Genomic DNA, 57,671 nt, shown 5'->3' with positions numbered 1-57,671 from the left:
ACGCACCACGGCATCAAGCACTTCCTTTTGGAAGGTAAGGCAATCCACCGTCGCGCGTGCGAACATCGAACCGTCGGTATGCGATCTCAAAAATCGTTCGACCCGCGGACCGCTGGATCGCACATGAAGCGTCGCTTCCTTGTCGCCCAAGCAAAACGCCCCGAGTCTGTAAGGCGCATCCCGGCGATACCAAATGCGCCACCAGTTATCGACCAAGCGGTGCGAGGCATCGCCCAAGGCCTCGCGTGAGTGCCCCACCACAATCTTTTGGTGAATGGGTGCGTTGATGCTCAGCTGCCCGAGGTTCTCATCGGTACTGTTTTCAAACGACGCAAAGAGAAACGGCGCAGACGCTTCCGGCGCGCCCACATCGGGCGATCCACTTTTGCCGGTAACCCCGGGCTCGGTGACTAGCAAAAGGCCGATTTCTTCCGCTTTCTGCTGGCCGAACGCCGTCAACGACGGCACCGATGTCCGCCCGTTGGACTCCACCGAAACCAAGCCCGCTTTCAAAAGAGCCGACAGCGAGCGACTGATGTTCGGCTGTGCCCTTCCCGCAACGTCTGCCAGTTCGCCGATGCTTTGCGGGTGCAGGTTGCCGATTAAAGCAAGAAGCTCACGTTGGGCAGAGCTGCCCAATACCTCCAGCCAATTGTCTTCGCGGTTGGTCGGCTTGGCGGCCTCGTCCCGGCGCGCGTGCGTCCTGGCACGAAAGTCCTTACCTGAAATGATCTTGGTCATCCTTCATCTCCAAAGCGAACGTCACACCGGCCCGCTCGCAATGCTGTTCTACCCTGTCCAAAAAGTCGTCCCACAACTGGGGAGCGGAGACAAAGTCGTAGCGAAAGCGTTGACCCGTCTTGCCCGGTCGGTGTTCGTGGTCGAATGGGTCGCCGGGACTCGCGCCATCGAACTGGTGGGAGTTGTCGAACCCCAAGATGCGCTCCGATAGCTCATCGTTGAGGACCAGGCCGTAGGAAATCCCTTGAGGACGCCCCGGAGTCTCGTCGCACCAGTCCACGCGAACCGCCATGACCCAGCCGCACGGGAGTCGGTAGACAGCCGATTGGTCAACGAACCACGCAAGTTCATGATGCGCTACCATATATATCCACTCATGATATATGTCAACCCGTGCGAGATGCATGCCCGCGGCGGGGATCTCAGACGGCCCACGCTACGCAGCCGGCCCCGAGCCGTTGATGAAGGCTCCGATCTGGACCGCGTTCCTACAGTCGAACCACTTGCAGCGGACCTTTTCACTTCCAGCACCGACAACGGTCATTTTCGGACCGCCCGAGTTGAGCACTACAACATCTCCTGCTTTCACTGACTCTCCTACTTCCCTTCACCAATCGCTGCAGCAGCACGGATGCATTTTCGCTACGGGGCAACGTCGGCAGGGTTGCCTACCCCACGCCTCATCGGGCCGCTGCATCGAATGCAACTCAACGGTACTCCCACGCGCGTTCGGCAACCGCCGTCATTCCTGCGTTGGTTCGCGTTGCCAGGAATGTAGGATGTGTAAAACGCCGCACGCCGCTACAACGCCCCCGAAAGGAGATCCAGTACCACGCAGATGTGATGAACGATCTGGTGCTCTTTGTTCTTCGAAAGCCCCGGATACTGACTCTGCCGGACGTAGGACGCGTACGCGTTCAACGCTGGGTTGGCTCCGAACTCACGCGGACGTCGACGTGCAGCGCGAACGAAGTGCGCCGCAGCTTGAAGGAACTTGCTCGCTACGTCCCCGTCGTTGCGATCTCGGTCGTCCGAGACGAAGTGCTCCACCCAAACATCGCCGTTCAAAGGGTTTTTGAAAACCCCATGAATCGCCACGGCACCCGGGGTGGAACCTCCGGATTTGAATTCAGAACCCAGGCACAGGTAGTCGCCGAAGCCCGCATGGGGTGGGAACGTCCGGTGTTGATCGGTGAAGAACTCGGTCCCTGCGTAGTCGGCGTTGCGGTCCAGTTTCCGGAAGCGATCCCGCACGACGACCTTTTTTCCTCCCGGCAGCAGATCCTGTTGCCGCGCCGGACATGTGCCGTCGAGCACGACGTGCCAAGCCACCCGCGGGTCGCGCGCAACCTGGCGGAGCTCTTGATCGCCGAGACCCGCGCCGCCGTGGATGAGCACCACCTCCCTCTCCGGAAACGCGTTGAGAACAGCGTTGGCGGCCGCCAAGGACGTGCGGTCGTTGGTCCGGAAGGCAGGATACGCAGACGGGCAGGCCTCCAGTCCCTCAACGGCCTCCCGAAACCACCCGCGCGCTTCGCCCGGGTTGGCCAGCTGGTGCCTGCCGGGGTTCACGACAACGACGACGGGCTGCCCAGCTTCTTCGCAAGCATCCAAGCAGCGGCGCAAGGGCGCGATGTTCGCGTTGACGGGTTCGACGATGGGAACGAGTGCGCTTCGATCGCGCGGATCCCGGAGAAGGGATCGGATGGCCAGCAACTCCGCGCCGCGGCCGTACAAGAACGGGAAATACATCGGACCTCCCGATCAGCGCGTCCCGCGCCGTCTTGAAAAAGAGGCTAATTACTTAATGCAAAACATTCAAGATGCGCTGTCGCTGAACCGCGGACAGCGGTGTTGCGTAACCCAACACCCGCAGGCTCGCAGGGAGCGCGGTCAAAAAATCCACCGAGTGGGGTTGGGTGGTGCGGTCGCGCATGGCCGCTACAAAAGCACGGTGAGCCTCTTCCGGAGAAAGGGTCGCCCAGAGCCGGCTGTAGTGGGCATGGACTTGGCCGTTGGGTAAGTCGGGTTGGGGCCCCAGGAGGCGGCCGACAGCTGCTTGATACTCGGCACGCCGGAGCATTCGAAAAAGCGTGGCGGAGTCGATTCGGCCGTCCGCACTTACCGCCGAACGCACCGTGGTCAATCGGCCCCGATCGTTCAGGACCAAGATGCCCACCCGCGTGTCCAGCATGCTCAGGCACCGTTCGGCCATGTCGGCATGGGTCACCACGAACACCTGGTCGAAGGCCTTGAGGTAATCGGGGGTTTGAGAAACAAGGCGTTTGTCCGAGTCGAACTCGGTCTTTATTTCGTAAGCCGTCGAGGTGCCGTTGAAGACAGCAAGATCCACGATGGAACGGCCCACCGGCAATTCGACCTGCAGGCTTGCCGTCCGCGGGCTGTGGCGACCAAAAACGATGCGATCACCAACAGCAGCCTTGTACACATACTCGCATCGGTAGTTGCGCTGGAGGTTGAAAAGGCATTCATCCAGCAACGGCGCAATCGGCGAGCCCTTGGTGACGGTCATCCCGGCGGCCCGCATCCGTGCATGCATCGGTCGCACCGACCCCTCCCGCGCGACCGCGGACAACACGGGACGAGTGAATACCTGCGCCAGCTTGCGCCAGCGCGATGCCGAATCCGAACGATCCACAACTGCCCCCGAGCACCCCTCACGACACTAGTTTGGCCAATCGGTCCCCATGTGCCAAGTCAGCGGTTCGTCGATGGCGGCAACGCTGCACGATTGTCGGACCCGTCGACATCGGCTCAAGAAGCACCGCCCGCCTTCGTCATTGCCTCGCCCATCGACGTCGAGCGCCGAGCAACCCTTCCTGTTAAAGCGTAGAGGCGGCAGTCAACGCCGGCGGAGCCTACGGGCTAGCGCCGTTGCCTGATCGGCAGTGCGCCAGCATCTCCCGCAGCGTCCGGTAGGCTTCTGAAGCCATCAACGTCGTGCCCCGTGCATCGAGCAGCCTTCCTCCGGCGTCCACGCGCCACCCGAGCGACGCCCGATGATCGGGTGAGAGCCAGTCGCGCAGCCCCTCAAGCCCCTCCGGCGACAGCGCCGGTTCCACGGTAGCCGCCGCAGGCCTTACCGCGCACGCCGATCGGACCGCGTGTTCCCTCAGCACCCTGTTTTCGGCGCTCAGGGAGGCAACCGCGCGCTCCAGCTGACGCACCCGTTGCCGCACCACCGGCGGCGCCCGCGCCAGCTCCGCGTCGTTCGGGTCCACCGCGCGCGATCGCTTCGACACGGGGTTCCGCGTCGCGAACGCCGCGATCAGCTTCCGGTACGGTTCGCCCTCCGGGTTGCGGATCGTGCCTTCGGCTGGGCCCGGCACGTCGCCCGGGTACCGCGCGTTCGCGCAGGCCGCCGCCACCGCCGCGACGGTGAACACCGCGCCGGGCGTTCGCGCCATGACCGTGCACACGTCGTGCAGCCGCTGCACCACGACCGCCCGCCGCGGGTGGGCGGCGCGCAGCCGGGCGCACAGCGCCCCCGTGTCCGTGCTGGCCGTCAGGTCGCGCACCCGTCCTCCGCCCACGACCACAGATCCCGCCGCGAGCTGTCCCTACCCTCCGCCGCTCCGCTCGCCACCCGGAGCCGCCACGCCACCTGCGCCGACGCCACAGCCCGAGCGTGCTCCGGTCCCAGCGTCGCCGGCGGCGGCTCCACGCAGTGCTCGGCAACCAGACGATCGGCCACCCGACGGGCCGTCTCCGCCGACGCCGCGTCCGGCCCGCAATGCACCCGCGCATCCTTAGTGATGGCGCGAAGCACGTTCGGCTCCTTCGCCGCCGCCTGCGCTTCGGCCCAATCCTCCGCCGTCCCGTTGACCACCAGATCCAGCCCGGCCCTACCCGTCCGGGCCACCGCTTGGCACCGCGTCGCCGCCGCAAAGGCGGCTTCCCAGGCGGGCTGCAACGCGACCAGCTCGCCGAGCGCTTCGTCCGACCGTTTTTGGGCGGTCACGAACTGGGCGCGCAGCGCCGGCCGCGCCGCCGGATCCTGTACCGCGCTCAAGCTGTCTTCGCACAGGCGCGCGTCGAACTCCCGGCGCCAGTACGCGGCGATGCGTCGACCGAACGCCGCGCTCAGGTCGTTGAGGCGGTCGAGCAAACCCGGCAGGTGCGCCGGCCCGGTGGCGAAAAAGCGGCACTGCAGGCACCGGTTCGGCCCACCGGGTACCGGGCCGGGCACACCGTCCGCCGTCACCCGCCCGCCCACGTGGCAACGGCCAGCGCCCACCGGGCACACGCCGTACCCCGTCGTGGACGAGACCGGCGACGCCAGGCCCGACGGGCTGCCGCCGGATGCGGCCGCCCCCATCAACCCAACCACCCAGCTTGCGGGCAACCACAGCGACCCGCCGCCCGGCTTTTCGCACGCGGCCAGGTTGGCGCTGCGGTTCTCCTGCAACCGCTGCTGCGCCTCCTTCATCGTGCCCACGACGGCCGCGTCGGACGGCGCGTAGTAGTGGCTGGTCATCCGTTCGGTCGTGTGGCCCAGGCAGCAGCCGATCGTCGCCGGTGGCACCTCGGCGTCGTACAGCGCCGTCGTGTACGACACGCGCGGCGTGTGCAGGTCGTAGACCGCGTGCGTCGCCCGCCCGCTTGGCGAGCGTGCGTCCACCAGCTGCGGGATCGCCGCGGCCAACTCCGGGTAATCGCCCCTCGTCAAACGCCGCGACGTCTCGTCCAGCAGGGCCAGCCACATCGTCCTCAACCGGGCGTCGCTGAGCGGCTCGTTCCGGAGCGTGCCGAGCGGATCCCGCAGCAGGAAGAACGCGTCGGGCTGCTTCTCGTAGGCTTTCGGGTCCTTGCGCACGCGCCCGTCCTGGAGCGTCGTCCACCGGGTTGGCGCCGCGACCGGGTTGTGTTCCTGCTGCCACGCCTCGAGACCGTGCACCGCCTGCGCCACGTCGTCCTGCGGCCACGGCACCACCCGGCCGGGGTGGTGCGCGAACTGCATGCGGTCGTAACCCTTGTCGGTGTTCACGAAAAACACGGTCATGTCGGTTCCTTCGGTGCGCCGCAGCCGACGCAGAAACCCGCGCTGCGGGGCTTTCCCGCGCCCGCCCGTGCAGCACGGGGTCGGGTTCGCCACCCACCCCGCCGGCGTGAACCGCTCCGCATCGCCTTCGCCCGACTCCAGGAACCGCACGTCGGCGTTGCGCAGAGGCAAGCGCACCTTGATCAGCATCGCGACGGCGCGCACCGGGCACCACACCCGGTTGCCGTGCACATCGGTCCCCCAGTCCGCGGCGATCGTCTTCGGCCAGGCGTAATCGTCGGCCGTCAGCACCTCGGCCAACGCATCGAGCAACGCGATCGGCATCGCCGTGCGGTGCGTGCGCGCCGGCCCCGCGACCAACGGCTTTCGGCTCAGCGGGTTGCGGTACGCCCGGCTCCCGTCGGCCAACGGCCCGGACGGCCGGTCGTGCAGCAGCCAGTCGAAAAAGCGATAAATCCCGTTGTGGAGCTTTGCCGCGGTGTTCGAGCGGCTGTTGGGCCTGTCGAGGAACGACGCGAGCTCCATCGGAGCGCTGTAGTCCGCGCGGCAGAACCGCTCAGGGTCGCGCGCGGCGGTCGGGCAGCTCCACAGGTAACGAACCAACTCCCGGCCGTGCTGCATCGCCGGTGCCGGGTACACCGCCCCGCGCACCCATTCCGCCAACGCCATCCGCCAGGGCTCCATCGCCGGCTCGTGGTCGGTGACCCACGCAAACGTGGGGTCGTCCTTGCCGAGCCGAAACGGCAACGGGGTCTTGCTCGCGACGATCGAAGACGTGCTCATGCTTCACCCCCGTGCGACAGCAGCGCCGAGACGCTCCCCCGCCGCCCGCGCAAGCGCTTGCTGTGCTCCTCCATCCCCTCGGCGACCTGCTGCAACGTGGGCTGCGTGTAGACCTCTTGGGACAGCGGCGAGCGGTGGTGCATGGCGATCTGCACCGTACCTTTCGGCAGCTTGGCGGCGGCAAGACGCCGCCCGTAGGCGTGCCGGTGCGCGTGCGGCGTGGTCCCCAAAGCCTTGGCCACGTTCAGGCCGAGGCGCCGCACCGCCACCGCGTGCGCTTGGCGGTAGCTCTGCAGGGTGTACGGCCGCCCGCTTTGCGCACCGTGGTCGCACACGAACAGATACGGATGCCCGACCGATTCAGGACGCTGTTGATTCAGGTACAGCCCGAACAAGCGCAGGAAGACCCGCCCCCACTCGGTCGGAAACCACCGCACCACGGCGTAGGACTCCGCGGGACGATCCAGGCGAAGGTGCTTCCACCCCGCGCGCTGCCCCGAAGGCCCGTCCGTCCGCGGAACAAGGCCGTGCCATTCGCGCAGGTATTCCTCGCGCCGCACGGCGTCGCGCCGTCGGCGCGGTGCCTGCGCGTGGGCCGGGGCCCACCCTTCTTCGGGGTGGTAGAGCCGCACTTCCGCGCTCTCCGGATCGTTCGGATCCACCCCCACGTCGTCCACAAACAGATGGAACGGCTCGCACGAGCGTAAGCCGCCGGCGTGCAGCAGGATCGTGATCAGGACGTCGCGCAGATCCAGCCCCAACTCGCCGTCTTCCGCCCGCGCACCGCGCCGGCGGAACCCGAAGAACAGCAGATCTTCCAGACGGGCTTCGTCGAACGCCACGGCGTCGCGGTCGTGTACCACCGGTTTGTGCCCCCAGGCCGCAGCACGGCCCCGCGCGTGCGCGCCCCAGCTCACCGCCCGGAAGGGCAAGGTGGCGTGCTTGGCGCGATGAGCGGCCTGCCGCGCCGCCAACAACGGATCGATCCACGGCGCCAACGACGTCCGCGAACCAGCCCGGTCGCCCAGCCACTCGAGGAACCCGTTGAGCAGGCCGAGTCGGGCCCGGGCCGAACGCGGCGAAGCCGGGGGCCAGAGCAGGTCCCGCAGCGGCCCGGTCAGGTGCTCGGTACCGCCGACGAGCGCTTCAGGGAACGCCGCCCACACGGGTTCCGGGCTGCTGCTGCGGGCGTGCGCCCGAACGAAGTCGCTGAGCAGGCCGACCATCCGCGCGGTGCGGCGCTGACGCTCCGGCTTGCAGCGCCGACCCAAGTGCTCGAAATACTGCACCAGCGGTTCGAACCGAGCCGGCTTGCTGTGCTCGTCCCACGTCCAGAGGACGTAGAGAAGGCGGTGCGGGTCCAGCACCGAAGGTACGGGCTCGTGCGTGACGTGGTGGAAGCGGCAGGACCGAACCGCGTGGCATCCGGGATGGGAGGCGGGCGAAACGGCGTCAACATCGGAAACGGTTGTCATCAGGTAGGGCATCGGCGTTCTCCCAGAAACAAGAAGCCGCAGGCCACCCTCCCGAATGCTCGGGCACTCTTGACGAAGGTGGGTTTCGCGCTACGATGCCGATGCGGTGCTCGAAAATTCCGCTTCAGCGAGTCCCAGCACCCGCCAAGGTGCTGGGTCTCTTTCGTTGATGCGCGTCCTGCGGACGAAGTCAGGCGTCTCGTGCTGTGCTGCGTCTCCGTGATTGGGGTCCCGTACGAATAACAGGCTTGCCGAACCCCGCAAGCCCCTCGCGCCGTACTCGTCCCGCACCACGTTCCGCCCCCACCCAACCGCGCCGATCGGCCGTACCCACTGATTGTTCCGATACTGCGGGCGCAGCGCCGAACCAGCCGGTTCTCCCCGATCGTTCCGACAGCCCCCCGACAAGCGGCTCGAAACTGAAGACGGGCGGACGTTGCGCCGAACAGCAACGCGATGGCCTGCGCACAGGAAAGCAACTGCGCCGCAAACGCCACCATGTGGAAGGGTGTACACGCTACGAACGCACCGGCGGACCAGCGTGCGATCCCGGCGGGAATCACGACCGCGAACCGTTGACCAACGCGTCGCCACCGCTGCCCGGGCTGGAAACGATGTACACCTTGCCGAACCGAGCCCGCACTTGGCGACGGAACCGCGAGTAGCCCACATGCGGTAGGGGCCGCGAGGCACGGTACTGCTCCCACGCGTCGCGTACGGTGACGTTCGGTGTGCAGAGCACGGCACGGGTTTGCGACCAGTCGATCGGGGTCTTGCCTGCAGGCACATGACGCGGACGATTGAACTTGGCTCGCAACAACTCTTCGTCGCTGCGTTCCGCAGCCGAAAGGGAGACGTCCTGCAACAGCTTGCGGTAGCGGTACACCGTGCGCGTACTCGAACGCGACAGGCGTCCGATGCGCGCGTTGGACAGTTCGGGATGGTCGAGAATGAGGTTGATCAACTGCTTCAAGTTCACGGGGCGTTTCCTGCTGAAAGTTGCGGGAAACGGCGAGCGCACGATGCCGCGCGAGCGGAAAACTCGCTTGACGTGCCGACACGGTGAGCTAGAGTTCAAGCGTGGGGACCACCAGGAAACCACGCTTCGGTGGCTCGGAACCTAGACGTTCCGAGCCACCGTCTCCATCTCTTGCGCTGCCGCAGGCTACCTACGATCGGAACAGCGGGCGGTCGCTACATGACTTCCTCCTGAAGAATGCGGGCACCGCCCATCCGGCGGTGGAACGGGGGCCGCGCGCGAACAGCGGCCGGCGTCGACACGGCCGAGAGACGGGCTCGGTCCGGATCACCATAGTCCGCTGCTGCAACGCGTCAACCGTACGGATCCAGCAAGTTGAGTTCCCTTTTTCGCGCCCGCGGTCACATTGCTTTTTCTTCCTTCGCCCGGGCACAAGCGGTCGGGGCTGCTCAGCGCGGCCGAGGCGGACGCGGAGATGGGGGTGGCGACGGAACCCTGTCCGTACGGAGCTCTCCTCTCGACTGCGTTTAATAGCCAAGTTGAGCGCCGGGGTCTGATGAAAGTTGGACGCTCGTGCGCCAGCCGCAGGATCACCGCGGCGTACGAACGTCGGGCGGCAACGCACTGGTCCTCACCACCTGCACGACGTCTTCGGACGCCACGGCGCGCGATGATGGCGTCCCGTGGGCTGCAACTGGATTCGCGCTTGGGACGGCGCGGGCGCGGGCGGTCGGGTGGGCCAGCCAGAACTGAACGGCGCCGCCGCAGCATCACGGTCCGGGCGAAGGCTCGACCTCGGATCATCGGGAAAAACCCTCGTCCGCGGACCCGGCCAATAGGTGCGCAGCCTCTGGCTGCGAGCGCGCGTTGGGCCTTGCCGCTTTGCGGAGCAACAAAGACAAGCCGCCCCCCTTGCGCGACGACCGTTTTCTGTTAGATCAAGACACAGCTCAACCAGGGTGCCCGCCATGTCCCACGTGCTCAAGTCGAAAGCCTCTGACCTGACCCAGAAAGATCTCTGGTTCAAAGCGTTCATCGCCTCGCTGCATCGTACAGATCCCAAGGCTGCGGCAGCTGACGCTGACGAGGCCGTGGATGTCTGCAACGGCCGATGGAGTGGCCAACAGCCCACCATCGGAAGTCTGAACAACAGACACGACTACCCCGTAGGCAGAACGTTTGCATAGCAAACGCAATCTGCTTCAAGGCGCTGGCCGAGTGCCTGTGGACGGTGCGGGAGGGTCGCGGGTCCTTTCAATCAAAGCCGCGATAGCCTCATCACTACTGGCGACCTTTAAAACTTCGAACCCGCCGTCCGGAGATTGAACAGCGAACTCTTCTGTCACGATGTTTTCGAGAAGGGGTTGGTTACCTCTCAAGTCAACACGCATCTCTGCCAAGTGCCAGAGCAAGTAGCCGTACCTCGCGCGGATCACCTTGGAGCGTCGCACAAAATGGGAGACCGTGGCATGCGGAATTCTCGCTAGAAAGTGTTGGGCGCGCCCTAGCGACTGAAATGATCCGTTGACGAGCAAGCCGCCAACGTTGGTTACGAAGTACGTTGACCGCGTCGTCACCAGCACCGAATTTCCCGCCGCATCAAGCTGGAAAAGCTCGGTACAAGACTGCCAAAGCGTATGACCGTTGTTGTAGCCAACCGGTCGAGTAAATGATTCGGACCAAGCGTTCAAAGCACCGCTCTCCCGCAAGAAATCCGATTCGATAGTCTCGCATTCAAGTATACCTTTCAACCACTGCGGCTTTTTAGACCGCCGAATCGACACCTGAATCACTGGGCAAGTGCGCCTTTCTCAAAAAATCTCGGAGCAACACCGTGTCGCGTACCGACAGCGCTAAGGTCAGCACGAACCACCGAATGTCCGCTGTAGTAGGTCAAGGCCGCGCTACCTGCAGGTGTTGCGTCGAAACCACCTGAGCCCGCGCCAACAACTTTCTCGCCAGCGAATCCCCCAGGATCCGTCCCGCCCAGCCGAACGCCCCATCGTTCGGTAGGTAGAGGCGACGCCAGGAGAATCGACCGCCGCGCCTTCAAACGCTGACTCGTCGCGTTGGGCACTTCGTGCCTATGTAATCTCTCGATGCAACGCGTCACGGGCGGACGCCCGGAAGTTGTGCGCCAACGTGCGCTGCTGTCCCCCTGACGAATCGGACAGACCTGTTGAGCCAGCCCGCACCTCCGCGGTCGAGCTCATCACGGACGTGGCCGTCGCGAGCTGAGTGGTCGTTCGGGTGCCGGTGCAGGACCTCCGTTACCGCTCGGCGTGATGGTCGAAGGGGCTACCAACACGACCGCAGAAGGGGACGCCGGCGACAGCGCTGCAGCGGTGGGATTTTCTGCAGCGGACGGTGAGACGTGGCTGGCAGCCGCAGCCCGCTGCTGGCGTCGCAACTGGGCCCATTCCCGTCGGTTCTGCGGCCCACGGGCCGGCGCATACGATCTTGGCTCGGCGATCGCTGCCGACACGGGACGCGCCTCACGAGGGCCGGTGTTGTTCGCAGTTGCGGACGCACCCGCAACGGCTGTCACGCCTTCTGATGCCGGTGTCAGCGTGCTGGCGGTTGCACGGGGATCGATCGGCCGCGTGGCACATTCGCCCTCCGGCGTCACGCTGTTCGAAGCAGCGGAACCGTCTTCCGCAATCGGGGGCAGCACCGTTCGTCCGTTCGACGAACCCGGAGGCGACGAATGCTCTGGGATCAGAGCAAGAGCCGCACCGATGGCGGCGCCACAATCATCGCTGATCGAAAGCCGAGCCCCTGCCCGAGTGCGCGTGGCTCTACGGAGATCCTGCGCGGCTTGGCGCGCCCTTCGCCGATCGTTCTGCACCGTCTCGTCCGACAAACGACGGACGAACGCCACGGTCTCTGCGAGACCGGCCAGGTAAGGATCTCGTGACTCCTGAGCAAGACGCCGCGGTCGCGGAGCCGGTGCTTGGAAGGTCGTGGGACGTGCGCGCGATCTTTGGCCGGCAACCGGCTTCCGGGCGCGACGCTGAGGTTCCCGTTCGCGGCGAAGTTCCGCGGCGCGCTGCTGCGCGAATTCGCTGAGCGCGCGGTTGTCCGTGCTCACCTGCTGGTTCGCTTCGCGCGCGCCGCTGTGCTCGCCCCGCCGAAGCGCCGCGGTCGCGGCCTTGCCTTCGTGCCGCTGCGGCAGGCGCGCCAGCCGCGCGACCGCCTCGACGTCGCCCCGTTCTGCGGCCTCTTTCGCTTGCATGTCGAGCGAACGGAAATCAACGCGTGCATCCAGAACTGCTCGCTGCAGATGATGGTTCGTGAGCGCAGCGACGAGCTGCCGTAACGCGCGTACTTCTTCGGGGCCGCTCCGTTGGTCGTCGAGCTGACGAACCTTGGGGCCGAACCCTTCGGCACGCAGTGTGCGCGTGGTCATGAGCAGGTGCGCGTGATGGTTCCGATCGTCGCCGCCTTTCCCCGGTCCGTGGATCGCGATCATGACGGCGACGCCGTAACGATCGACCAAAGATTGCGCGATGGCCTCGGCCAAATCGCTTCGTTGGGACGCATCGAGTTCGGCGGGCAGTGCGACGAGGAGTTCCCGCGCGACCCGCGCGTTCGCGCGCAACTCCGCCATCTCCGCGGCGCTCCAAACTTTGAACGGATCGCACGCCCATTCCGGGGCGTCGGCGGGCGCACGCATCGCTACCGAAACGACACCGGTACGTTTTCGGTAGTCGTGCACAAGTCCGGTGCGCTCGTCCTTGATGCGTACGCCGGCACGGTATGCGGCAGCAGCGGTCGCGGTGTGCCCCTGGCTGCGGCTGAACACTTTCAGATCGACGTAGAAAATCGCCATGCCGCGCCACGCTCCTTTGCTGCCCTGCATTGCACGGTAAAAGACGGACCGAGCTGCGCAAGACGACAAGTGCGCGACGTTGTGCGCACGCCGCGTGCCGATCGGTACGGTTTGCTCCTGCTCGTCGTGCGGCGCGTGCGCCGGGGTCTGGGGCAACGCTCCAGCGCATCCGCCGACCGAAGGCGGCGGGCAAACCGGAGGTTTGCGTAGATGCGCTCTTGCTTCAAAAAGTAACCCGGCGTCGTGCCAAGCTTTTGCCACGACCTCGTGCACACGGCCGGACCGTCCAGCGTCGGCTATGCACGCGAGCGTGCGACGCCGACCGGACGAACGGAGCCACCACGATTTGCGCACGTTCCTAGCGGCCGTTTCGCAGCCGCCGTTCTCAATGCTGCACGCACATCGAACGCGCGGAATGCCTTCTGTTTTGGTTGAAGCGCGGAACGAACAGGCAGGCACGCGCGGACAAACAGCCCGCCTGCGACGAAAGGTTGCACCCGCGACCGACAACTAGAACGCTCAGTCCCCAGCGCGGAGCGGGGTTCCCATGCACGCATTGCGCGCACGTTGGCGTGCAGCTGTCGTCTTGCGGCAGGAGCACGTTGTGATTCGATGAGTTCGATCCTCACAACATCAAGGACGAACCGATGCACCTGACCTTCGAACTCCAAACTGCAATTACGTACTTTCACCAGGTTGCCCTCAACCTTCTGGAAATTGCGGGAAACGATGAGGTTTATCCACAGCGTCGCCTGCAACAAGCCGACCTGTGGGAGCTGATGCAGTGCAGCGCATCCGTTTACCACCTCGCGCAGAACCAGCTGGACGCATGGCCGCCCGCGCCGAAGCTGAGGTTGGTGCCGAAACTCGCGCCCGAAACCGACGACCGGAACGCTGAGTCAAATCTCGACGAAGCAACAAAACAGCCAACGACGAACGCACCGCGACCGCCGAGGCCACGACCGTGATCGACAAACGCACAAAACGCACAGCAGCGGAACAACGCATGGCGGTGCAGGTCGCGCGGGCGACGAAACGGGTAGCGCAGCTGCAGGCTCGGCAACTGTTTCACGAACTGCGCGAGGCGGCGCAGGAAAAAGAAGCGGCACGGCGCAGCGGAACGCGCCTGCGCTTGGAGATCGGCTCCTTGGTGCAAGCCGTGGTCCCGGACTGGGGGCTCGCGGAGGTTGCGGGTGCGCTCATCGACGGACGAGCACGGGCGTCGCATTCGCCGACGGTACGTGTCGCCTACCTACGCCACGGCGAAGGCTACTTGGCCCAAGGTCGCCGGAGCGGTTCCGTGCAGTCGGGGATCGCCGGACCGAAGCCCGTTGATCGCGACCGCGGCAGTGCGGAGACGATCGAGGGAACCGACGCGTCCGACGAAGCTGCAGCGGCGACCCTCGCGGCAGCGATGGGCTCGCACGACAGCGGGACCGACACACGGCAGCCCGAGTAGCCCGAGCAACAGAAAGAACGCGCCGTGCAGCGGCGTGCAAGCGATCACCGGCCGAGCGCGACGAGCGCGTGGCTCCGGAGGGCATCGTCATCGTCCACCGCGCTTCGTCGGCGCGCCCGGACGGCTCTGCAACCGACCCATGCATGCAGAAGGAAACGAACGTGAGTGCAACCGTTGGTCCCAACAACTCCAGCAATCGGAACGTCGTTCACGTAGCGGAGTACATCCGCATGTCGAAGGAGCACCAACGCTACTCGCTGGAGAACCAAAGCGCCGCGATCCGCGCCTACGCCGACGAACGCGGCATGCGCGTGGTCAAGACCTACGCCGACGCCGGCAAAAGCGGACGAACCTTCGATGGGCGCGAAGCGCTGCAGCAGCTGATCACCGACGTGACGGCGGGAGAATCGGAGTTGGAGTTCTCAGTGGTGCTCGTTTACGACGTGAGCCGGTGGGGACGATCGCAGGACGCGGACGAAAGCGCGTACTACGAGTTCGCCTGCCGGCGGGCCGGTATCCGCGTGCTCTACTGCGCGGAGCCGTTCGAGGACGACAGCAGTCCGATGTCCGCGCTCATCAAGTCGATCAAGCGGACCATGGCGAGCGAGTTCGGCCGCGAGCTGTCGGTGCGGGTTTTCACCGGACAATCCCGACTTGTGGAGAAAGGCTACTGGCAGGGTGCGGAAGCGGCGTACGGTTTGCAGAGGATGCTGGTCAACGAACGAGGCGAGCGGAAAGGTGTGCTGCACCCGGGCGAGCGGAAATCGTTGCGCGAGGACCGGACGGTACTCGTTCCCGGCCCAGCACTCGAAGTGGCCGTGGTGATGCGCATCTTCCGCCACTTCGCCCTGCTGAAACACTCCATGAACCGGATCGCTGCAGACCTCAACGCAGAAGGAATTCCCGGTCCGGGAGGTCGGCCGTGGAAACCCAAGCGGATCCGGGCCATCCTTCGCAACGAGGCTTACATCGGCAACAACGTGTACAACCGCCGCTCGCGCAAACTGCGATCGCGCATCGTGATCAATCCAGAAACAACATGGGTTCGATCGAAGGGCGCTTTCGCGGGCATCGTGGATCCCGAAGTGTTCGCTGAAGCGCAGTCCGTGTTCGCTGCGCGCCGCCGCATGGCGCGCGTGCTCGCCACAAAGGATCCGACGAGGTCGCCTGAGCGACGTACTGAGCGTCCAGACTAATAGTCGTAACGCTCGAATCCTGATGCTTTCATCGGGGCCTCTAAAGCGCAGCTCGCTGTGTATTGCGTGCTGCCACCCACAGGCGCCGAAGCCACCGTGCAGTTCTGAAAGAGTACGTTTTTTCCTCCCACAAAAACGTTCACGCTGTTCGGACCCGGTGGCGGCGTCAAGTTGTATGCAGCTGGGTTGTACGCGGAAACGGCCACAACGTGATGACCCGATGAGGTCCCGTCGTAATCAAGGCTGAAGCCTTGATCGAAGTCCACTGCTGCGGGCGTGGCAACGGTGGGAACAAGCGCCGCGGTCACCGTAGAAACCACACTCCGGCAAATATTTGAGCTCGTTGGCGGATCGGTTCGCAAGTTGAACGCGGTGGTTTGAAGCCCACCTGCCTGAAGGAGCGTTATGCTCGTGTAGCAAATGAAGGGAGACGTAGCCCCCGGCGATGGCGTGAGTGTTACTACGACCATCGAATCCGTGGCGCTGCATGGTATGCGCCAAATGGTGGCGTTGACGGGCGAATCCGAATTGCTGGCCCGCCATACAACCGAACTGGTAGGACCAACGGGCGTGGTAGGCAGAGGCGCAGAACCACAGCTGTTGGCACCGTAGGCGGCCGGCGTGCCAGCCATTGCCAGAATCGTCAAGCAAAGTCGTGTGCGCACGAACCTCTCCTCCTGAAAGTTAGCCTTTACCAACGGCTCGCCGGCGGAGCCGCTCAAGGTCCGTGTCCGCCGGATCAAGATGCATACGGCGGTGGCAGTTAGGGCACAACGCAACGGTATTGTCGATGGTGTCCGTCCCGCCGTCGGACAACGGCAGGACGTGATGGCACTCCAAAAACGGCTCGTTGTCGAACACGAAGGGAGCTGGTTTCGAACAAAGGTCGCACCGCCCATCGGCGCGCCTCTTCGCGTGGCCAGCAACGTACGGATTCCGCTTGAACACGAACGAAGTGCGCGCACTTTTCTTCGGAAGACGCTCAGCTGCAAGCGCACGCCTTCGAAGCTCTTGCAAGGTCATGCGTCTTAAGTCGATTGTTGAATCCCGGGCCTTGAACGCCGCGACCGCTGAAACGAACTTGGAGACACCGCGAACTCCTTTGGGGTCATCGAGCAGGGCGATCAAAAAAGCTTCCCGCTTCTTTCCACGACGCTCCGCGTTCGACACCTGCACAGGTGTTCCATCGAACCAGCCAACGAAGGCCGATTGACCCACGCCAGCCTTCCCTCCTCCTACCTTGCCGCTGTGAAGCAGGGCAAGTCGTCCGCTTGAAACTTCGCGCGCAAACAAACCGGCCACGGCCGGCGCAGCCCCGACGATCGGAGAGTTGATCTCGACCGTTATCTTGTTTGAGCCGGTAGATCGGAGATCCGCGGCAAGTCCGAACGCGTTCCAGTACCGCGGGTACTTCACGCCCTCGGTGACGATCTGTCGGTGGTGCCAGATGTCTCTGTTGGATCGAAGGCTTTTTGTTTCGACATTGCCCCCTTGATAGCCGATCATGAAGGTGCCCGGACACCTTGGCATTGCTGAATCGAGCAACCGTTCAAACGCTCGCTGCGCAACGCCGATGTCGTTCTGCGATGTGATCAACTCAAACTGTGCCATGAGCCCCCTACCTGCCTCTGCGCTGATGAGGCGGAAGAATAGTTTTTTGAACACGACTGCGGCGGCCAGTGAGAAGCGAACGGAGCGCCTTCTTTGCTATATGCACATAAAGAAACGTTGGATACAAGGCGACATCGTCGGGAAGGACTGGTAGTGCGCCCGTCGCAAGCTTTCTTTGCCTTGCCCCAGATTGAAACCTTTCGGTCCGCGGTTGCTCAGGACGTTGTCGCGCGCCGACGCAGCAATGCCTCGAGGACTTGCTGTGCGGCGACACCATCGGTCTCAAGCCGATGCAACAGGGCCGCCAAATCGATCGACTCGGAAGCTGAGACCTGAGCCGCTGCTCTCTTTGACAAGGCAGGCAAACCGACCAACGAACGCAGCTTGTTCTCCCGCGCTTGGTAGCTCGGCCGCAGGACTTCCGCCTGCTCCTGGATGTACCCCGACGTCGCGTTGCTCGGCGTAGCGCCGGTTGCGCCCCGGCTGTGGTTCAACGCGGCGCCGACGATGAGCAGACGCCCAAGACTCTCAACCGAGACCTGCACCTGGCCGAGCTCGGTTGCCAACGTGCGACGGAGGTCGTGCGCGGTGATCCAGAGGCCGGTGTGCTTCTGGAGCGCCAGCAAGACCGATCGTGGGTTGTTCAACGGCTTGCCCCGTTGACGGGACGGAAACACCCAACACGCTTCGTCGTCAGGGCGCCATGCGCTGTTCGCGGTACGCCGCTCGACCAGGACCTCTTTCGCCCACGGGGTCAGCGGCACAACGCCGGCCTTGCCCGACTTGGTGACCGAGGCCGGGAACACGATGAGGTTGCGCTCCAGGTCCACGTCGTCCCATTTCAGCCGCGCGGTCTCCTCTTTCCGCGAACCCCACAGCAGGACGCATAGGAAGAAATCCAGGAGCACGCTCGCGTGAGGCTTGACTTCGCGGCTGCGCGGATCCGGCCGCTGCCGCAGGATGTCCGGATCGTGAGCTTGGGCGCGCAGATCCACGAGCTGCTTCAGCCAGGACTGTCCGGCGTCGCTGGCCGTGGCCAGATACGTCTCCCGCCGCACCGGCTGCGGCCATCGCTGATCCGCACGCCACGCCGCGAACGGGCCCACCCCACGCCCGGACGGAAGACCGACCTTGGGTGACGCACGCGCGTAGGCCGCCGAGCAATAGGCGAACAGCTTGGCGACGGTGCCGCCGCTCAGCGATTTCGGCCCCCAGGCCGGCCGCTTCGTTCCATCGGCCACCGCGCGCAGCAGCGGGCCGAGGGTTGCCTCCACCGCCGCCTCGTCGATGTCGTGCACGGGCATCACCCACAAGGGAGCCCCCGTCATCCATTTGGGCACTTTCTTTCGGTCGGCCGTGGTGCTGGCTTTGGCTTTCCGGGCGCGGGCTTCCACGTAATCGTCAAACGCCACTTTGAGCGTCAGGCCGTCGCGTTCGCGCTCCGACTGCGCGGCCCGCTGCCGCTTCTTTTTCTCGACGAGCGGATCAATGCCCTGCTCCATCAGCCCGAGCCAAATCTTGGCTCGCTTGCGCGCTTCGGTCAGGGAGAGCCGCCGGTAGCCTTCGTCCGCGCTCCACCAGTGCCCCATGGCCCGGCGCATCGGCGCCCCGGCAACCTTTCGCTGCACATACCAGGTGATCGTGCGCGGCGTCAGGCGGAGGAGCAGGCCTCGAACGCCCTTGTCCCGAACCACCCACTCCTTCGCGCTGGCCGGCGTCGGCCCGGCGGGTCTCCCCTGCGCATCCAGCATCGTGTCAAAGCGGAGGATGTCGAGGATTTTGGGGGTCAGGTCGAGGTGAACGGAGGTGGCCATGGGAAGCCGCGCGCCTGGGGGATGGCGCGTAGGCTACCAGAGGTCCTGGCTCCCCTATGGCTCCCTAAAACCCTCGGTCAGCCGCGGTTACCGACGGCCTGTTGCCAAGCGATATTTCCGTAACCTATTGATTAATAAATATTACGTGTCCGAGGCTCGATCAACAATTCATCGGACCTTCCGTTGAAAATCCCCGTGTCGGCGGTTCGATTCCGTCCCCGGCCACCACTTATCCTTGCAGAATCAAGCAAATAAGCAGTGGCTTCGTTGCCTCCTGTTGCACCGTTTTGCCGGGTTTTGGCGACACGGTTACACACGAATTACACAACGCATTTTTGCACTTGTGTAAAGCAATCGACACCCTGAGCGCTACTCCTCTACTCGTCCGCTGTGATCACTCGCCCACGTCGGCGATGGCGGCAGGTACGACGTACCGCCACAGGATCTGCCTGGGATGGTCCGGATCCGGCCCAACAACTCGGAAACCGCACTTACCTGCAACGGCGCTCGCACGCTCGTCTCCGCTCATGGTGCGGACCGTGGGCTGCGTGCCGTAGTCGCGCGCCAGCGTTACCAGCACGCTCAGGATGAGTCGACCTAGGCCCTGACCTCGATGCTCGGAAACCAAGTAGACGGCTAGGTCGGAATACTCGCCGCACAAGTCGCCGTGCGCGACGACAATACCCACGATCACCCCGACTGGCCGCGATTCGACCGCTGCAACCCACGGGAGCGGGAAGTGCGCGCAGCGGGCCGCATATACCTCGGGCTGCTCAGCTATCGCCCACACCCCGCGCGTTCCCTCGTCGCACATGAGCTCTGCATAGCGCGCCAGATCGTCGGGGTCGAAGCGCCGCAGTCGATAGTCTCCAAGGTCAACAACTCCACCGCTGCTGGAGGTGAGCTGCAGGTAGTGCGATTGCCCCAGGAGTCGATTCGCCGGCGGCATGGCCTATTTCCGGAACAGCTGCTGCAGAGCCCTGGCCAGGCAGTACGGGACGACCACCGCGGCCGCGGCGAGGCCTGCGCCGGCCGCCTGCTGCGGCGCGCTCTCCGCCAGCACCCAGGTCGAAATCAGCATTACCGAACCGTACAACGCCCCCGCGATCGTCAGGTACCAGCCGAAGCGCTCAACGAACCCCGGCGCATTCCCATCCGGCACGGCAGCCGCCACGCGGGCTCGCACGGATTCCACCTGGCGCTGCTGGTGCTGCGCGAGCGCGGCGCGGGCGTAGATCACCCCGCATTGCGGGCACGCCTCCATGGCCTGGCCGGTGGCCGCGACGTTCTCGTGTCGACACTTGGGACAGGTGATGACCATGCATTCCTCCAGGAGTGGTGCAGTAGGTCTGCCGCGTGCTAACTGTTTCTCTCACGGGCAGCAAAGCGCGCACTGATCATTGGTCTTGAAAGGTACGCCAACACCCGCCCTAAACTGAGGTCGACGCTAGTCGTGTGCCTTCGGACCCTTGGTATTACGCTTTGGGGAGTCGCCAGTTTCGGCGTGGTCCTCGCCTCGGTCGTCGCGCATGCGCAACACCGGCGCTTCGGCGCGGCGATCGGCACAGCCATCTTAGGCGCAGTCCTGTACGTTCCCTGGCTCTGGCTGGGTTGGCCGATTTTGAAGAAGGACCTGTTCGGCCGTTAGTCAGCGGTCTTGTGGGACACGTCAAAACATGGACTCTTGGAAAGAGTTACTGACTTCGTCCCGGCTACCCCGGCGATCGTTGTACGGCCGACGCGGTAGATCACCTCAGCGGAGCAGCGGCATGAGCGAACATAACCGGCACGGCCTACCACGCAGCATTCCCGAGCCGAGAAAGCGACTAGTGCGCCAAAGATGCGGCTTCGGATGCGTGGTTTGCGGGTCAGCGGTCATTCAATACCACCATTTTTCGCCTGCTTTTTCCGAAGCCAAGGACCACGACCCGGAAGGGATAACCCTTCTCTGCGGAACCCACCACCAAGAGGTGGGCAATTGGCTATCAGATCAAGACGTCATCAAGCACAACGCCGCACCGTATTGTCAGAGTAAAGACGCACACCGCCTGGTGCGAGTGCAGGCGCCACTATACGTAATTGCCGGGACAGCAATATTCTTTGGTACGGGGGACCTCATCACTGTAGGCAGCGAGCCTGCACTTAAGATCGTCGTGGAAGAAGGCAGGCTATTGCTGAATGCGACATTTTTTGATGACGCCGGCCGTCCGACTATAAAGATTGTCGACAACGAATTGTCCATTTGCCGAGATACGTGGGACGCGCAGTTCGTTGGCAAGCAAGCAATTGTTCGGGAATCCGCTGGAAGAATCTCGCTGAGATTTTCGGTGATTGCCCCGAACTGCATCTATTTTGAGCACCTCGATTTCGCTTTCGGAACGAGCCGCGTGGTTTTCCGACCAGATAGATTTGAGCTATGGAATCGCAACGGGCTCGCCGTCGGAAATTCTAACTTCGTCCTTTGCTCGGGAGGCGGCATATTCATTGACGAATCTGGGCCAAAATTGCGAAATTTAAGGTTCTTGACTTATAGCTCGGATAGATTCGTGGAGCTTGCGAAAACGGGCCAGGTGCAACTTCTCTTGTCCGAGCTTGGTATGCATTGAAGAAGAAAAGGAGGTTGAGGGGCGTGGTGCCCCCTTGCCGATATGGGAATCCCCATGTCGGCCTGGCCGAAAGGTCCGATTTCAATTCCAACCTTTCCTGACATCGGTACTCCGATATCGCTGCTGATGGTCACGCAGCCGGGCTGTGAATAAATTGCTGAATAATCTCGCGTGGTTTTGACAGACGCATTGCCGTGGGGTGGTGAAACACCACCCCATCCGAAGGGCGTCCAGAGATTGGACACCCTCGCCGGGGGCAACACTCAGATTCTGGGCCTACATCGCGGCCGGCAAAAATTAACATCGCCCCTGCTCCGGCCTGAACCTTCGTGGCTATTTCGTTTCGGGAACGCCAGGGGGCGCGTCAGCCTGGCGGGCAGCCGGAGTTGTCTGAGTCGGCGCAGGGAGTGCAGGCACCTGAGTTGGCACCCATGGAACGTATGGCGCCGAAATTGCCGTCGGCGCCCTCGGCTCGTGATCCGCGCTCTTGCTGATGAAACCCAGCCCACCCAGCACCGCCACCACCGTCGCGCCCGCCACCACGACCCACCGCGTGACGCTGGACTCCGATTTGTGAACGTCAGCCCGGACACTTTCCATCTGGGACTTCAGTTCTCCGCTCAGCTTCGCTATATCAATCTGAAGCTGACTATTCTGCTGCGCTTGCAGGGTCGCGTTCCTCGAAAGTTGTTCCTTCAAGTGGGAAATCACCCCGTCCCGGGCGCGCGACGTATGCCGCAGCGTGGACTCGATGTACCGGACACTTTCCTCCAGTCGCAACACGCGGTCAGCCAGAGAATCGGAATCCTCTGGGCCCGGCAACGTCTCATCTCCATGGCGCATTCGCTTTCCCCTTCTGCCCTAGCTCTGGGCCTCACCGTACTGTGGCGCCAGTACACAATACCTCTCACCTTACTGCCAATCACCGGTGAATGGAGTTCCGTGACTGGTTGCGGATCGGGTTTTCAAGTATGCCAGCTCAGCGGACTAGGGAATCCGGGAACAAAATACTGCTGTCCTGACCGCATGCAGTGCAACGACGATGTTAACCAGCGATGCAAACCTCGATAAGCGCCCTAAAAATCTGACCATTTCCAGCACCAAGGCGGCCTGCTGGCAATTCCTGTTTTCTACAGGAGTTGAATCGGATCAGCGGCGTGCGGCGATAGACGGAATTCCGGCTTTCTGCCGGAATTGAGCCTAATCAGGGGTTTGCGGCAATTGCTGGAATTCCAGCAATCCAGTGCGCTCAATGGTTTACGGGGCGGACGAGCCCGTTGGCATTGCCTAGGACGTGGGACCGCCCGACCGGTCCCCAAGCAGGCATCGCGCAAATACTACGGCGAGCAGCACTATCCCAACGAACGCATCGCCAACGCTGCTAGCGAGCCTGGATATCGGCACGCCGAGACGCTCGAGCACGCCATCGAATAGCACCAGTCCAGCTATTGCTCCGAGTGTGGCCGCTGCCCGCGGCGACCGCAAAGGAGGCCACCGAAACAATGCCGCAACTGACGTGGCTATCAAGAGCAGAACGCATCCCACCGGCACCACAACTATCACGGTTACTAACGGATGTGATGGGCCGAGTCCCGAATAGATCGGATTCACCCAGCGCTCCAGAGCCGCTGCTGTGCACCCTACTGCAACACTGCTCACCACCAGGCCGAACAACGAATAGGCGATAACCGTTTTCCTTGCCATTGCCTTCATGCGAGCCTCCAAGCAAAGGTTGCCTCCTGTACCCTACCGAAAACCAGGTCGCAGCGTGCTCAAGCTCCGGTTTGAAACCGGACCTTTCCAGCACCAGGGCCGGCCTGCTGCCAATAGTGGCTATCTGCCACAGTTGAATCGGATCAGCGCCTTGCTGATCGCATGTGGCTGTTGTTGGCGCCAGGCCGCGGAGGCAACGCTGGCGCCGGCGGCAGCGAGTGCGACCATCTGGTGGTGCTGCGGCGTACAGCGGCCCGAAAACTGTCGAGCACCGCGGTCCTTTGCACCCGCGGTTACGTCATGTCGTCGTAGGGTCCCCGGCAATCGGGGGTACGGGTTCCTGCGCCGGCGCGCAGGCGATGGGCTCCACCTGCTGGAGCCCATCGGATTGGCCTGCAGCAGGCGCCGTGTCGGTACCGCCCACCACAGCGAACTTCGGGCGCGGCGGCTCGAGTGGCTGCGTCAGGATCTCCAGCACCTTCAGCCGCTGCGGCTCATCGTTGGGACACAGCCTGCTGGCGTAGTCGCGCGCCAGCTCTTGCAGGAAGCTGCTGCGATGGCCACCCGCGCCTCCGTGAGCCAGACACGACAGTCCCTCGAAGAGGCAAACATCGTCGCAACGCAAGAACATCCGTCGGACGCCAGACAGCGCCATCTGGTGCTGACCAAGGGAGGATCAGTCCTGATTCGTCGCCTGAAACCGCTCTGGCAGGCCATGGACGCTGCCGCGCTCGAGGTAGCTGCTGCGGCCGGCGACGTAGTGGCTGCACTCGACCGCCTGGACGCGGTACTCACGCGACAGTCGATGTTCGAGCGCATTGTGGAAAAACTTCCGGGGAACGGTGCCGACTCCCGCACCCCACGCAAAAAGTCGTAGCCGATGGCTGGCGGCGACTGCAGCTCGGACAGGGAAAGCCCGCGCTTGAGCCCCGGCCCCTGCGGAGAATCGGTCACGCAGGGGAATGTGCAAGAGTTCCGCGGCCCCGACATGACCGATCTTCGCCGCGAAGAGATCCCTGGCTTCACGGAAAGGCCGCACGCACCGAACCAGAATAAGTATATTTATCACCAAAAGACATCGACACCTGCCCGCAATGCGAGTTCGTCGACGCAAATGGCGGCGGTGATCCTATTGACGCATTGTTGACAACGCCGCTTCTTGGGCTGGCACGCAGCATTACCGAAACCGGGCAGAGGCTGGCCGCCGAGCCGATCCCGCGTGCCGCCGTCAGGCAAGCCGGCAGCAAGCAGCCGCTTCTTGCAATCCCGTCGGCCACGCCTTCGTGCAAACTGCCGTGGCCGTCGAATATAAGCCCTTTACGATCAATGCCTTGAACATGGCCCGTTTGATGCTGTGGGCATCTGCCGATCCCTAACCCCCGGCGGAGAGCTGCAATGGCCAGGAAATACGATCAAGCCCAGGTCGAACAACTGCTTTACCAAGCCCTCGAAACCGAACAGGGCGGCATCAAGATCTACGAGACGGCCATCACCTGCGCGGTGAACGACGACCTGCGCAAGGAGTGGGGGGAATACCTCGAAGAAACCCGCACGCACGAGAAAGTGCTGCTGAACGTGTTCGAGTCGCTGGGCCTCGACCCCGGCGCCTGCCCGCCGGGCCGCGAGGTGGTCGGGCACATCGGCAGTTCGCTGGTCCAGGCCATGGAAATGGCCAAGGCCGCGGGCGACCCTGCAGCTGCGCAATTGGTGGCCTGCGAATGCGTAGTACTGGCCGAGACCAAGGATCACCAGAACTGGGAACTCATCGGTCATGTGGCCGACAAGTCCTCCGGCCCGGCCACGAAGATCCTCAAGCAGGCCCACGAGGCGGTCGAGAAAGACGAGGACCATCACCTCTACCACACCAAGGGATGGTGCCGAGAATTGTGGATCGAGTCGCTGGGGCTGCCTGCTGTATTGCCTCCGCCGGAAGAGGTCAAGAACGTCGAAACCGCGATCGGTGCATCCCGGGCGGAGCAGGCGCGCGATGAGCTGCTGAAGCGGCACTGAGCCTGCCGCAAGGCAGCAACTGCCAGGAATGGCCACGCCAGCCATAAGCAAAACGCCGCGCACGCATCGTGCGCGGCGGCACTGCCGATCACCGGCTTCATCAACAAACATTACCTCAGGAGAACATCGTGGCCGAGCGCAAAGACACCTTCGAAGACGGCAAAGCGGCACTGCGGGACATCAAGGACAGCCTCGCGGAAGGCTCCGCAGCGGTGCGTGCCGGCGTTGCCCGGGCAGCCGATGACGCAGCCGACGCGGCGCAAGCCGCTGGCGAAACCGCACGCGAGCACGGCCGTCGTGCCGCACATGCAGCCAAGGCGGGCGCCACTGCCGCGCGCGACAGCCTGCGCGACGCGGCGAACGATGCAGGTGCGCACATCATGGACGGCGTAGAGAGCGCCCAGGACGAGATCGAGGAAGGCATGCAGGAAGCAGGAGACGACCTGGAAGACGCCGTGGACGCCGGCAAGGCAGCCTGGACACAGGCAACGGACGCGGTGCGCGAAGTCTCGCGCGATGCGCTGGTATCGGCGCGCGAGACGCTGGCCGACGCGCGCGAAGAAGTCAGGGACTACATCCGCGCCAAACCGCTCGGTGCACTCGCTGCCGCCGGCGCGGCCGGCTTCGTACTGGCGCTGCTGCTGAGGCGCTCGCGCTGATGGATGCGCCGGCTCCGCCGAACGATGGCGCAGCTGCCCGCTCGATGCTCGATAGCACAGCGCGTGTGGTGATTGTCGGGCGGCACGCGCTGCCCATCGTTCGCGCCTGGGCCGGGCTGGTCCGGGCCGAGGGCGATGTGGCGCGCGACAGCCTGTCAGGCCTTTTGCTAGCGGCCGCTGTCGGCGTGGCGGGCGCGCTGATTTTCCTCACCGCCCTGGTCGGCGGCGCCATGCTCGGCCTGCGCGAACTGGGATGGCCGGTCTGGGCCGCAACGGCGCTGCCGGCGGGCCTCGGTCTGAGCACAGCCATCGCCGCAGGCTGGGTCGGCTATACGCGTTTTGTACGCCTGACATTTCCGCAAACCCGGCGCCGCCTTGGCGCCCTGCTGGAGGTACTCGATGAAGCGTGATTCGTCGCCGCTAGCCGTGCAACGGGCAGCCCAACGCCTCGACCACCGCCTGGTTGCCTGTGCCCATGCAGTGGAGCAACGGCCGACACGCAGCGCCCTGATGAACCCCTGGGTGATCGTCGGCGTGATTGCCGCGTTCGTGCTGCTGCCGCGCCGTTTCAAGAAACCGGTGCTCAAGGCGGCAGTGCCCATGGCCCTCGGCCTGCTCAAGTCACGCTAGGGCGGATGACGGTCGAGCCGAGGTGGTCGCACCAACGGGTTCACTCCACCCGTCGCCGCCGTCCGAACGCAGGCCCCGAAATACTCCACGCCATCAAATAGTGCTTCTGACATGACACGGAACGTTACGCCCACTGCCAAGATCGCTCCCCCACCGCTATGGAAAGCAGCCGGGGAGATGCGTGTATTCCTGAATATCGGCAAGTCTGCCCTGTCGCGCCGGCGTCCCCGCCGGCGTGGGCAGGGACAGCCCGTACTCGTCGTACCCGGCTTCGGCACCTCCGATGTCGCCACCGTTCTGCTGCGCGGCTATCTCGACGCCGCGGGGTTCGACGTACATACCTGGGATCTCGGCATCAACCGAGGTCCACGCGGCGACGTGATGCGCAGGCTTTCGTCGCGCGTGCGCTCCATCGCGCGCAAGACGCGGCAGCGCGTCCGCATCGTCGGCTGGTCGCTGGGCGGCCTGATGGCGCGCGTCATCGCCGGCCGCATCCCGCAGCATGTCGGCCGGGTCGTCACGCTCGGCTCGCCGTTGACCGCAGATCCCGCGTCGAGCCATTTGTCGCGAATCTACGGATGGTTCGGCGGCGACTCGCTGCAAGGCCGTGCCGTGCAAACCATGCTGCGCGATGGCGCCCGTGCACCCGTGACCTCCATCTTCAGCCGCAACGACGGCGTGGTCGCCTGGCAGGCCTGCGCGGAGGCCGCGGGATCTTGCCGTTCCCTCGAAGTGGATGCCACGCATCTCGGCCTGATCGTGGATCCCGACATTCTGGAAATTGTCTCCCGTGAAGTGGCGCGGGCGCCCGAGGCCGCCGCGTAAGGACAGCACAACCGCTTGGCTTTCGCATCGATGACAGGAGGAATTCGCCATGACCAGGCCGGTTTCCCGGAACACGGCGTCGAGCGCGGCGGCGGCGAAACAGCGGCGCGAAGCGGCAACGCGCAGTCGCAGTGCGCCCGCAGCGTCGTCGGCAACCGAGCCGATGCGCTGGACAGGTGCCGTAGCCGCACTGTATCGCGCCGACCCCATGACCCTGGCAGCTTCCATCGCGTTCTACACGGCGCTGTCGTTTGCTCCCATCGTGGTGTTGAGCCTGGCCGTCGCAGCACAGTTCTGGCCCGGTTCCGAGATGCGCCTGGTGGATCAGCTGGGTACCTTGCTCGGCACACAGGTTCGCGATGTTGCTCGGCTGGTGATCGAAAGCGGCCGCACCGAACGGTTTGTCTTCAGCGCCTCCGGAATCATCAGCCTGGGCGCTTTGCTGGTATCGGCGTCAAGCGCTTTTGCACAATTGCAGGATGCGATCAACCGCATCTGGATGATCCAAGCGCCGGCACAGACCAGCGCGCTGTGGGCATGGGTGCGGCGCCGCCTGCTTTCGCTGGGCATGATTGCAGTGATCGGCTTCTTTCTGGTGATCACGCTGGTCGTCAGCACCTTGCTCAGCGCCGCCCTCACGCAGGAGGGCTGGGGCTGGGTCGTGCTCAACGAAGCGATCACGCTGGGCATTTTCACCCTGGCTTTCGCCGCATTGTTCCGCTTCGTGCCCGACGAGAGGGAGCAGTGGCGACCCATCGTCCTGGGCGCATTCGCAACAGCGCTGCTGTTCGACCTGGGCAAGTGGGCGCTGGGCGCCTACCTCGCCTCTACCGACCAGGCAGACGCCTACGGCACTTCCGGGTCCGTGGTTCTGCTGCTGGTCTGGGTCTACTACAGCTCGCTCATCGTTCTGGTCGGCGCCGGACTGACCAGCTGGGTTTCCGACCGCTGGAAGCAGCGTCGCTCCCGGCCAGCAGTCGCGCCAGCTGCGGCCTAGTCGGTACCGGCACGTCCGAAGGGTCCCTGCATTGTCACCCTGCGCGAAGAAGCCGCCGTCTGGCCGGCCTTGCGTATCACCCAGGCATCGGACAACACACGCCTCGACAAGAATCGGCTGGAAAGCCAGACAGTGACCGCACTGTGTTCCCGCACAAGCATTTCCTCATCGAGTTCGACATGGACGCATTCGCCGACCTGTGTCCGCTGCCTTCACAACGCTTCACGGCGACGTGAGTTAGTAGTCCTCGCTATCGACATCGCAGGAGAACCGAATCCGTGGCCAACGAACCGTTGTTCCGCAAGTTCGAGCAGGACCTTTCGCCACGCCTGCCGTTTCCCGGCCACGGTGCTGCGCTGCTGCCGGACGTCACGGTGGAGAGCTACAACATCGAGCTGCGCCGCCAGGGCAAGTACGTGGGCGACCAGGCCGCCAAACGCGTGTTCTTCGATCGGCTGGACAACTGGCGCGCGACACTCAAAGGCAATGCGCAAGATCCGTTCGGCGACCTGCCCAGCGAACAGCTGGCAAAAAAGACCGTGGACAAAGTCCTCAGGGACGGCGATCCCGCCGCCGCAGGCGTCATCCAGTCGGCGATCGAGGACTTCGCCCAGTCGCTGTTCCAGGTGATCCGTTTCTTCCACGACAAATCCTGGCGCCGCGTCTCGCATGTCGTGGTCGGCGGCGGCTTTCGCGGTTCGCGCGTCGGCGAGCTGTCGATAGGCCGCGCACAGGCATTGCTGAAAGCCGACAAACTCGACGTGGAGCTGATGCCTATCCGGCACGATCCGGACGAGGCCGGCCTGATCGGTGCAATCTATCTGATGCCACGCTGGATCTTTGCCGGCTTCGACGCGATTCTTGCGGTCGACATCGGCGGTACCAATGTGCGCTGCGGCATCGTTCGTTTCGAATCCCGGCGCAGTGGCCAGCCCGGCGTGGAAAAACTACTGCTCTGGCGCCACGCCGACGACGATCCGTCGCGCGACCAGATGCTCGACGAAACCATAGGAATGTTGCGCACCCTGGTCAAGCTGGCGCAGCGGCGCAAGATACGTCTTGCGCCGTTCATCGGAGTCGGCTGTCCGAGCCGCGTGCGCCTGGATGGCCGCATCGAACAGGGCGATGCCAATCTGCCGGGCAACTGGCGCGCCAGACGCTTCCATCTACCCACGCTGCTGCGCGACGCGCTACCGGAAATCGACGGCCGCAGAACCATCGTCACAATGCACAACGATGCAGTAGTACAAGGCCTGAGCGCGCTGCCGGAGATGACCCAGGCACGGCAATGGGCCGTCGTCACCATAGGCACCGGGCTGGGCAATGCGCAATACGCGAATCCGCCGCCGGCAGGCAAGAAGTGAACATCGCCGCATCGTCGCGGCACAACCGCGCCGAGAATCCTGCTACCCGGCCGCCGTTACGCGGCAGCCTTGCTGCTGCGCCGCGGCTTCTCGCGCATGAACACTTCGACGCGACTGGTGTCCAGCGGCTTGGTCCAATGTTCGTCGAAGCCGACATCCAGGGAGAACTTCTGGTCGTCGGGCTCGCCCCAGCCGGTTACCGCGACCAGATAAGCCTCGCAGCCGCGCTCGCGCAGGACACGCGCCACATCGTGGCCACTGAGCTGCCCGAGCATCAGGTCCAGGAACACCAGGTCCGGCTCTTTCGCGAGGATGGCATCGACCAGCACGTCGAGCTGGGCCGAGGCGAGAACATCGGCGCGGTGCCCGATCATGCGCAGGAAATCGGCCAACAGGAAGGCCGAGGCGGCATTGTCGTCGACTACGACGGCCTTGCCGCCGCTCCAAACATCTGCCTGGTTCATCTGAATATTCCCGAGTAATGCGATGCGGCGCCGTCGTCGCAGGCCCGCTCCACCGGTGCCTGACGTCATCGACCGGTGTGGGCTCGACGGACGGACATTGCTGCATGCCTTGTCAGAAAAACGTGCACGGACGGTTGCGCGGCAGCGCACATTTCTCCTCGCGGCGATTGGCCCTGCTGCCAGACCGCCACAGCCGCAGCGCGCAGCGGGTCCGGGCAGCGTGCCAAGCTGCCGCCCAGTCCGTTTTTATACTCGTACATAAAAACCCATGAAGGCGCTCGTACAGACCTGTACCGGACGGCTAGAACTCCAGCGACGGTGTGTGTTCGCGGCGCTCGTACCAACCATCCGCCACGTCGACATACGCATTGAACGTATCCAGCGTGCGGGCATAGATGTGCAGCGACACGGTCACGTCGCGCGGCGACGGATTTCGACACAGGTGCAGCCCGTGTTCGGGCGTGAACCCCAGCGACTGCCCGGCAGCGACCAGCGAAACCCGGCTCGGTTCGAGACGCAGCAAATGGCCCGCATCCTCCTTGACGGCGAAGTCGACGACTTCGAGTTCACCCTGCCAGACAGATTCGATGCCCCACTGATCGCGGTGGTCGTGCACCGGCGTGCCTTGTCCGGGCGCCCACACCATCGCCACTATCTGGAAACCCTGCACCGGGCAGTGGTGCAGTTCGACGCGTCGGTAGCTGCGCGCCGTCGTCGCGTTCCAGCCCGCCAGCTGTGGGCGATACCTTTCGATCAGCGACGGCATGCGTGCGTTGAGCGCGCCCACCACTTCGCTCGTCTCGCGCAGCGCCCAGGCAGTTTCGACCTCGCGCACGATCTGCCGCAGCCCGGGAAATTCGCCGCGCGGCTGCGATGAAGAAGTCCGGCCAGCCTGATGCAGGAACGAAGAGTCTCGCGACGGCGATGGGAACATGTCGAACTCCGGCAGGCAGCGCGCTTGCTGCGTCTGCATGATTGGCGGCACGCCGTTAGTGCACGGTTAAGGATCGGGCGCGACTGCCTTAACGGCGTCGCCGGATGCACCGCGACGAAACCCCCGCCAGGCCGCGCCCGCGAGCGCACGGTGCCGCTACGCCGCCGGGCAGCAATCCACGCGAAGTGCTATCGATATGCCGTCGGGTCATGACTGCGCCGGCGAACCGGTTCGCACAATTGCCTCGCACCTTGCGATGCACCTGCGCCGACGAGGCGCCGGAGCAGCAGGCCGTTGGCAGGAATGCATTCACACGGCGTGTAACGACGAGCGTCGCGTCTCTCGCGGGGCCAGCGGCAACCTTCGCCGCTCAGGGCGATTGCATTTCGCCGCACACATAGCCCTGCAGGCGCCGTCCGCTCAGGAAAAAGCACAGTGCGCTCAGGCCATAAGCCGCGCCCGCCAAGATGGCGGCGAAAAGTATCGCGTACAGGCCGCCGGAAATCGTCGAGAACTTGTCGTAGTGGATGATGCCGTCAAGCAGTTGCCTGGTCTTTCGCATGGGCGGCGTCCTGTACGAGTTGCGCTGACTGCGCGACGTGGCGCGGCTTGACCTGCCTGCAAAGCGGCGTTTCCACGAATTGGCACTATGGGTGTCGCCGTCGATCCGCTTGTCCCAGCGCAGCGACCGGCCGGCACAGGCGATTTGGCACTGCGGCAGGTGCGAACAGTGCCAGTGCGTCCGACAAGCGCAGCGCATCGATATCCGGAAATCGCCCGGGCTTTTGCAAAGCCCGGGCGGCGAAGGCTGTTCCCGCCTATCGGCCAGTTCCTGCGATCTGCCGCCTACGCAGACGCGACAGGCCGAATCCGCCGAGCAACAGGCCGATCGTCGCGAGAACGAATGGCCCGCCCAAGGGCACCGGCACAGCCGGTACGACGGGACCGCCGGCGAAGCCCTCGAACTGGTTTGCGCTGAATGGCAAGGTTGGAATAGCCAGGTCGACCACGGCGTTCGCACCGGCACCGAAAATCAGCACGTCACGCAGGAAGTAAGGACCGTCGACACCTGAGCGGCCGATAGGCACGGCATCGAAACTGAAGAGAAGCCGGTTCGTTCCGGCCACAAGGTCGGCGGCACCGAAGGCAAAACCCAGTTCGTTGCCGTTTCTGTCGACCAGCACACCGGACCACTGGTAGAAACCAGCGCGATCGATATCGGCATCGACATGGATGTTCAGCAGATCGAACAGCCTGTCGCCATCGCTGTCGACGCCAGCGGAAGTCGCGCTGCCGGATACCCGGATCGGCTCGTGCTGAAATGCCGTGTAGCGATAGGCAGCGGTCTGGAATGCCGAGGAAAGTTCCGCGGCGGGGACCGCGCCTTCCGGCGTATTCTGCGCAAGCCGCAGCACCGCGACGGTATAGGGACCGTCGATGGCCCTGGCGAAAATCGCCGCACCGTCGAACCGCAATTCGACAACGTTGGTGCCGGCCTGCAGGGCAATGACCTGTGCCGCTTCATGCCGGTTGCCCGCGCTATCGGTCAGTTCGCCGTAGATGCGGTATTCGCCCGCTGCACCGGCATTGACCTGGGCACGCAGGACGAGATGGTCGAACAGGCCATCGCTGTTGCTGTCTTCGCCAGCGTCGCTCAGCGTGCCGGTGAACGACGCATTTGCCGACGAGACGGCGATCAGGCCGAAGATCTCGCGGGAAAACGCCGCGCCGTTGGCGCGCACGCCGGAAGCGGAAAATGCGACCGGCTGGAACCCAGCCAGTTTGTTGTCAGCAACCGTGGCCTGGTAGATGCCGTCGTTCGCGACCGTGTCCGGGGCAATGCCGTCGTCGCGCATCGCGAAGTTCTGCACAGTGGCATCGGGCCGCCTGACGCGCGCAGTCACCGATGCGCCAGTGACCGGCACCTGCGCGTCCGTGACTGCAGCCTTCAGCACTACCTGCCCGCCAATGGACAAGGCCTCACCGATGGAAGGGCTGCTCAGCACCAGATCGGCGTTCTGCAATTGCGCCTGCACTGCGTAGGCCACGCTGGAGCCCAGGGCTCCCGCGGCAACCTCTACCGTCCAGATGCCGGCTTCCGCAGCGAGCAGGCCGTAGACCGCAGCGCGGCCACCGGGAATGTCGCTCTGTTCGTACTCGATGTCGGGATCTGCAGCCGCTACGGCAGGATCTATGCGCCGACCGGAAGGCGATATCAGGGACATGCCCAGCGCGCCGGACGGGTAGAGCAGGGTAAACAGAGTCGGCAAACGCTGATCGACGGCAACGGCATGCGTGCGGTTTTGACCCGAGCCGATCTCGCCGCCGACCGTACCGGTGGCGATCATCGACGGCGACGAGCCCTGTGCGCTTTTCTCTGCGCCGGCACCCGCTGCATTTTCCTGTTTGCCCGCGCCCGCTTCGAGCAGGAACCGGTAGTTGTCGCTGAACACGCCGGCCGACGCATGCAGGCCCGAATGCGTCGCGTCCAAATTTTCGCCGCGGCTGACGACGGGCACTTTTCTCGTATAGCTCAGGGCATGCGCCGACCAGACCGGTACGATGGTGTCGCCTGGCGCTTCCGAAAGACTGAGCAGAAGACGGCTGAGCGGACGGCAGAAAATATTGATCGCCAGGCAATCGGGATTGTAATCGCCTGCCACCGCGGTGTAGTCCACCTTCGCGTTGGGGCCGTGATTGCGGTTGTAGAAATACATGTACGGCGTCGTCAGCTGATACCCGGCCGGCCCGGCGAGCGCGTTGGCCACGAGCGTGCCGCCCAGTCCGAACAGGACTACCGACGAGGCCTGTATCTTGTCCGCCAGAGGGCTGCCGGCATTGGGCGTTCCCAGCTGCAGCAGGTTCTCGACGCTGTCGTTGTTTTCGACAAATTCGCGCGAATCCAGGCCACCTTTGCTATGCGCGACGATATTCACCCTGTCCACGCCCCAGCGGCGCTTGACCGCTTCGACGTGGGTCGCAATCTGCGCTGCGTTGGCCGAAATGCCGCCCAGCGCACCGAGGTTGAGATGGGTCATGGGAACGCCAAATGCCGCCAGGCGGGGAACCCACAGCGCGTCCCAGATATACCCACCGGAAAATATCCCGTGCACGCCGACCACGGGACGCACGGCCTTTTCCAGCTCCAGTGCCGCCCAGTCGATTTCGGTACACCAGACCAGATCGGTATTCAGCACGTCGATATGCACTTCGACCCGGTTCAATTCCGTAGCGACACTGCCGCCCTGGCCGGGGTCGGCGGGAAACCTGACCCATTCCACCGGAACCCGGAATGTGTTCTGGCGCCAGACGCCGTTGGCGCCTTTGAGAAACTCGCCGGGCACGACGTGGCCGTTGAACACCACGCGGTTGCGCTCGGGAAACCGGCCTGGCCCCGCATCGCCGGTGAAGTCCACGTCGTAGGCGGGCATGGAAAGAAGCACGGTTTCGGAAATCAGCCCTTTGGCCCGCAGCTGGGCCAGATTGCCTACGGCGCGGTCGACGGGAATGTCGAAGATCAACGGACCGGCGTCGCGAAAGACGCAGCCCGTATCCAGGCCCGGCGCGGTGTCCACCACATAGCGCAGATCGCTGCTTTGCGGCGGTGTGAACGGCGAGTTCCCCACATGCCGGACGGAATTCTGTTTCGGCGGTGCATAGGCCTGGTATCCCGGCTCGCCCGGCCGCGGATCACCGGCAACGACCGGTGTGGCAAACAACAAGGCCAGCGAGAAAAACGGCAGAAGAACGCCGTTTTTCCGGGCAAGGATTTTCATGAAGCTCATGGTCGGGTTCTCCAGAAAGAGAAAGTCATCGCCACCTGACAGGCTGTCCGCGCATGCCGCGGCTCGCCCACCGTCGTGGAATATCCAGAAACGCAAGGCGAAACCTGCCCGCAGCGCCGCCGGCAATCGCAGTCGCGCCTGATCGAATGCAAATCAATTTGTAGTGATTTACCCAATAAAAACATCGCGGCGCTACTGACGCGGCCGCGCGTCTCGCACAGCAGGCGAGTCGCCGGCTGTGCAAAGCAGACAAATCTGGCCGGCGGCGGTCAGCAGCCGGCTCGCGCGGTTCTCCTCCCTGGGCAGAGGGCACATCCCGCAAGGACAGTGCCGCCACCTCCGCGTTTGTCTCACCGCTTGTTTTGCGGCCCGAACCCTTCGCGGGAACGGCACAATGTCATGCGCTTGCGTCGCCCATCGTCAGCGGCTTCTTGCGCCGCCTGCCGGCGTCGCTGCTGCCGCGACGCTGCACCTGATGACCTGCCAGGTCATTGACCCGCATCGCCGCGGCGATGGAACCTGCGCCATGCCCGGCATCGAACTCACCCGCCATCGTCTTCTGCAGACGTCGATGGTTGCCGTCTGCGACGTCTGCCGCCGCGGCATCGCCGCGAACGTGGGCACTACCGAAAGCGCCGACGCGATGCAGCTGGTGTTTCCGTATCGCGGCGTGTCGGTCTGGCAGTTCGGCGCCGTGGAAACCGTAGCCGAGTCGAACCAGGTGCTGCTTCTCAACGCCGCCGAACGCTTTCGCGTCAGCCATCCAGCCGGCGGTGGCGATGCCAGTCTGGTGCTGGCGATAGTGCCGGCGCAGCTGCAGGAGATGGTGCCGAAAGCACTGCGGCGCGACGGTCCTGAATTTGCTTTTCGCCAGCGGCGCCTACGCATCGATCCGCGCGCGCAAGCGCTGGTCGCCATTCTGCGGCACAGCCTGCGCGTCGGCAGTGCCGAACCGCTGGAAGCGGAAAGCCTTGCACTGACGCTGGCGCAGCGCGCACTCGGCACGCGCACCGCGCGCGCGGCGACGGCAAGCACAGGACGGCAACGCCTGGCGGACAGGGCAAAGCTGGTCATCGCCAGCGACCTGTCGCGACGCTGGACGCTGGCCGATATCGCCAGCAAAGTCGGCGGCTCGGCGGTCTATCTGACCCAGGTATTCCAGCAAGTCGAAGGCCTGCCGCTGTATCGCTACCAGTTGCGCCTGCGATTGGCCCGCGCGCTCGACCTGATGCACCAGTACGACGACCTGACTGCGCTGAGCCTCACCCTGGGCTTTTCCAGCCACAGCCATTTCAGCGCGGCATTCCAGCAAGCCTATGGCCGTTCGCCGACGCAGTACCGCGAACTCGCGCGACAGCGCTGAGGCGGGCCAGGCGTAGTCGCTAAAGATTCCGACAGCGCCGCAACGCCCCAGGCTGGTCTACTGGCCATACCCGGACTGCGGGTTTTTCCACAAGAGAACATCATGGCCAATACCACCTGCGCCGCCTGCGACTGCACGCTGGACGCACATTCCGTCAGTGTCCGCATCGGCGGCAGGAACCTCGAGGTGTGCTGCGACGAATGCGCGGCAACGCTCAAGGAAGCCCATGCTTCCGCCACCGCGCCGAAAAGGAGCTGAATCATGCACGGCAATCTGTCATCGCCAACGCGCCAGTTCGTCGACACCGCCTCGGGGCGCATTGCCTATGCCGAACAAGGTGCCGGCCCCGTCGCGCTGTTCGTACACGGCGTACTGCTGAACAGCCACCTGTGGCGCCATCAACTGGCCCACCTGTCGGACATGCGGCGCTGCATCGCGCTGGACATTCTTGCCCACGGCGATACCGAGATCGACGCCGCGCAGGACGTTTCCGTAACAGCGAACGCGCATATGCTGGCGCAGTTTCTCGATGCGCTGGATATCGACCGGGTCGATCTCGTCGGCAACGACAGTGGCGGCGGTATCGCGCAGATTTTTGCGGCGCTGTATCCACAGCGCGTGCGCAGCCTCACCCTGACCGACTGCGACACGCACGACAACTGGCCGCCGGAAGCGTTCAAGCCGTTCCTGGCCACAGCGGCTGCCGGCGGGCTGCGCGACCTGCTCGACGCGATGCTGGCCGACAAGGCCATCTACCGTTCCACACAGGCACTGGGGCCAGCCTACCAGCAGCCGGAAAACCTCAGCGATGCGAGCATCGAGACCTACCTGCGTCCGCTGGTCCGCAGCGAGCAGCGCACACGCGACTTCCAGCGTTTTCTCGGCCAGTTCGACAACAGCCATACCCTCGCCATCGAAAGCCGGCTGAAGACGTTGCAGGCACCGACGCTGATCGCCTGGGGCACGGACGATATCTATTTCGACCTGCGCTGGTCGCACTGGCTGGCCGCGACGATTCCCGGCACGCGCAAGCGCGTCGAGTTCGAGGCTGCACGCATCTTCTTCCCGGAAGAACGCTGGGCGGAATTCAACAGCGAATTGCGCGCGCACTGGCAGGCGAGCGCTTAGCCGACGTTACGGGCGAGGCATCGCCAGCGATGCTTCGCCTCGCGCTGGGTATGCAGCAGCGCATTGTCTGGCCATGACTGCAACGATCGCAATCTGTGCACATCGGGGATGGCATCGAGGCCGGTCAAAACCATTGGCGAAAATCAGATCCAAGGAACGACTGCATCGCGCCGAGCTTGAAGAACGCCGGTCCGGTTCGTGCGCTGCGCCTGTCAGATCACCCGGGAAAACCGCGGCTGCGCCGATGGCAGCTGCAAGTACGCATCGAAGCACATCGCGATCACGCGCAACAGCAGGCGTCCGCGCGGCGTGGCCGTAATGCGCGCCTTGTCGCAGATCACCAGGCCGTCGCGCTGCAGGGGCTGCAGTTGCTGCAGCGCGTCGGCGAAGTACTCGGCGAATACGATAGCGTGGCGCGATTCGAGCGCAGCAATATCGATGACACCCTGGCACATCAGCTGCTGGATCGCGTCTTCCCGCAGCAGATCGTCGCTGGTCAATGCCAGCCCGCGCCAGAGTGCGGGCCTGCCCGCATCGACGGCCGATTCCCAGTCGCGCAAGGCGCGCGGGTTCTGCCAGTAGGCATCGGCGATGCGGCTGATCGCGCTGACTCCCAGCCCGAGCAGATCGGTGTCCGCATGCGTGGTATAGCCCATGAAGTTGCGCTGCAGGCTGCCCTTGGCCTGAGCCCGCGCCAGTTCGTCCAGCGGCAGAGCGAAATGGTCCATGCCGATATGCCGGTAGCCAGCGGCACCGAGCTTTTCCACCGCCAGTTGCAGCAGCGCGAGCTTGGCCTCGGCAGCAGGCAGGTCTGCCGCAGCAATCTGCTGCTGGGCGCGGAACAGATGTGGCATATGCGCATAGCCGTACACCGCCAGCCGCTGCGGCGCCGCAGCGATCACCGTGTCCAGCGTGCCGCCGAAGCCGCGCAAGGTCTGCCGCGGCAGGCCGTAGATCAGGTCGACATTGATCGAGGCCATGCCATGTTCGCGACAGGCGTCGATCACCGCCCGGGTCTGCGCCACGCCCTGGAAGCGGTTCACCGCCTGCTGCACGCCGGCATCGAAATCCTGAATGCCGAGACTGGCGCGGTTGAAGCCCAGTGCTGCCAGTTGCGCCACGTCCTGCGGCGTGACGAAACGCGGATCGAGTTCGATGGAGAAGTCGCGTTCGCGCCGTGTGCTGAGACGAAACTGCCGCTGCAGGCTTTGCATCAGCACGCGCAGCTGCGCCGGGCCGAGGAAATTCGGCGTACCACCGCCCAGGTGCAGCTGCACCACTTCGCGGTCGCGGTCGAACAGTGGCGCCATCTGTTCGATCTCGCGCAGCAGCCGCTGCAGATACACCTCGCCCTTGCCCGGATCGCGCGTGATCAGGCGGTTGCAGCCACAGTAGAAACACGGACTGCTGCAATAGGGAATATGCAGGTACAGCGACAAATGCCGCGGAATCAGGTCGCCGTTGCTGCGCGCGATCTGCTGGCGCATCGCCGTCGCGTCGAAACTGCTGTTGAACTGCGGCGCGGCGGGATACGAGGTATAGCGCGGCCCGGGTTTGTCGTAGCGGCGCAGCAGGTCGGAGTCGAAAGCAAGTGTGCTCATGCGGGCATGCTGAACGCTGCCCGGCCGCCCCGCCTTGACCAGGATCAAGCCGATGCGGCTTGCCGCGCCGTATCGGCGGTGGCCGCTCTGGGTGCTGGCGGCCGCACCGCGGAGTCGGCCCCAGGCACTACCGGAATCTCCAGGACCAGCACGCAATCGCGCCAGCCCAGCCGATGCCAGAATTCCAGCGCGGCGCGATTGTGTACCAGCACATCGAGGATCAGGCGCTTGCCCGGCCGCCAGATTTCCCGGCGCAGGCAATCGACGGCCGCCTGGCCAAGGCCGTGGCGGCGTGCGTGGGGCAATACCAGGAATTGGGCCAGGTAGATTTCGTCGGCACTTTCGCGAAATAGCGCGTAGGCGGCGGTGCGACCGCTGGCGTCGGTGAACAGCACGGCGCGATAGGCGCCGCTGTCCAGCCATGCCTGCAGCCGTTCGTGCAGGAAAGAAAAATCGTCGGGTCCGAAATCGGCGCCTTCGCGCACGAGTTGTTGATTCAGGCGGGCCAGCTCGGCGCAATCGGCCGCAACAGCCCAGCGATAGGACAAGGTGCTCAAACAGGTGCTCGGGTTTGCGGCCGATTGCCGCCGGTAGTGCGGGCGCGTGCCTGCGCGAAAAGCCAGCGCAGTCTCGCGCGGACTGTATTGCGTCAGCGTCGATGTCCGGCTTGCGCCGGCTGCCGCCGCCGGCTTGCTGCAATTACGGGTTTGCGGCTGCGCCGCTGCAAAGCACGCTGCAGCAGCAGCGCGTAGCCGAGCAGACCCAGCAGAAACATCAGCAATATGCCCAAACTGTGCATGTGCAAAGCCTCGCGAAAACGTCGATCCAGTCTGGCACCGCGCCGAGTAAAGGGTCCATGCACGCGCAGCGGCCTGCGCGTAAACGCCGCGTAAACTCCACGCCACGTGCGCGAACAGCAGCGCCATGACGGCGCGAATTTACGCCGTGTTTACGCCGCAGGCCGATGCTGCATCTGGTTTGTTTACGCCCGTCGACCGGACAATTTCGCTGCTCCATTTCGGAGTTGGAACGAGTCGAATGCGGCGATGAACGCCCCTACTGGCAAGATGTTTTGCATACTGGCGGCACTGACTGCCGCCACCGCTGCGCCGCTGGCGCAGGCACTGGATTTCAGCGGCTCCGCCACGCTGACCAGCGATTATGTATTCCGCGGCATTTCCCAGACCCAGGGCGATGCAGCACCGCAACTGGGCGTGAAGGCCGCATTGGATTCCGGCTTCTACGGCGCACTGTGGGGCTCGACCGTCGACTACGGCCAGGCCCTGGGTACCGACGCGGAAGTGGACCTGGTTGCCGGCTGGAACAAGACCCTGGCCGAACGCTGGAACCTGGATGTGAACCTCACGCGCTTCACCTATCCGGGCACGCGCCAGCCGGTCAATCTCGACTACAACGAAGTCATCGCCACGCTGACGCTGGACCAGCGCTGGTGGACGATGCTGGGCTGGTCGGAAAACGTGCTGGCCACCGGCGAGCGCGGTGTCTATGTCGAGGTCGGGGCCAAGTTCCCGCTCAGCGATAGATTCCGCTTCGAAACCGTCGCCGCGCATTACGACCTCGACGATGCCTACGGCGCCAGCTACAGCCGCGCGCAGGTATCGGCAATCTATACGGTCGGACAAGTGGATTTCCGCGCTTCCGGCCACTGGACCAGCGACAGCGCCAGGCGCATTTTCCCCGGTGTCGCCGGCAGCCGCCTCGAAGCGGCGGTGAGCTGGAACTTTTAGTCCTCCGCCGCCTGGGGACAGGCGGCGGCTTTTTTTCCGTCAGCGAGACCTGTGCATGAGCGCCTTGACGATTTTCCTGTTGCTCCTGAGCGGCGCGCTCGGAGCCTACCTGCTGGTCGCGTTGCTGCGGCCGGACAAATTCTGAGCCGGAGCCTGCCATGGCCGAAATCCTGTTGATTCTTGCCTTGTCGGTGCTGCTGGCCTGGCCGCTGGGTCACTACCTTGCCCGCGTGCTGAAGGGCACGCCCAGCCGCAGCGATGCGCTGTTCGTGCCGATCGAAAGCACGATCTACAACCTGCTGCGCATCGACCCGCGCCGCGGCATGAGCTGGCGCGGCTATGCGCTGGCCTTCCTGGTCAGCAATGCCCTGCTCTGCGTCTTCGCCTGGCTGGTGTTCATGTTCCAGCATTGGCTGCCGCTGAATCCCGATGGCATTCCCGGCATGCGCTGGGATCTGGCCCTGCACACGGCCATTTCCTTCATCACCAATACCAACCAGCAGCATTACTCCGGCCAGGCGCAGCTGTCGTACCTGTCGCAGATGGTCGGTATCGTCAGCCTGCAAGTGCTCACGCCGATGATGGGCCTGGGCATCGCCGCGGCAATCCTTCGTGGCCTGTTCGGCGGCCTGAATGCAGCGACGGCGCAGGAAGGCGAGGAACGCAATCTCGGCAACTACTGGGTCGACGTGACGCGGCTGTCCCTGCGCGTATTCCTGCCTCTGTCGCTGGTGCTGTCGCTGGCGCTGACCTCGCAAGGTGTGCCCAGCACGTTCGCTGGCGCGCAGACCGCGCAGCCCATCGATGCCAGCGCAGGCATGGCCGAGCAGACGATACCGGTAGGCCCGGTCGCCGCCATGGTCGCGACCAAGCAGCTCGGCACCAACGGCGGCGGCTGGTACGGCCCGAACAGCGCCGTGCCGCTGGAAAACCCGACGCCGCTGGCGAATGCGCTGGAAATTATCGCGATCGTGGTACTGCCCATCGCGGTCGTGTTCATGGTCGGGCCATTCACCGGACGGCGCCGCCTGACCGCGCTGGTATTCGGCGTCATGGCGACCTTGTCGGTCGTTTCGCTGGGCCTGGCGCAATGGTCGGAATACCAGCCGAATGCGGCCGTCGCCGGACTGGCCGCGCCCGGCCCCAACCTCGAAGGCAAGGAAGTGCGCTTCGGTGCGTCTGGCTCGGCGCTGTGGGCGGCCGTCACCACGCAGACATCCAACGGTTCGGTCAATGCGATGCACGATTCGCTCAACCCGCTGGCCGGCACCGTGGCGCTGGTGAACATGCTGATCAACTCGATCTGGGGCGGCATCGGCTGCGGGCTGGTCGGACACCTGGTGTTCCTGCTGCTCAGCATCTTTATCGCCGGGCTGATGATAGGGCGCACGCCAGAGGTATTCGGCAGGAAACTCGAAACCGGCGAAGTGCGGCTGCTGTCGTTCCTGATCGTGCTGCAAAGCCTGGTCATCCTGGGCTTCACGGCATTGGCCCTGGTCATTCCCGGCGTTGCGGCAAATTCCAATCCGGGATTGCACGGCATTGCGCAGGTTTTCTACGAGTACACCTCGGCCTATGCCAACAACGGCTCTGGATTCGAAGGCCTGGGCGATGCGAGCTACTGGTGGAACCTCAGCGCCTCGGCCACCCTGCTGCTGGGCCGCTATCCCTGCCTGCTGATTCCGCTGCTGGTGGCGGGCCGCCTGGCACGCAAGCGCCAGGCACCGGAAAGCGCCGGCAGCCTGAATATCGAGAGCGCCACCTTCGGCGCCACCATGATCGCCGTCATCGTGCTGATCACCGTGCTGTCCTACCTGCCTGCGCTGGTGCTCGGCACCGTAGGCGAACAGCTGATGCTGGCCGGCGGTTGAGCCGGCACCCGAATCGATATCGAGAACGACAATGGATACTTCTTCCCGTCATGGCATCAAGGTGCATGCGGCACGCTTTACCGCACAGGCGATGCAGGAGGCCGTGCGCGACGCCTTCGTCAAGCTGGCGCCGCGCACGATGATGAAAAACCCGGTGATGTTCGTGGTGCTGGTCGGTACCGTGCTCACCACCGGCCTGTCGCTGCAGGCGTTGGCCAAGGGCCAGCCCTGGGCTTATACCCTGGTGGTCGCGCTGATTCTGTTCGTCACCGTGCTGTTCGCCAATTTCGCCGAGGCCGTGGCCGAGGCCCGCGGCCGCGGCCAGGCGGCCAGCCTGCGCGCGGCGCGTTCGCAGCTGGTCGGCCGGCGCTGGCGCAACGGCCAGTTCGAATACCTGCCGGCGGCGGAGCTGCGGCCTGACGATATCGTCGTGGTCAGCGCCAACGAGCAGATTCCCGCCGACGGCGAAATCGTCGAAGGCGTGGCCTCGATCAACGAAGCTGCGGTCACCGGCGAATCGGCACCGGTGCTGCGCGAAGCCGGCACCGACCGCTCCGGCGTGATTGCCGGCACGACGGTGCTGTCGGACGAGATCAAGGTGCGCGTCACCGCCCAGCCCGGCGCCAGTTTCCTCGACCGCATGATCGCCCTGGTGGAAGGCGCGCAGCGGCAGAAGACGCCGAACGAGCTGGCCCTGACCGTATTGCTGGCGGCACTGACCCTGGTGTTTCTCATCGTCGTGGTCACCCTGCCCGCATTGGCGCAATTTGCAGATGTAAAAATCGATGTCGTCGTGCTGGTGGCTCTGCTGGTCTGCCTGATCCCGACCACCATCGGCGGCCTGCTGCCGGCGATCGGTATTGCCGGCATGAACCGCGCGCTGGAAGCGAACGTGATCGCGAAATCCGGCAAGGCCGTGGAACTGGCCGGCGATATCGACACCCTGCTGCTGGACAAGACCGGCACCATCACCCTGGGCGATCGCCGTGCGACCGAGTTCATTGCCGTGGCCGGGGCCCGCGTGCCGGATCTGCGCGAAGCCGCCCTGCTCGCCTCGCTGTCCGATCCCACGCCCGAAGGCAAGTCCATTGTCGCGCTGGCGCAGGCCCAGGGCGCCAGTTCCGGCGACATATCCAGTTCCACCTTTGTGCCATTCAGCGCCGAATCGCGCATGTCCGGTGTCGACCTGGCCAGCGGCCGGCGCATCCGCAAGGGCGCGCGCTCGGCCATCGTGGCCTGGGCGCGGGTCGGCTCGGTCGCCGTACCGGCGGATCTCGATGCCGCGGTAGACCGCATCGCCCGCGGTGGCGCCACGCCGCTGGTGGTGGCCGACGACACGCGTGTGCTCGGCGTGATCGCCCTGGCGGACATCGTCAAGCACGGTGTGCGCGAGCGCTTTGCCCGCCTGCGCGCCATGGGCGTGCGCACCGTGATGATCACCGGCGACAACCCGCTGACCGCCGCCGCCATCGCCGCCGAAGCCGGCGTCGACGATTTCCTCGCCGAGGCCAAGCCCGAGGACAAGCTCGCGCGCATCCGCGCCGAACAGGCCGAAGGCCGCCTCGTCGCCATGGTCGGCGACGGCACCAACGATGCGCCGGCGCTGGCCCAGGCCGACATCGGCCTGGCCATGAACTCGGGCACCCAGGCGGCGAAGGAAGCCGGCAACATGGTCGACCTGGATTCCGATCCGACCAAGCTGCTGTCCGTGGTCGAAATCGGCAAGCAGCTGCTGATCACCCGCGGCGCGCTGACCACGTTCTCGCTGGCCAACGACGTGTCGAAGTATTTCGCCATCATTCCGGCGATCTTCGTCGCGGCGATTCCGGGCATGGCGGCGCTGGACATCATGCACCTGTCGGGCCCGGTCAATGCGGTGCTGGCGGCGCTGATCTTCAATGCGGCGATCATCCCCGCGCTGATTCCGCTGGCCCTGCGCGGCGTGTCGTTCCGCCCGGGCAGTGCCGAGTCGCTGCTGCGGCGCAACCTGCTGCTGTTCGGCGTCGGCGGCGTGGTGCTGCCGTTCATCGCCATCAAGCTGATCGACCTGGTGCTGGCCGCCGTGTTCGGCGCGCGCTGATTCCGTTCCGGAGAAAAAGCATGAATGTTGCAACGTATAAAACCGAACTCGACAACAGCGGCGGCGGCCTCTGGCCTGCCCTGCTCTGGAGTGCGCTGCTGGTCGTGATCTGCGGCTTGATCTATCCCGCCGTCGCCACAGTCGCTGGCGGCCTGCTGTTTCCACAGCAGGCGCGCGGCAGCCTGGTCGAGCGCGACGGCAAGATCGTCGGTTCGCGCCTGGTGGCACAACCCTTCGCCGATGCACGCTATTTCCAGCCGCGGCCGTCGGCGGCAGGCTACGATCCGAAAGCCTTGTCCGGCAGCAATCTCGCCAGCAGCAATCCTGCCCTGCGCGAACGCGTGACCCAGGATTCCGCCGCCGTCGCCGCGCGCGAAGGCGTGGCAGCGGAATCACTGCCCAGCGATCTGGTGACCACATCGGGCTCGGGCATCGATCCGCACCTGTCACCGGCCGCGGCGCAGGTGCAGGTGGCGCGCGTGGCCAGGGCGCGCGGCCTGCGCGCGGACCAGGTCGAAGCCCTGTTGCACCAGCACACGCAGCATCGCACCCTGGGTGTGCTCGGCCAGCCGCGCGTCAATGTGCTGGAATTGAACCTCGCGCTGGATCAGCTGCAACGCTGAGGCTTGCATAGCCCGGCGCCAGCCACCACGCTGGCGCCCGGTGCCGCCGCTATCACCCACTTCGCCGGAACTGCCGCATGCCTGAAGCCACCCGCACCGACGAGCGCCACGCCAAGGCGAACGCCCTGCTCGACCAGATCGAACGCGAGGCATCGGGGCGGCTGAAGGTGTTCCTCGGCGCCGCGCCGGGCGTCGGCAAGACCTACGCCATGTTGTCGGCCGCGCGCGAACTGAAGCGCCAGGGCCTGGACGTGGTCGTCGGCCTGGTCGAAACCCATGGCCGGGCTGAGACCCAGGCCCTGCTCGACGGCCTGGAGCTACTGCCGCGCCGTGCCTTCGCCGGTGCCGAGCGCGCCCATGACGAGTTCGATGTCGATGCGGCACTGGCGCGCAAACCGGCGCTGGTCCTGGTCGACGAGCTGGCCCATCGCAATGTGTCCGGCAGCCGTCATGAGCGCCGCTACCAGGACATCGAGGAACTGCTCGACGCCGGCATCGACGTCTATACCACGGTGAATATCCAGCACCTGGAAAGCCTCAACGACGTGGTGCAGCAGATCACCGGCGTGCGCGTGCGCGAGACCGTGCCCGATGCGTTCTTCGACCGCGCCCGCGACGTGGTGCTGATCGACCTGCCGCCGCGCGAGCTGATCGAGCGCCTGCGCCAGGGCAAGGTATACCTGCCGGAACTGGCCAGCAGTGCGCTGGAGCGCTTCTTCACCGCGTCCAACCTGACCGCGCTGCGCGAGCTGGCCATGCAGACCGCGGCCGACCGCGTCGACGCCGACCTGCGCGAAGTACAGGCCGCGCAGGGCAGCGGGCCGGTGCCGGTGCGGCGGCGCGTACTCGCGGCCATCGACGGCAGCGACAACAGCGAATACCTGGTGCGCTTCGCACGCCGCATCGCCGAGCGGCGCCAGGCGGCGTGGACGGTGGTACATGTGGATTCCGGCAGAAATAGCGGCGACGCCGAACAGCAGGCACGCCTGGACGCGGCGCTGCGCCTGGCGCGCCGGCTCGGCGGCGAAACTGAATCCCTGCGCGGCCACGACGTAGCCGGCGAACTGCTGGGCTATGCCGGCCGCAACAGCGTCGCCACCATCGTCATCGGCCGCACGCGCGAACGGCCCTGGGCACGCCTGCTCAACCGCACCCTGAGCCAGCAGCTGCTGCAGCGCGGCGCGCATTTCGAACTGACCATCGTGGCCACGCCGATGGCCCGTGCCCGGGCACGCCGCGCCCTGCTGCAGGGCGCCAACGCGCCGCTGCGTGACTATGGCATCGCCCTGCTGGTTTCGCTGGTGGCGCTGGGGCTGGCGCATGTCGCCGACCGGGTGTTGTCGGTCTCCAACCTGTCGCAGATCTTCACAGTCGCCGTGCTCATCGTGGCGGTGCGCTCTCGCATGAGCGTGGCGGTGTTCAGCGCCATTGTGTGTTTCTTTGGCTACAACTTCTTTTTTGCACCGCCGCGCTACACCCTGGCCATTGCCAACGGCAGCGATGCGCTGACCGTGGTGCTGTTCCTGGCCACAGCGCTGATCTGTTCGCGCCTGGCCACGCGCCTGTCCACCCAGGTGCAGATGCTGCGCGATGCCAACGCCCATGCGGGCACGCTGGGCCGGCTGGGGCGCGACCTGGCCGCCGCGGCCGACGCCGGCCAGGTCGCGGCGATCGGCGTTCGCACCCTGTCGCGCAGTTTCGACGCACAAGCCGCCGTGCTGACACCCGATACGATGACCGGCCTGCTCGTTGCCAGCGCCTCCGCCCCGCCGTCGCTGGCCTTGAGCGCAACCGACCGCGCCGCCGCCGACTGGTGCCTGCAGCACGACCAGCCCGCCGGCCGCTATACCGACACGCTGAATGCATCCACCTGCTGGCTGCTGCCGCTCAGCGGCGACGGCAGCACGCTGGGCGTGGTTGCCCTGCGCCTGCCGCGGGAAGAAGCCGTGCTGTCGCCACAGCGGCGCGACCTGGTCCTCGCCATCGTGCAGGACATTGCCCAGGCCCTGGCGCGCACGCGCCTGGCCGATGCGCTGGAAAATGCGCGCGTACAGGGCGAAACCGAACGCCTGCGCGCGGCACTGCTGTCCTCGGTCTCGCACGACCTGCGCTCGCCGCTGTCGGCCATGCTGGGCTCGGCCGAAAGCCTGCAGCGTTTCGGCACGCAGATTCCCGCCGGCGAACGCGACGAACTGCTCGACGGTATCGTCGCCGAAGGCCAGCGCCTGGACCGCTACATCCAGAACCTGCTCGACATGACGCGCCTGGGCCATGGCACGCTGAAGCTGGCGCGCGACTGGGTGGCGCTGGAGGAAATCATCGGCTCCTGCGCGCTGCGCCTGCGCAAGGTCTTTCCCGACGTGGCGGTGGAACGCGAACTGCCGGCCGAGCCGCTACCGCTGCTGTACGTGCATCCGGCACTGATCGAGCAGGCACTTTTCAACATCATGGAAAACGCGGCGAAGTTCTCGCCACCCGGCGCAGCGATCCGCATCCGCGTGCTGCGCGACGCCAGCCAGCTACTGATCGACGTGATCGACCGCGGCCCCGGCATTCCGGAAAACGAGCGCGCGCGTATCTTCGACCTGTTCTATTCGGTGGAACGCGGCGACCGCGGCAAACAGGGCACCGGCCTCGGACTGTCGATCTGCCAGGGCATGATCGGCGCCCACGGCGGCTCGGTACAGGCCTTGCCGGGCGAAGGCGGCGACGACGGTACGGTGATACGCGTGACACTGCCGTTGACAGCGGCGGAGCCGGCCTGAAAGCGAGGGTGTTGCGCCGCGCGGGGCGCAATCATCGCAGACTGCGATGAGCGAGCGCGAATTGCACAGCAAGGCCGCGACACTCGCCTCCGTCGCAAGCCCCTGCGGCGCAATTCGCTGTGCTCATCTGCGCCCTACGACAGCAATGCCCGCGTCGCTGCCGCTGTTCGCACGCTTCATTTGATCGCGTTGTACAAGCCGCCTTCGACATTCAAGGCCGCGCCGTTCGTCGCCGCCGACAGGGGGCTGGCGACATAGGCGACCAGGCTGGCGATCTCCTGCGGCTCGATCATGCGCTGCAGCAGCGACGAGGAACGGTGCTGGGTGAAGAATTCCGCTTCGATCTGCTCGGGCGTGCCGTTCGGATCGCTGGCCACGCTGCGCAGGAAATCGACGATGCCCTCGGAACGCGTAGGCCCGGGCAATACCGAGTTCACCGTCACGCGCGTGCCCTTGGTCAGGTTGGCCAGGCCGCGGGCGATGGACAGTTGCGCGGTCTTGGTCATGCCGTAGTGGATCATGTCCGGCGGAATCACCAGCGCCGATTCGCTGGCGACAAAGATGATGCGGCCCCAGTCGCGCTGCAGCATGCCGGGAAAATACGCCCGCGACAGGCGCACGCCACTCATCACGTTCACTTCGTAGAAATGCAGCCAGTCCGCATCGCTGATCTCGGCAAAGGGCTTGCTTTCGTAGATGCCGAGGTTGTTGACCAGAATATCCACGGCGGGCACGGCATCGACCAGCGCCTGCGCACCGGCGGCAGTGGCCGCATCGGCCAGTACGCCGCGGACGTCTTTGCCACCGGATGCACGGATCGATGCAATGGCCTGGTCGAGCTTGGCCTGGCTGCGCCCGCTCACGATCACCTGCGCGCCTTCGACCGCCAGCGTGCGTGCGATTTCCAGGCCTATCCCCGCGGTGGAACCGGTGACCAGGGCGGTCTTGCCGTTGAGTTGCAGATCCATGTGAGCGCTCCCGATAGATGGTCCACGCAGCATAGCGCCTGCACCGCAGCCGGATTACTCCCCGCCCAGGCAAGACTCTGCTGCGTGGCCGGCAACAATGCGCACGAGGAAGCGCCCCGCGGATCACCAGCGCCGCTGAGGAAGCGGCAGGATCAATGCGGCTGCGCGGTCCCTTCCAGCAGGTTTTCCGTCGCCCGGCGGTCGCCGGCCTGCGCAATATTGGACAAAGATACAATGCCGACCAGCTTCTTGTCCGCATCGATCACCGGCAGGCGGCGCACGCCGAGTTCGGCCATGTTGCGCGCAACGTCGTCGACTTCGTCTTCGGCATAGCAATACTTCACGCCCTGGGACATGACCTGGCTCAGCGGTGTTTCCTGGGAGAGTCCCTCGGCGACGGCACGCAGCACGATATCGCGGTCAGTGACCATGCCGACCAGCTTTTCGCTGGCACTGACGGGAATGCTGCCGATATCGCGGCTGCGCATCAGTTCGGCGGCGTTGCGGATGCTCTGGTGCTGTTCGAGGACGACGACGTCGCTGCTCATCACGGTGTGGATTTTCATGGCTGTCTCCGGGTGGATGGAACGGTACGCGGCGAGAAGCCACGCTGCTGCGGCTGGCCGTCTGTCGCGACGGCGGGCGCGTTGCCCGCCAGGGCGGTCACGAATCGGCGCAGGGGTGGTCCGACTCAGATTCCGTGCCAGCGCGGCGGATGGCCTCTTCGCCAGCAGATTCAGCGATGGCGACAAGCGGCCACCCGGCGAATTGCACGGGGCGACCGTGAGTGCCGGGTTATCCGCACGATGGCGCGGGCCGGCAGGCTTGCCTTCGACCGACGCGGCAACCGTAGAATCGCCGATTGCCGCCTGGAGACGCCGCTCGTGAGCACCCTGCCCGACTTTCGCCTGGAAACCTATTTCTCGAAATGGGAGTTCACTGCCCGCCACCATATGACGGCCAGCGATGCGCAGACCCTGCGCATGAGCGAGCTGCTGGCCATGGCCAGCGAGGCCGAGCGCGAAAGCTGGGACCAGCTCAGTCTGGGCTATGGCGAAACCTGGGGCACGCCGGCACTGCGCAGCGCTATCGCCTCGACGTACGAGGGCATCGATGCGGCCGATGTGCTCACCTTCGCCGGCGCCGAGGAAGGCATCTATTGCGCGATGCAGATTCTGCTGGACAAGGACGACCATGCCATCGTCAGCGTGCCGAACTACCAGTCGATGGAAACGCTGGCGCTGGACAGGGCCGGTGCTGTCAGCGGCATCGCCTTGCACGCCGGCAACCGCTGGCAGCTGGACATGGACGAAGTGCGCGCAGCGCTGCGGCCGAATACGCGCCTGATCGCGGTCAACTTCCCGAACAACCCGACCGGCGCCGTCGCCGATCCGGGCATTTTCCAGCAGTTGCTCGATCTCTGCGCCGAACGCGATATTTACCTGTTCCACGACGAGGTCTATCGCGGGCTTGAGCGCGATCCGGCCAGGCGCCTGCCACAGGCAGCCGAGCGCTATGCCAAGGCTCTGTCGCTGAACGTGATGTCCAAGGCCTATGGCCTGCCCGGTCTGCGCATAGGCTGGATTGCCTGCCGCGACCGCGACGTGCTTGCACGCATGGAGCGGCTCAAGCACTACCTGTCGATCTGCAATTCGCGCCCGTCGGAACTGCTGGCGACGATAGCCTTGAACGCGCGCGAACCGATTCTGGCCCGCAACCGCGAACTGTGCCGCGACAACCTGGCACGGCTAGGCGCCTTCTTCGCCGCGCATGCAGACCGCTATGAATGGAACGAACCCGATGGCGGCTGCGTCGGCTTTGCGCGCTATCTGGGCAGCGACGGTGTGGAAGAACATTGCCGCGGCCTGATCGAGGAAGCCGGCGTATTGCTGCTGCCGTCCAGCCTGTTCGTATCGGCCTTGCTGCCCGTGCCCGCGGACCGGTTCCGGGTGGGCTTCGGACGGCTGGGCATCGACGCAGGCATCCGGGCCTGGTCCGACTTTCTCGCGCGCTGACACGGCCGCAAGCCCATCGCCGGGCCAAGGCCGCCGCTGCGGTGCTGCTGGCAGCCCCCAGTGCACCGCACGGCGTTGCCGGCCTTCCGCCAGTGGTGGCGATTGGCGGCTACAGCAGTAAATTGCGATAAATTCCCAACAGGGATTTTGCAGCGATCGTTGCAATGCCACCTAGCGCCGCGGCGGGCTGGCCATGAAGCGCTCCACGCGATCCACATCCAGTGGCTTGGTCCAGTGCTGGTCGAAACCGGCCTGGCGCGTGCTTTCCATGTCTTCCGGCCGGCCGTAGCCGGTAATGGCGACCAGGTGCGAGGTGCAGCCCATCGCGCGCAGCGTGGCGGCAAGATCGCGTCCGTCGATATGCGCCAGGCCCAGGTCGAGGAAAGCGATGTCGGGCGCGCGCGCCAGGATGTCCCGGGCCAGCGTTGTCACGTCGCTGATCGGCAGAACTTCGGAATCGTGGCCGATCAGGCGCAGGAAATCCGCCAGCATCGATGCCGCCGCCGTGTTGTCGTCGACCACCACGGTACGACCGCCTTGCCAAGGTATGGATCCCGCCATGGTTGCCTCGCTGGGACACCACTGTCCCCTTGCCGGGCGGAAAAGATGCGACAGCTAATGTGAGAACAACGTGTAGTACAGCCGCGTTCGCCAGGCTCGCCGGACGGACGGCGCCGTGCCCATGGCGAAGGCCGCGGCGCGGTGTGGCCGGGCGCCGGTCTTTCTGCCGTCGTTGCCGCAGCCCGGCGTTGCCCTCAGCGCACGCCGCCGCTGTGGGCAAAGCACTCCGCGGCACCGGCCACGGACATTTGTGGGCCTAATCCCCTCCTTCGCCTAGTGGAAACCCCGGGCGGCGCGGCGCGTACAAATAGATACATTTAACCCATGCAGTACGAGTTCCCAGGGAGAACTCCATGAGCTTCAACTGGACCGGCACACGCGCCGTTGCGATCAACCAGGAGCCGGAGATCGCCCGCGAAACGCTGCTCAATATCCTTTACGAAGCCATGCCCCAGGGCCATTACCGCGTACGGCAGATGCCGACGCCGCGCGACGAGTGGCCTACCTTTGCCATCGAACTGGACACCGGGCTGTATCACGGCGATCTGGCACCTGCAGCCACCTGGCGGCTGATTGCCGACGCCCTGCACGAGGATCAGCTTTGCGGCCTGCAGTGCCGCATCATTTGACCGGTCTGGCCGCGCCGGCAACGGCGTTGCGGTGAATCCGCGGCCACAGCGAGCGTTCTGAGCAAACGTTTGCCGTTTAACCCCACGGACGGAATCGCGGTGCAGTCGCAAGGAAGCCCGCCACCTCCCGCGATTCCGTCCGTTTTTTCTGCGCTATCCCTCAGCTGCCCAGCCAGGCCGACGGCGTTGCCGCCTGGTCCATGTGCTCCAGCAGCCGCGCGAGAGTCACCACGTCCTGTCGATTGTGTTCCAGCACGCGCATGAGATCGGTGCTGGCGCCTTCGCGCAGATAGGCGCGCCAGGCGGCCGGCGCCTGCGAACCGGGCAGATCGTCTTCGCGCACGATCTTCAGTACCTGGCGTTCGATGGTGGCCAGGCGGCAGTTTTCCCAGCGGCCGCGATAGACGCGCCGCACCGGATGCAACAGATCCACATGTGACTTTCCTGCCAGCGGATTGGCCAGGCGCGCCAGCCGGTAGCGCGTGGCCAGCAGCGGCGCGTCGTAGCTGCGGCCGTTGTAGCTGACCAGCACGGTATCGGGCGCCAGCCAGTGCACGAAGTGCTGCAGCATGGCGCTTTCGCCGCCCATGGCCGTGAGATACAGCTGGCGCACGCGCAGACGGCCGCGATACCAGTCGGCAGCGCCGATCATGAAGGCACGCGTGCCGCTGCCGCCGGCTAGGCCCGTAGTCTCGGTATCGAAGCAGAGGAAGCGTTCGCGCGCGACGGCTTCCGCCTCGGGCCAGCGCGGCGGCAACAGCGCGTTGCGGCCCGGGTCGTCGACACTGTGCTCGACGTAGTACAGGCCCGGCGCGATCGCTTCGCCCCGCAGCGGCAGCACATCGCGCTGCCGCGGCAGCGCCGAGGCCGGGCGCAGATCGAGCAGGCGGCGCAGGCGGTCGAGTTCGGCCTGGACTCCCGGCCTTGCCGCATTGTGACTTTGTAGAGGTGCCGCGGCAGGTTGCGCGGCGGCATCGGTCGCGGGCTCGCCTGTCATCGGCGCTGCCATTTCCGCGCTCGCCGGCTTTACCCCCGCGGCACCGGCCTGGCGCTGCAGCCGCCGCAACTTCTCCTGCAGCGCGCTCATGCCTGGGCCAGCAGGGCAAGCACGCGCGCGGCCTGTGACTTCGGCGTGTTGCTGCTGTCTTCGTCGGCAGCGAGTACCGGACCTACGCAAGCCGGGCAGCCGGCGCGGCAGGCGCAGGCGGCGATCAACTGCTGTGCCTCGCGCAGCAGTTCCGCCTGCACGCGAAACAGCGGATCGCTCAGGCCTACGCCGCCGGGATAGTTGTCGTAGAGATAGACCGTCGGCGTGAAGCGCTCCGCGTCGCCGGCAGCCGCATCCTCGCCCGCGCGCCAGCGGCCGCGGCCATGCGGGTCGCGCTCGACAAAAGCGCTGGCATCGCCGCTACCGACCGACTTCATAAGGTCGCGCGCCTCGGCCATCACCCGCACGCTGGCAACGGTATGCAGCACCGCGGCGGCGCCGAGGAAACCGTCCAGCGCGTCCTGGCGCGAAGCGAATGCCACATCCAGCGCTTCCTGCGGCAACTGCCACCACAGCGCCGTGGTGTGCAATTCCTGGTCAGGCAGGGTCACCGGGCCGTAGCCGATGTTTTCGTGGGTGTAGTAGCGGATTTTCTTGTATCCGGCGACGCGCCTTACCACATGCACTTCGCCCAGGTAGGCATTGCCCTGGCCGGCGCGCACGCCATCGAAACGCTCCAGCACTTTCAGCTTGGTGTAGTCGATCGCGTCGGTGTAGTAGTCGGCCCGGGTACGCGTGACATAAGCCTTGCGTCCGTCCCAATCGAGCTTTTCCACCTGGTAGGGCAGCGACTGCACCATATGGATGGCGCCTTCGTACAGGGTCAGCGCGGCACTGGAATAATCCACTTCGGCAATAATTCGCTGGCGACCCTCGCTGCGGTCGACCACGACAAAATTGCCGTCGGCGACCGCGCGCAGGTTGACTGCATTGGCTGGATACGCATCGGCAATCCATTCCCAGCGCTGGCCTTCCCGGTGCAGCACGTCGGATTCCGCCAGCACCTGCAGATAGGCTTCGGGCTGCACCGGACCGAAGCCGTCGCCATCGACAAAGGGCAGCTCGAACGCGGCGCAGCGGATATGGTCGAGCAATATCAGTGGCTGGTCCGGTGCGATGCGCGCCTGCTCCGGCGGCGCTGCGCGGAAGAATTCCGGATGACGCACGATGTACTGGTCCAGCGGCTGGCTCGACGCCACCAGCACGCCGATGGACGCCTGCTGGCGCCGGCCGGCGCGGCCGAAACGCTGCCACGTCGCGGCGATGGAACCGGGATAGCCCTGCAGCAGCACCACGTCGAGCGCACCGATGTCCACGCCCAGCTCCAGCGCCGAGGTGCTGACCAGGCCGTCGATGCTGCCCGCACGCATCAGCTGCTCGGTGCGGCGCCGCTCGGTCGGCAGGTAGCCGCCGCGGTAGGCATGGATGCGGGCGGGCTTGCGGGGATCGTGATCGAATACGTCCTTGAGGTACTTGGTCAGCACTTCCACCATCAGCCGCGACGGTGCAAACACCAGCGTCTTGAGCCGGGCGCGTATCGCCGCCCGCGCCACCCGCGTGACCTGGGAGCGTGCCGAAGCGCGCAGGCCCAGATCATGGTTAACAACCGGAGGATTCCACAAAAGCACATGTTTCTCGCCGCTCGGCGCACCGCTTTCGGTGATCGCATGCACGGGCTGTCCAAGCAGGTTTTCCGCATGTTCGCGCGGATTGCCGATGGTGGCCGAGCAGAGGATGAAAACCGGGCTGCTGCCGTAGAACGCGCAGATGCGCGCCAGCCGGCGCAGCACATTGGCCAGGTGCGAGCCGAACACGCCGCGGTAGCTGTGGATTTCGTCGATCACCACATAGCGCAGGTTCTCGAAGAACTGCGCCCATTTCGTGTGATGCGGCAGCATGCCCTGGTGCAGCATGTCGGGATTGCTCACCACGATGTCGCCGTGCAGCCGTACCGCCTGGCGCGCATCGCCCGGCGTATCGCCGTCGAAGGTACAGGCGCGAATTCCCAGATTGCCGGCACGGTTGAGTTCCAGCAGTTCGCTGACCTGGTCCTGCGCCAGCGCCTTGGTCGGGAACAGGTACAGCGCCTTGGCCCGCGACTGCATCGCCGCCTGCACTACCGGCAAGGTGTAGCACAGCGTCTTGCCCGATGCCGTCGGCGTCACCACCACCGTGTGCTGGCCGCGCTGCACACTGGCCCAGGCCTCGGCCTGGTGGCTGTACAGGCGCTGGATACCGCGTGCGAGCAAAGCGCGGCGCAGGTCGGGATGCAGATCCGGCGGCAGCTCGGCGTAGCGGCCTTCGCGCGCCGGCACGCTGAACTGGCCGGTGATGCGGTCGGCGTAGCGTTCGGCCAGGCGGGCGAGCAGGCGCGAGGGATTGGGCGGGACGGGTAGTTTGTCGGCGATCAGGCGGGCGAGATCGGTGGGCATGGGGCGCTTTCGTCCGGGGCGGGACGGCGGCTATAGCGGGTTGGGGTCTCAGGGGGTGAGACAGCAGGTGCAAGGCGGCGGGCAGCGCCCTCGGAATGGGCGCGCGATGCGAAATACCTGAGATTTTCGCACCGAGCCGAAACCAGCACCGCCCGTCTGCACCGCCCACCGGAAACGGCACAGCAGTGCCATCGCCGGCTGAGTCTGGAGCGCGTTGGCAAGAACGCTCAGCGGCGTGCCCCGTCGCTGCCGGGCATCTGCACGCGTTGCAGCGATTGCCGCGCGATCGCCAGGCGCGCGTCGTCCTCCAGCTCCTCGAAAACCGCAGCAGCCTTCAGGTACCAGGCCCTGGCCGCTTCGAAGTGGCGCTGCCGCTCGGCCAAGCCGCCAAGCTGGTGGTAGCTGTTCGCTGCACCGTGCGGATAGCGCAAGCGCTCTGAGACATCGAGCGACTTGCGGTACCAAGCCTCCGCGGCAACGAAGTCACGCCGCTCCTCGGCCATCATGCCGAACTGATGGTAGGCGCCCGCTGCGCTACGCGGGTTGCCCAGGCGCAAATTGATTTCCAGCGCCTTGCGGTACCAAGCCTCGGCAGTAGCGAAATCGCCTTGCTCCTGGGCCACCTGGCCTAGCTGATTGCAGGCGAGCGCCACAGCATGCTCGTCGCCTTGACGCTCGGCGATCTGCAGAGCCTTGCGGTACCAGGCCACCGCCGCGTCGAACTGACGCCGCGCCTGCGCCATGCGGCCAAGCCGCTGGTAGATGGGTACCGCGCCTTGCTCGTTGCGCTGGCGCTCGTAGATCGCCAGCGAACGGCGCAACCACGTTTCGGCGAGGTCGAAATCGCGGCGCTGTTCGGCCAGTTGGCCAAGCTGGTGGCAGGCAATAGCCGCGCCATCCTCGTTGCCCTGACGTTGTTCGATCTCTAGCGCCTTGCGGTAGCGGGTCTCAGCGGTGGCGAAATCGCGCTGCGCCTGGGCCACGGCACCGAGATGGCAATAGGACTTTGCTGCGCCCCGCTCGTTGCTCTGTCGTTCGGCGATCGCGATCGACTTGCAGTACCAGGCCTCTGCCGCTGCGTAGTCGCTCCGCTCCTCAGCCACTCTGCCCAGCTGGTGATAGGTGAGCGCCGCACTGAACTCGTTGTCCTGGCGCTCCTTGATCGCGATCGACTTGCGGTACCAGGCATCGGCAGTTTCTAGGTCGTACTGCTCCAGGGCAACGGTGCCGAGCTGGTGATAGATCAGTGCTGCGCTGTGCTCCATGAGCCCCTCGCGCTCTTCGATCTGCAGCGCTTTGTGGTATTCGGCCTTGGCTGTGTCGAAGTCGCGCCGCTCCTCGGCGAGCATGCCGAGTTGGTAGTGCACCATGCCCATGCCGTATTCGTCGTTCAGACGGTGCTTGATCTCCAGCACCTTGCGGTAATAGTTCTCGGCGGCAGCAAAGTCGCGCCGCTCCTTGGCAATGCTGCCGAGCTGGTGATAGGAGGCTGCCGCGCTCTGCTCGTCTCCCCGTTGCTGCGCAATCGCCAGCGCTTTGCGGTACCAGGTATCGGCTGCTTCGAAATCGCAACGTAGCTTGGCCACGCTGCCAAGCTGCTGAGAGGTGATCGCCATGCCAAACGCGTTATCGCGACGCTCGTCGATCTCGAGCGAACGGCGATACCAGGATTCGGCTGTAACGAAGTCGCGCCGCGCTTCTGCCACTCTGCCCAGCTGGTGATAGGACGCGGCGGCGAGACCTTCATGGTCTAAACGCTGGCAGATCGTGGCAAAGGCCTCGAAGCGGGCGGCGGCCAACTGCAGGTTGCGCCGATTCATCGCGTAGGTGGCCATCGCCTGTATCAGTGCACCGCTGTTTTGCAGATCCTCCCTGTGCTCGGCCATGCGAAACGCGCGCTCGAAACTTCCTCCGAAATAATGGAATACCGGCAATTGTT

General features: G+C 65.0%; 51 protein-coding genes (2 of these 51 cut by a window edge). 24 read left to right on the top strand and 27 right to left on the bottom strand.

The genetic code is table 11. The annotated features are described in order from the left end of the window. The 10 genes from DFR29_RS07170 to mobQ form a co-directional block, all read right to left on the bottom strand. On the bottom strand, positions 1-741 hold the 5' end (the start) of the coding sequence (locus tag DFR29_RS07170; RefSeq protein WP_133817902.1) for an HVO_A0114 family putative DNA-binding protein. Its footprint begins 852 nt before the window's first position; 741 of the gene's 1,593 nt are visible here — the first part of the coding sequence; it begins with the start codon at positions 739-741; its stop codon lies beyond the left edge, outside the window. Then, positions 719-1,033, bottom strand: a complete 315-nt coding sequence (locus tag DFR29_RS07165; RefSeq protein WP_133817901.1) for a toxin-antitoxin system TumE family protein — start codon at positions 1,031-1,033, stop codon at positions 719-721. The genes DFR29_RS07170 and DFR29_RS07165 overlap by 23 nt, the downstream gene beginning before the upstream one ends. 144 nt (positions 1,034-1,177) lie before the next feature. Further along, positions 1,178-1,330 carry a DUF2158 domain-containing protein gene (locus tag DFR29_RS30480; protein ID WP_133817900.1) on the bottom strand — a complete coding sequence of 51 codons (153 nt, stop codon included), beginning with the start codon at positions 1,328-1,330 and terminating at the stop codon, positions 1,178-1,180. A gap of 212 nt (positions 1,331-1,542) precedes the next feature. Next, entirely contained in the window at positions 1,543-2,493 is a 951-nt protein-coding gene (locus DFR29_RS07155) for a sce7725 family protein (RefSeq protein ID WP_133817899.1), read from the bottom strand. A 52-nt stretch (positions 2,494-2,545) separates the two neighbouring features. After that, entirely contained in the window at positions 2,546-3,400 is an 855-nt protein-coding gene (locus DFR29_RS07150; protein ID WP_133817898.1) for a sce7726 family protein, read from the bottom strand. Between the two features lie 220 nt (positions 3,401-3,620). After that, entirely contained in the window at positions 3,621-4,280 is a 660-nt protein-coding gene (gene gmtX / locus DFR29_RS07145; RefSeq protein ID WP_133817897.1) for a gamma-mobile-trio protein GmtX, read from the bottom strand. Further along, positions 4,268-6,547, bottom strand: coding sequence for a VPA1269 family protein (locus DFR29_RS07140; RefSeq protein WP_133817896.1), 2,280 nt, complete (start codon positions 6,545-6,547; stop codon positions 4,268-4,270). The genes gmtX and DFR29_RS07140 overlap by 13 nt, the downstream gene beginning before the upstream one ends. Further along, on the bottom strand, positions 6,544-8,034 hold the full coding sequence (gmtY, locus tag DFR29_RS07135) for a gamma-mobile-trio recombinase GmtY (RefSeq protein WP_133817895.1): 1,491 nt from the start codon (positions 8,032-8,034) through the stop codon (positions 6,544-6,546). Before gmtY ends, DFR29_RS07140 begins: the two co-directional genes overlap by 4 nt. A 547-nt stretch (positions 8,035-8,581) precedes the next feature. Then, positions 8,582-8,995: a hypothetical protein gene (locus tag DFR29_RS07130; RefSeq protein WP_133817894.1), complete on the bottom strand. Its 414-nt coding sequence runs from the start codon at positions 8,993-8,995 to the stop codon at positions 8,582-8,584. Between the two features lie 2,218 nt (positions 8,996-11,213). Continuing rightward, entirely contained in the window at positions 11,214-12,833 is a 1,620-nt protein-coding gene (mobQ, locus tag DFR29_RS07125; RefSeq protein WP_166653936.1) for a MobQ family relaxase, read from the bottom strand. Between the two features lie 647 nt (positions 12,834-13,480). Here mobQ and DFR29_RS07120 point away from each other — a divergent pair. The 3 genes from DFR29_RS07120 (at position 13,481) to DFR29_RS07110 (ending at position 15,488) form a co-directional block, all read left to right on the top strand. Then, complete coding sequence (locus DFR29_RS07120) at positions 13,481-13,801, top strand: hypothetical protein (protein ID WP_133817892.1); 321 nt, start codon at positions 13,481-13,483, stop codon at positions 13,799-13,801. Next, positions 13,798-14,292, top strand: a complete 495-nt coding sequence (locus tag DFR29_RS07115; RefSeq protein ID WP_133817891.1) for a hypothetical protein — start codon at positions 13,798-13,800, stop codon at positions 14,290-14,292. The genes DFR29_RS07120 and DFR29_RS07115 overlap by 4 nt, the downstream gene beginning before the upstream one ends. Before the next feature lie 161 nt (positions 14,293-14,453). Then, positions 14,454-15,488 carry a recombinase family protein gene (locus DFR29_RS07110; RefSeq protein WP_166653935.1) on the top strand — a complete coding sequence of 345 codons (1,035 nt, stop codon included), beginning with the start codon at positions 14,454-14,456 and terminating at the stop codon, positions 15,486-15,488. A gap of 684 nt (positions 15,489-16,172) precedes the next feature. Here the strand turns inward: DFR29_RS07110 and DFR29_RS07105 are convergent. The 4 genes from DFR29_RS07105 to DFR29_RS07090 all read right to left on the bottom strand — a co-directional run bounded on the left by DFR29_RS07105 (position 16,173) and on the right by DFR29_RS07090 (position 20,234). Continuing rightward, on the bottom strand, positions 16,173-17,099 hold the full coding sequence (locus DFR29_RS07105) for an HNH endonuclease (RefSeq protein WP_133817889.1): 927 nt from the start codon (positions 17,097-17,099) through the stop codon (positions 16,173-16,175). 215 nt (positions 17,100-17,314) lie between these two features. Further along, positions 17,315-18,913 (bottom strand): tyrosine-type recombinase/integrase, encoded by a 1,599-nt coding sequence (locus tag DFR29_RS07100; protein ID WP_133817888.1) that lies wholly within the window; start codon positions 18,911-18,913, stop codon positions 17,315-17,317. A gap of 394 nt (positions 18,914-19,307) precedes the next feature. Then, positions 19,308-19,862 carry a GNAT family N-acetyltransferase gene (locus DFR29_RS07095; RefSeq protein WP_133817887.1) on the bottom strand — a complete coding sequence of 185 codons (555 nt, stop codon included), beginning with the start codon at positions 19,860-19,862 and terminating at the stop codon, positions 19,308-19,310. A gap of 3 nt (positions 19,863-19,865) precedes the next feature. Beyond that, on the bottom strand, positions 19,866-20,234 hold the full coding sequence (locus tag DFR29_RS07090) for a hypothetical protein (protein WP_133817886.1): 369 nt from the start codon (positions 20,232-20,234) through the stop codon (positions 19,866-19,868). A gap of 448 nt (positions 20,235-20,682) precedes the next feature. Between DFR29_RS07090 and DFR29_RS07085 the strand changes: the two genes are divergently transcribed. The 10 genes from DFR29_RS07085 (at position 20,683) to DFR29_RS07045 (ending at position 29,717) form a co-directional block, all read left to right on the top strand. Beyond that, positions 20,683-21,519: a hypothetical protein gene (locus tag DFR29_RS07085; RefSeq protein WP_133817885.1), complete on the top strand. Its 837-nt coding sequence runs from the start codon at positions 20,683-20,685 to the stop codon at positions 21,517-21,519. Positions 21,520-22,561: 1,042 nt separating this feature from the next. Next, the gene (locus tag DFR29_RS29055; RefSeq protein WP_166653934.1) at positions 22,562-22,717 is read left to right on the top strand and encodes a hypothetical protein; all 156 of its coding nucleotides are present in this window, start codon (positions 22,562-22,564) and stop codon (positions 22,715-22,717) included. A gap of 1,071 nt (positions 22,718-23,788) precedes the next feature. Then, a complete protein-coding gene (locus DFR29_RS07080; RefSeq protein ID WP_133817884.1) occupies positions 23,789-24,109 on the top strand; it encodes a MarR family winged helix-turn-helix transcriptional regulator in 321 nt (106 codons plus the stop codon). Between the two features lie 518 nt (positions 24,110-24,627). Continuing rightward, positions 24,628-25,242 (top strand): hypothetical protein, encoded by a 615-nt coding sequence (locus tag DFR29_RS07075; RefSeq protein WP_133817883.1) that lies wholly within the window; start codon positions 24,628-24,630, stop codon positions 25,240-25,242. Between the two features lie 128 nt (positions 25,243-25,370). Beyond that, on the top strand, positions 25,371-25,901 hold the full coding sequence (locus tag DFR29_RS07070) for a hypothetical protein (RefSeq protein WP_133817882.1): 531 nt from the start codon (positions 25,371-25,373) through the stop codon (positions 25,899-25,901). Positions 25,902-25,945: 44 nt separating this feature from the next. Further along, positions 25,946-26,311: a hypothetical protein gene (locus DFR29_RS07065; RefSeq protein WP_133817881.1), complete on the top strand. Its 366-nt coding sequence runs from the start codon at positions 25,946-25,948 to the stop codon at positions 26,309-26,311. Continuing rightward, positions 26,301-26,531 carry a hypothetical protein gene (locus DFR29_RS07060; protein WP_133817880.1) on the top strand — a complete coding sequence of 77 codons (231 nt, stop codon included), beginning with the start codon at positions 26,301-26,303 and terminating at the stop codon, positions 26,529-26,531. The genes DFR29_RS07065 and DFR29_RS07060 overlap by 11 nt, the downstream gene beginning before the upstream one ends. A 177-nt stretch (positions 26,532-26,708) precedes the next feature. Continuing rightward, positions 26,709-27,356, top strand: coding sequence for an esterase/lipase family protein (locus DFR29_RS07055; protein WP_133817879.1), 648 nt, complete (start codon positions 26,709-26,711; stop codon positions 27,354-27,356). Between the two features lie 163 nt (positions 27,357-27,519). Then, positions 27,520-28,353, top strand: a complete 834-nt coding sequence (locus DFR29_RS07050; protein ID WP_166653933.1) for a YihY/virulence factor BrkB family protein — start codon at positions 27,520-27,522, stop codon at positions 28,351-28,353. A 278-nt stretch (positions 28,354-28,631) separates the two neighbouring features. Further along, entirely contained in the window at positions 28,632-29,717 is a 1,086-nt protein-coding gene (locus DFR29_RS07045) for an ROK family protein (RefSeq protein WP_208113526.1), read from the top strand. A 56-nt stretch (positions 29,718-29,773) separates the two neighbouring features. On the opposite strand, the gene DFR29_RS07040 is transcribed toward DFR29_RS07045, so the two are convergent. The 5 genes from DFR29_RS07040 to DFR29_RS29050 all read right to left on the bottom strand — a co-directional run bounded on the left by DFR29_RS07040 (position 29,774) and on the right by DFR29_RS29050 (position 35,453). Next, entirely contained in the window at positions 29,774-30,181 is a 408-nt protein-coding gene (locus tag DFR29_RS07040) for a response regulator transcription factor (RefSeq protein ID WP_166653932.1), read from the bottom strand. A gap of 301 nt (positions 30,182-30,482) precedes the next feature. Then, positions 30,483-31,154, bottom strand: a complete 672-nt coding sequence (locus DFR29_RS07035; protein WP_133817876.1) for a cysteine dioxygenase — start codon at positions 31,152-31,154, stop codon at positions 30,483-30,485. A 331-nt stretch (positions 31,155-31,485) separates the two neighbouring features. Continuing rightward, complete coding sequence (locus DFR29_RS07030) at positions 31,486-31,677, bottom strand: hypothetical protein (RefSeq protein WP_133817875.1); 192 nt, start codon at positions 31,675-31,677, stop codon at positions 31,486-31,488. 256 nt (positions 31,678-31,933) lie between these two features. Next, a complete protein-coding gene (locus tag DFR29_RS07025) occupies positions 31,934-34,900 on the bottom strand; it encodes a choice-of-anchor X domain-containing protein (protein WP_133817874.1) in 2,967 nt (988 codons plus the stop codon). Positions 34,901-35,297: 397 nt separating this feature from the next. Next, positions 35,298-35,453 (bottom strand): hypothetical protein, encoded by a 156-nt coding sequence (locus DFR29_RS29050; RefSeq protein WP_166653931.1) that lies wholly within the window; start codon positions 35,451-35,453, stop codon positions 35,298-35,300. Positions 35,454-35,471: 18 nt separating this feature from the next. On the opposite strand from DFR29_RS29050, the gene DFR29_RS07020 reads away from it, so the two are divergent. From DFR29_RS07020 to DFR29_RS07015, 3 genes are all read left to right on the top strand, one after another. Further along, complete coding sequence (locus DFR29_RS07020; protein ID WP_133817873.1) at positions 35,472-36,263, top strand: helix-turn-helix transcriptional regulator; 792 nt, start codon at positions 35,472-35,474, stop codon at positions 36,261-36,263. A 102-nt stretch (positions 36,264-36,365) separates the two neighbouring features. Beyond that, positions 36,366-36,521, top strand: a complete 156-nt coding sequence (locus DFR29_RS29045) for a hypothetical protein (RefSeq protein WP_166653930.1) — start codon at positions 36,366-36,368, stop codon at positions 36,519-36,521. 3 nt (positions 36,522-36,524) lie between these two features. After that, positions 36,525-37,391 (top strand): alpha/beta fold hydrolase, encoded by an 867-nt coding sequence (locus DFR29_RS07015; RefSeq protein WP_133817872.1) that lies wholly within the window; start codon positions 36,525-36,527, stop codon positions 37,389-37,391. Positions 37,392-37,603: 212 nt separating this feature from the next. Here the strand turns inward: DFR29_RS07015 and hemN are convergent, their stop codons facing one another. Beyond that, positions 37,604-38,992, bottom strand: a complete 1,389-nt coding sequence (gene hemN / locus DFR29_RS07010) for an oxygen-independent coproporphyrinogen III oxidase (RefSeq protein WP_133817871.1) — start codon at positions 38,990-38,992, stop codon at positions 37,604-37,606. A gap of 44 nt (positions 38,993-39,036) precedes the next feature. Further along, positions 39,037-39,549, bottom strand: a complete 513-nt coding sequence (locus tag DFR29_RS29040) for a GNAT family N-acetyltransferase (protein WP_166653929.1) — start codon at positions 39,547-39,549, stop codon at positions 39,037-39,039. 489 nt (positions 39,550-40,038) lie between these two features. On the opposite strand from DFR29_RS29040, the gene DFR29_RS07000 reads away from it, so the two are divergent. The 6 genes from DFR29_RS07000 (at position 40,039) to DFR29_RS06975 (ending at position 48,079) form a co-directional block, all read left to right on the top strand. Beyond that, on the top strand, positions 40,039-40,740 hold the full coding sequence (locus tag DFR29_RS07000; RefSeq protein ID WP_133817869.1) for a TorF family putative porin: 702 nt from the start codon (positions 40,039-40,041) through the stop codon (positions 40,738-40,740). A gap of 55 nt (positions 40,741-40,795) precedes the next feature. Then, positions 40,796-40,885, top strand: a complete 90-nt coding sequence (gene kdpF, locus DFR29_RS06995; protein ID WP_133817868.1) for a K(+)-transporting ATPase subunit F — start codon at positions 40,796-40,798, stop codon at positions 40,883-40,885. Between the two features lie 13 nt (positions 40,886-40,898). Continuing rightward, entirely contained in the window at positions 40,899-42,611 is a 1,713-nt protein-coding gene (gene kdpA / locus DFR29_RS06990) for a potassium-transporting ATPase subunit KdpA (RefSeq protein WP_133817867.1), read from the top strand. A 31-nt stretch (positions 42,612-42,642) separates the two neighbouring features. After that, entirely contained in the window at positions 42,643-44,691 is a 2,049-nt protein-coding gene (kdpB, locus tag DFR29_RS06985; RefSeq protein ID WP_133817866.1) for a potassium-transporting ATPase subunit KdpB, read from the top strand. 20 nt (positions 44,692-44,711) lie between these two features. Beyond that, on the top strand, positions 44,712-45,314 hold the full coding sequence (gene kdpC / locus DFR29_RS06980; protein ID WP_133817865.1) for a potassium-transporting ATPase subunit KdpC: 603 nt from the start codon (positions 44,712-44,714) through the stop codon (positions 45,312-45,314). Between the two features lie 77 nt (positions 45,315-45,391). Next, positions 45,392-48,079, top strand: a complete 2,688-nt coding sequence (locus DFR29_RS06975; RefSeq protein ID WP_133817864.1) for a sensor histidine kinase — start codon at positions 45,392-45,394, stop codon at positions 48,077-48,079. 176 nt (positions 48,080-48,255) lie between these two features. Here DFR29_RS06975 and DFR29_RS06970 read toward each other — a convergent pair whose 3' ends face one another. Both DFR29_RS06970 and DFR29_RS06965 read right to left on the bottom strand, forming a co-directional pair. Beyond that, positions 48,256-49,047, bottom strand: a complete 792-nt coding sequence (locus DFR29_RS06970; protein ID WP_133817863.1) for an SDR family NAD(P)-dependent oxidoreductase — start codon at positions 49,045-49,047, stop codon at positions 48,256-48,258. Positions 49,048-49,199: 152 nt separating this feature from the next. Further along, the gene (locus tag DFR29_RS06965; protein ID WP_133817862.1) at positions 49,200-49,613 is read right to left on the bottom strand and encodes a CBS domain-containing protein; all 414 of its coding nucleotides are present in this window, start codon (positions 49,611-49,613) and stop codon (positions 49,200-49,202) included. Positions 49,614-49,931: 318 nt separating this feature from the next. Between DFR29_RS06965 and DFR29_RS06960 the strand changes: the two genes are divergently transcribed. After that, the gene (locus tag DFR29_RS06960) at positions 49,932-51,062 is read left to right on the top strand and encodes an aminotransferase class I/II-fold pyridoxal phosphate-dependent enzyme (protein ID WP_133817861.1); all 1,131 of its coding nucleotides are present in this window, start codon (positions 49,932-49,934) and stop codon (positions 51,060-51,062) included. A gap of 171 nt (positions 51,063-51,233) precedes the next feature. Here the strand turns inward: DFR29_RS06960 and DFR29_RS06955 are convergent, their stop codons facing one another. Further along, entirely contained in the window at positions 51,234-51,623 is a 390-nt protein-coding gene (locus DFR29_RS06955) for a response regulator (RefSeq protein ID WP_133817860.1), read from the bottom strand. Between the two features lie 353 nt (positions 51,624-51,976). On the opposite strand from DFR29_RS06955, the gene DFR29_RS06950 reads away from it, so the two are divergent. After that, positions 51,977-52,252: a hypothetical protein gene (locus tag DFR29_RS06950; protein WP_133817859.1), complete on the top strand. Its 276-nt coding sequence runs from the start codon at positions 51,977-51,979 to the stop codon at positions 52,250-52,252. 160 nt (positions 52,253-52,412) lie between these two features. Here the strand turns inward: DFR29_RS06950 and DFR29_RS06945 are convergent, their stop codons facing one another. The 3 genes from DFR29_RS06945 to DFR29_RS06935 form a co-directional block, all read right to left on the bottom strand. Next, positions 52,413-53,339: a ribonuclease H-like domain-containing protein gene (locus DFR29_RS06945; protein WP_133817858.1), complete on the bottom strand. Its 927-nt coding sequence runs from the start codon at positions 53,337-53,339 to the stop codon at positions 52,413-52,415. Further along, entirely contained in the window at positions 53,336-55,732 is a 2,397-nt protein-coding gene (locus tag DFR29_RS06940; RefSeq protein WP_133817857.1) for a DEAD/DEAH box helicase, read from the bottom strand. The genes DFR29_RS06945 and DFR29_RS06940 overlap by 4 nt, the downstream gene beginning before the upstream one ends. A gap of 227 nt (positions 55,733-55,959) precedes the next feature. Next, positions 55,960-57,671, bottom strand: partial view of a tetratricopeptide repeat protein gene (locus DFR29_RS06935; RefSeq protein ID WP_166653928.1) — the 3' end only. It continues 2,353 nt past the right edge of the window; only the last 1,712 of its 4,065 coding nucleotides appear in the window; its start codon lies off the right edge, out of view — the gene reads right to left on this strand; its stop codon occupies positions 55,960-55,962.

The organism is Tahibacter aquaticus (assembly GCF_004363655.1).
GTDB classification, from domain to species: domain Bacteria; phylum Pseudomonadota; class Gammaproteobacteria; order Xanthomonadales; family Rhodanobacteraceae; genus Tahibacter; species Tahibacter aquaticus.
The sequence above is the reverse complement of the archived record's forward strand: the minus strand, read 5'-3'. Positions and strand labels throughout refer to the sequence as shown.

Coding starts and splice junctions, on each gene's coding strand:
- DFR29_RS07155 (WP_133817899.1), bottom strand. CDS start 2,493: ATGTATTTCCCGTTCTTGTACGGCCGCGGCGCGGAGTTGCTGGCCATC.
- DFR29_RS07050 (WP_166653933.1), top strand. CDS start 27,520: ATGCGCTGGACAGGTGCCGTAGCCGCACTGTATCGCGCCGACCCCATG.
- DFR29_RS07015 (WP_133817872.1), top strand. CDS start 36,525: ATGCACGGCAATCTGTCATCGCCAACGCGCCAGTTCGTCGACACCGCC.
- DFR29_RS07165 (WP_133817901.1), bottom strand. CDS start 1,033: ATGGCGGTTCGCGTGGACTGGTGCGACGAGACTCCGGGGCGTCCTCAA.
- mobQ (WP_166653936.1), bottom strand. CDS start 12,833: ATGGCGATTTTCTACGTCGATCTGAAAGTGTTCAGCCGCAGCCAGGGG.
- DFR29_RS07085 (WP_133817885.1), top strand. CDS start 20,683: ATGAGCGAACATAACCGGCACGGCCTACCACGCAGCATTCCCGAGCCG.
- DFR29_RS07120 (WP_133817892.1), top strand. CDS start 13,481: ATGCACCTGACCTTCGAACTCCAAACTGCAATTACGTACTTTCACCAG.
- DFR29_RS29050 (WP_166653931.1), bottom strand. CDS start 35,453: ATGGCGGGTGAGTTCGATGCCGGGCATGGCGCAGGTTCCATCGCCGCG.
- gmtY (WP_133817895.1), bottom strand. CDS start 8,034: ATGCCCTACCTGATGACAACCGTTTCCGATGTTGACGCCGTTTCGCCC.
- DFR29_RS07105 (WP_133817889.1), bottom strand. CDS start 17,099: ATGGCACAGTTTGAGTTGATCACATCGCAGAACGACATCGGCGTTGCG.
- DFR29_RS07140 (WP_133817896.1), bottom strand. CDS start 6,547: ATGAGCACGTCTTCGATCGTCGCGAGCAAGACCCCGTTGCCGTTTCGG.
- DFR29_RS06940 (WP_133817857.1), bottom strand. CDS start 55,732: ATGCCCACCGATCTCGCCCGCCTGATCGCCGACAAACTACCCGTCCCG.
- DFR29_RS07035 (WP_133817876.1), bottom strand. CDS start 31,154: ATGCAGACGCAGCAAGCGCGCTGCCTGCCGGAGTTCGACATGTTCCCA.
- DFR29_RS07075 (WP_133817883.1), top strand. CDS start 24,628: ATGGCCAGGAAATACGATCAAGCCCAGGTCGAACAACTGCTTTACCAA.
- hemN (WP_133817871.1), bottom strand. CDS start 38,992: ATGAGCACACTTGCTTTCGACTCCGACCTGCTGCGCCGCTACGACAAA.
- DFR29_RS06945 (WP_133817858.1), bottom strand. CDS start 53,339: ATGAGCGCGCTGCAGGAGAAGTTGCGGCGGCTGCAGCGCCAGGCCGGT.
- DFR29_RS07000 (WP_133817869.1), top strand. CDS start 40,039: ATGAACGCCCCTACTGGCAAGATGTTTTGCATACTGGCGGCACTGACT.
- kdpF (WP_133817868.1), top strand. CDS start 40,796: ATGAGCGCCTTGACGATTTTCCTGTTGCTCCTGAGCGGCGCGCTCGGA.
- DFR29_RS07060 (WP_133817880.1), top strand. CDS start 26,301: ATGAAGCGTGATTCGTCGCCGCTAGCCGTGCAACGGGCAGCCCAACGC.
- kdpB (WP_133817866.1), top strand. CDS start 42,643: ATGGATACTTCTTCCCGTCATGGCATCAAGGTGCATGCGGCACGCTTT.
- DFR29_RS07020 (WP_133817873.1), top strand. CDS start 35,472: ATGGTTGCCGTCTGCGACGTCTGCCGCCGCGGCATCGCCGCGAACGTG.
- DFR29_RS06970 (WP_133817863.1), bottom strand. CDS start 49,047: ATGGATCTGCAACTCAACGGCAAGACCGCCCTGGTCACCGGTTCCACC.
- DFR29_RS07080 (WP_133817884.1), top strand. CDS start 23,789: ATGGCCACCCGCGCCTCCGTGAGCCAGACACGACAGTCCCTCGAAGAG.
- DFR29_RS07095 (WP_133817887.1), bottom strand. CDS start 19,862: ATGCCGCCGGCGAATCGACTCCTGGGGCAATCGCACTACCTGCAGCTC.
- DFR29_RS07025 (WP_133817874.1), bottom strand. CDS start 34,900: ATGAGCTTCATGAAAATCCTTGCCCGGAAAAACGGCGTTCTTCTGCCG.
- DFR29_RS07065 (WP_133817881.1), top strand. CDS start 25,946: ATGCTCGATAGCACAGCGCGTGTGGTGATTGTCGGGCGGCACGCGCTG.
- DFR29_RS07030 (WP_133817875.1), bottom strand. CDS start 31,677: ATGCGAAAGACCAGGCAACTGCTTGACGGCATCATCCACTACGACAAG.
- DFR29_RS06965 (WP_133817862.1), bottom strand. CDS start 49,613: ATGAAAATCCACACCGTGATGAGCAGCGACGTCGTCGTCCTCGAACAG.
- DFR29_RS06950 (WP_133817859.1), top strand. CDS start 51,977: ATGAGCTTCAACTGGACCGGCACACGCGCCGTTGCGATCAACCAGGAG.
- DFR29_RS06975 (WP_133817864.1), top strand. CDS start 45,392: ATGCCTGAAGCCACCCGCACCGACGAGCGCCACGCCAAGGCGAACGCC.
- DFR29_RS29045 (WP_166653930.1), top strand. CDS start 36,366: ATGGCCAATACCACCTGCGCCGCCTGCGACTGCACGCTGGACGCACAT.
- DFR29_RS06955 (WP_133817860.1), bottom strand. CDS start 51,623: ATGGCGGGATCCATACCTTGGCAAGGCGGTCGTACCGTGGTGGTCGAC.
- DFR29_RS29055 (WP_166653934.1), top strand. CDS start 22,562: ATGTTAACCAGCGATGCAAACCTCGATAAGCGCCCTAAAAATCTGACC.
- kdpA (WP_133817867.1), top strand. CDS start 40,899: ATGGCCGAAATCCTGTTGATTCTTGCCTTGTCGGTGCTGCTGGCCTGG.
- kdpC (WP_133817865.1), top strand. CDS start 44,712: ATGAATGTTGCAACGTATAAAACCGAACTCGACAACAGCGGCGGCGGC.
- DFR29_RS07040 (WP_166653932.1), bottom strand. CDS start 30,181: ATGAACCAGGCAGATGTTTGGAGCGGCGGCAAGGCCGTCGTAGTCGAC.
- DFR29_RS07100 (WP_133817888.1), bottom strand. CDS start 18,913: ATGGCCACCTCCGTTCACCTCGACCTGACCCCCAAAATCCTCGACATC.
- DFR29_RS07090 (WP_133817886.1), bottom strand. CDS start 20,234: ATGGTCATCACCTGTCCCAAGTGTCGACACGAGAACGTCGCGGCCACC.
- DFR29_RS07055 (WP_133817879.1), top strand. CDS start 26,709: ATGCGTGTATTCCTGAATATCGGCAAGTCTGCCCTGTCGCGCCGGCGT.